The sequence below is a fragment of the Spirillospora sp. NPDC049024 genome (genome assembly GCF_040649235.1).
GTDB lineage: Bacteria > Actinomycetota > Actinomycetes > Streptosporangiales > Streptosporangiaceae > Spirillospora.
The window spans coordinates 1-56233 of the sequence record NZ_JBEZFD010000007.1 but is presented as its reverse complement, the minus strand read 5'-3'; the positions used below and the strand labels follow the sequence as shown (position 1 = coordinate 56233).

Sequence of the window (56233 nt, the reverse complement as noted above, 5' to 3'; positions counted from 1 at the left end):
GACGAGGTGCTGTTCCTGGCGAGCGTCCTGCACGACCTCGGCCTGACCGAGCGGGGCGACGGCCGCCAGCGCTTCGAGGTGGACGGCGCGGACGCCGCCGCCGAGTTCGTGAGCGGGCACGGCCTGGACGACGCGCGAACGCGCGTCGTGTGGGAGGCGATCGCGCTGCACAGCAGCACCGGCATCGCGCACCGGATGCGGCCCGAGATCGCCCTCACCCACGCCGGGACCAGCATCGACGTCACCGGGCAGGGCGCCGGGGCCCTCCCCGAGGGCCTCGCCGACCGGATCCACGCCGCCTTCCCGCGGCTGGAGCGGGACTGCGGCCTCGCCCTTCCCATGCTGGAACAGATCGCACGGGACCCGGCCAAGGCGCCCTTCGGCACGCTGCCCGCCGAGATCGCCCGCCAGCACGGCATCGGCCCCGCGGTGCCCGCGTGGGGCGACCTCATGGCGGCGGCCTGGCCCGGCGTCGCCTGACACGGGGACCCGTACCCGCCGGAACGGGAGTCGCCCGCGCCCCCGGGGCGACGGGGGCGCGGGCGACGCGCGGGGACACGAGATCCCTGTCGGGAGCGGCCCGGTCAGGAGGCGAGGACGGCCTGCAGGAAGTCGCGGGTGCGCTGCTCGGACGGCTCGCCGAAGATCTGCTCCGGGGGCCCCTCCTCGACGATCTGGCCCTGGTCGAACATCAGGACGCGGTCGGAGATGTCCTTGGCGAAGGCCATCTCGTGGGTGACGCAGAGCATGGTCAGGTCGCTCTGCCGGGCGATGTCGCGCAGCAGGTCCTGGACGCCGACGACGAGCTCGGGGTCGAGCGCCGAGGTGACCTCGTCCAGCAGCAGCACCCTCGGCTGCATGGCCAGCGCCCGCGCGATCGCCACCCGCTGCTGCTGACCGCCCGACAACTGGGAGGGATGCGCGCTCTCCTTGTCCGACAGGCCGACCATGTCCAGCAGGCCGCGGGCCCGCTCGACCGCCTCGTCCTTGGACACCCCGAGCACGCGCACCGGCCCCTCGGTGAGGTTGCGCAGCACGTTCATGTTCGGGAACAGGTTGAACTGCTGGAACACCATGCCGACCTGCTTGCGCATCTCGTGCAGGTGCTTCTGGTTCGCGGGGACGCGCTTGCCGCCGCGGTCCATGTGCCACAGCGTCTCGTCGCCGATCCAGATCAGGCCCTCGTCGAGCTTCTCCAGCGTCATCAGCAGCCGCAGGATCGTGGTCTTGCCCGACCCGCTCGGCCCGATGAGCGTCACCCGCTCGCCCGGCGCCACGGTGAAGTCGAGTTCGCGGAGCACGACGTTGGAGCCGAACCGCTTGACCACCTTCTCGAAGCGGATGCCCGGCGCCTCACCGCGCGGCAGCGCCGCGGACGGGTCGGCCTTCGAGGCGGTGCCCTTCCCGAGGGAGGCGCCCGCCTCGGCGGCCGCCCCGCTCGCGGCGGGGTTCTGGGACGCGGCTTCGGCGTCCGAAGAGGGGCGCTGCGCCATGCCCCCGGGGTCGGCTTCGTCGGTGTTAGTTGGTGGCATAACGCCTCTCCAAGCGGCGGACGAGTATCGAGGATATGACGCTGACCACGACGAACAACAGGCCGACCATGGTGATCGGCTCCAGGAACTGCAGGGTCCTGGACCCGACCTGGTAGGCCGAGAACAGCAGTTCCGCGACGTTGATCGCCAGCAGCATCGGCGAGTCCTTGAACATCGCGATCAGGTAGTTGCCGAGCGTCGGGATGACCCGCCGGATCGCCTGCGGCAGGACCACGTCCAGCCACACCCGCGAACGCGGCAGGTTCAGCGCGGTGCACGCCTCCCACTGCCCCTTGGGGACGTCGGCGATCCCGGCCCGGTACACCTCGGCCGTGTAGGTCGAGTAGTGGATCCCGAGCGTGATGGTGCCCGCGGTGAGCGACCCGATGGTGACGCCCCACGCGGGCAGTACGAAGAACACGAAGTACAGCTGCGGGATCAGCGGCGTCGACCGGATGAACTCGGTGATCCACCGGATCGTCTGGTTGAAGACCCGGCTCGGCGAGCGGCGCAGCAGCGTCCACACCAGACCGAGGACCAGGGCGATCACGTAGCCCAGCAGCGTCGCGACCAGCGTGTAGCGCAGCCCGTCCAGCAGGTCGGGGAGGATCTCGCCGGAGTAGTGCCAGTCCCAGCTCATCAGGCGCTCACCCCCGCCCCGGGCGCGCCGGCCGCGATCGTCCCGAGGGACGGCTCAGCCGGCAGCCTGCGGCCCAGCATCCGGTCCACGCGCCGCTCGGCGTAGCGGACGAACAGCTGGAGCACCTGCGCGATCACGAAGTACAGGACGAGCACGACCGTGAACGCGGCGACGGTCTGGCCGGTGCTGCCCTGGATGTTCTTGGAGACGCGGGTCAGGTCGACCAGGCCGACCAGGGACACGATCGCCGTGCCCTTCATCAGCTCGATGATCAGGTTGCCGAACGGGGGCAGCATCAGCGCGAACGCCTGCGGCAGCAGGACGCGCCGCATGCGCTGGAACGGGGTGAAGTTCAGCGCGATCGTCGCCTCGTACTGGGCCTTCGGGACGGCGTTGATCGAACCGCGCACCACCTCTGCGCCATAGGCGCCGACGTTCAGGCCGAGGGCCAGTACGGCCGCGAACATCGTGGTGAACCGGAGGCCGATCAGGGGCAGGGCGTAGAAGAACCAGTACAGCAGCACCAGCGTCGCGTTGCCGCGGAAGAACTCCACGTACACGCGGTTGAGCACCCGCACCCAGGGGTGGCGTGACGTGCCCGCCATCCCGAAGACCAGGGCGAGCACCAGCGCCAGCACGCCGCCGAGGAGGGTGAGCCGGATGGTGACCCACGCCCCGTCCAGCCACTGGGGATAGCTGTCGAGGACCTCGGACACGGGTCAGCCCTGGCAGAACTTGGCGGCGGTGTCCCCCGGGCCGGGCATCTCCGCCTGGGTGAAGCCGAACGGCTGCAGGACCGGCAGCAGCTTGTTGCCCTGCTGGAGCTTGGCGAGCTCGCCGTTCCAGGCGTTCACCAGGTCGGTGTCGGCCTTGCGGAACGCGAACGCGCCGGCGCCGAGCTGCTCCTTGCCGTCGATGACGGGGGTGAACGCGTCGGTGACCTCGAAGCCCTCGCCCTGGTGCTTGGTCAGCAGGTCGGCCAGGGAGATGCGGGTCAGCCAGATGCAGTCGATGCGCCCGGCCTTCAGGCCCTCGTAGGCGCTCGCCTGGTCGGCGAACGTCTTGATGTCGCCCTTCTTGACGCCGGTCTTCTCGGCGTACCCGGCCTCGACCGCGCCGGTGAGCACGCCGACCTTGGCGCCCTTCTTGCCCGGGTCCTCGGCGGCCTTGAGGCCCTTGGGGTTGCCCTTCGGCACCATGAAGGCGCTCTTGGCGACGTACTCGGGGTTGGCGAACGCCGCCGAGGCGCACCGCTCCGGCGTGATGAACATGCCGGCGGCGATCGCGTCGAACCGCTTGGCGTTGAGCCCGCCGATGAGCCCGCCGAAGTCGACCTGGACGCCCTTGATCTCGTCGATGCCGAGGTTCTTGAAGATGGCGCGCGCGAGCTCGGGGGCCTCGCCGGTCAGCTTCCCGGACTTGTCGGTGTAGCCGTAGGGGGCCTCGTTGGCGAACCCGACCGTGATCACACCGGCCTTCTTGGCCTTCTCCAGCGTGCCGCCGCCGGCCTTCTCCGTCTCCGGATCCGTCGTGGAGCAGCCCGCCGCGGCCAGCGGCGCCGCGGCGGACAGCAGCACGGCGGTGCGGAGGAAGTCTCGTCTCGAGGAAGTCATCGTTGAACTCCTGATAGGTGTGCTCCGCGCCCGCAAGAAGGCCGGAAGGGCCCCCTTGCGGGCGCGGAGCGGGGTCGGGTTATCGAATTGTTAGGCTCAGGCGCCGGCGGCGCCCTCGGCGGCGGAACGGCCTTCCGCGCCCCCCTGGGCGCTCTCCGCCCCGACGGGAGTGAAGTCGCGGGCGCCGATGAAGGTGGGACGGGGCGCGGGCGCCGAGAACGGCTCGACGCACGTGTTCTCCACGCTGTTGAACACGATGAACACGTTGGAGCGCGGGAACGGGGTGATGTTCCCGTTCGAGCCGTGCATGCAGTTGCAGTCGAACATGGTGGCCGAGCCCGCCGAGCCCGTGAACAGCTCGATCCCGTGCTTGTCGGCCAGGATCGACAGGCTGTTGGGGTCGGGCGTCCCGATCTCCTGTCCGCGCAGGGACTCCTTGTAGTGGTCGTCCGGGGTCTCCCCGACGCAGGCCACGAAGGTCTTGTGCGAGCCAGGCATGATCATTAGCCCGCCATTGTGCACGAAATTCTCGGTGAGCGCGATGGATATGCTCACCGCGCGCATCCGGGGCATGCCGTCCTCCGCGTGCCAGGTCTCGAAGTCCGAGTGCCAGTAGAAGTCCTTGCCAGTGAAACCTGGCTTGTAGTTGACCCGGCTCTGGTGGACGTAAACCTCCGAGCCGAGGATCTGCCGGGCCCGGCCGACGACGCGGGGGTCGCGGACGAGTTCGGCGAACACCTCGCTGATCTTGTGCACCTCGAAGATCGAGCGGACCTCGTCCGAGCCGCGCTCGGTGACCGTGCGCTCGTCGGCCAGGATCCGCGGGTCCGCGGACAGCCGGCGCAGCTCGGCACGGTAGTCCTCGACCTCCTCCGGCGCGAGCAGCTGGTCCACGGACAGGAAGCCGTTGGCCTCGTAGGCCTCGAGTGTGGCGGCGTCGACGGGCCCGTCCTGGGCCTCGCCGTACACGACCGGGTCCTGGCGGTACAGCAGCGCGGCCTCGGAGGACTTCCGGGTGGGGTAGGCGTCGTCGATCGTCGGATGGGACTCGATGATGCTCATGCGTCCTCCTCGGTCAGCAGCGGGTACACGCCGTTCTCGTCATGGACCTCCCGGCCGGTGCAGGGCGGGTTGAACACGCAGACGGTCCGCACGTCCGTGTGCGCGCGCAGCGTGTGGTGCTCGTGGCCGTCGAGCAGGTACATCACGCCCGGCTCGATCTTGTGCTTCTCGCCCGTCTCGTCGTTGGTCAGCTCGCCCTGGCCCTCGACGCAGTACACGGCCTCGATGTGGTTGGCGTACCACATCTTCGTCTCGGTGCCCGCGTACAGGATCGTCTCGTGCAGCGAGAACCCGACGCCCTCTTTGGCCAGCACGAAGCGGCGGCTGCACCAGGTCGGCGCCTGCACGTCGCGCTCCGTGCCGATGATCTCCCCGAGGGAACGAACGATCATTGAGACTCCCTTGTTCTGTTCGGTGCCCGGCGGCTCAGGCGGTGACCTTCTGGCGGACGGCCTCCACCGAGTCCGCGATGATCTCCAGGCCGGTGGCCAGCTCGGACTCGGTGGTGGTGAGCGGCGGCAGCAGCTTGGCGACCTCGCCCTCGGGCCCGGAGGTCTCCATCAGCAGCCCCCGCGCGAACGCCTCGCCGCACACCTTCGAGGCCGCCTCCGGGTCCTTCATCACCAGGCCCCACGCCAGGCCGCGGCCGCGGACGGAGTCGACGGCGCCGGCGTGCGCGATCGCGATCTCGTTCAGCGCCGCCTGGACCTGCTGGCCCTTGGCGAGGGTCTGCTTCTCGAAGTCGTCGCCGGTCCAGTAGTCCTCCAGCGCGCCGACGGCGGTGACGAACGCGGGGTTGAAGCCGCGGAAGGTGCCGTTGTGCTCTCCCGGGTCCCAGACGTCGAGCTCGCGCTTCATCAGCGTGACCGCGAAGGGCAGGCCGTAGCCGCTGAGGGACTTGGACAGGCAGACGATGTCCGGGGTGATCCCCGCCTCCTCGAAGCTGAAGAACGGCCCGGTGCGGCCGCACCCCATCTGCACGTCGTCGACGATGAGGAGGATGTCCTGCCGGCGGCAGAGGTCCTCCAGGCCGCGCAGCCACTCGGCGGTGGCGACGTTGATGCCGCCCTCGCCCTGCACGGTCTCCACGATGACGGCGGCGGGCTTGTCGAGGCCGCTGCCGCTGTCGTCCAGCATCGTCTCGAAGAGCAGGAAGTCGGGCGTCCGGCCGTCGAGGTAGTTGTCGTAGGGCATCGCCACGCCGTGCCCGAGGGGCACGCCCGCGCCGGTGCGCTTCATCGAGTTGCCGGTCACGGCGAGCGCGCCGAGCGTCATCCCGTGAAAGGCGTTGGTGAAGCTGACGACGGTCTCGCGGCCGGTGTACTTGCGCGCCAGTTTCAGCGCGGCCTCGACGGAGTTGTTCCCCGCGGGGCCGGGGAACTGGACTTTGTAGTCGAGGTTGCGGGGCTTCAGGACGTACTCGTTGAAGCGTTCCAGGAACTCCCGCTTGGCCGAGGTGTACATGTCGAGTCCGTGCACGACCGCGTCGCCGGCGAGATAATCCAGCAGCCGGCGTTTCAGCTGCGGGTTGTTGTGCCCGTAGTTGAGGGTGCCGGCGCCGGCGAAGAAATCGAGGTAGGTCTTGCCGTCCTCGTCGGTCATGTGGCTGCCCTGGGCCGTGGTGAACACCGTGGGCCAGCTTCTGCAGTAGCCGCGGACTTCCGATTCCAGGCGGTCGAAAACGTCCATGTCTGCCTCCAGGCAGGGTCGGAGAGGAGCGGGTGGGGGGCGTGGCGGGGGGTCAGTTCGCGGCGGTGATCGGGCCGATCCTGAAGAGCACCTCGGGCTCGTGTCCCCCCTCGGGGAAGTGCTCCGCGGCGAACAGCGGGCTGCGGGCGAGCTCGCACCCGCGGGCCCTGGCGAAGGATTCGAACATCGCGGTGGAGGCGGCGTTGTCCGGCGTGACCGTGGCCTCCATGAACCGGTGCCCGCGGGGGGCGAGCCGGTCGGCCAGGCCGTCGAGCATGCGGCGAGCGAGGCCCCTGCCGCGGTGGTCGCGGTCGACCGCGACCTGCCACACGAAGAACGTGTCCGGACGGGACGGGCGGACGTAGCCGGTGATGAAGCCGCAGGGGCCCGCGTCGTCGCGCGCGACGATCGAGGTGTCCGCGAAATCGCGGCACCAGAGCGCGTAGCTGTACGGCGAGTTGACGTCCAGGACCTGAGAGTCCCGGGCGAGCCGCCAAAGCGCGGGTCCATCGGCGAGGCTCGGCTCCTGGAGTAGCACTTCCGCGTTCGTCTCGTTCTTCTCGGGGCGTCGGGTCGGTGATTCCAGGGGTTGCGCTGCCATGTCCAGGCAACTTAGCGAATCTCGCGCGATGATCGCAGCCGATTGTTATCGGCGAGATGTTTAGCCGTGCCGATCGCTGGGTATGATTAAATGCTTTTGCGATTCGGGTGCAATTTCGGCGGTCTCGATGCGGGCCGCGATCCGCGTTTCCCCGTGATACGCAGGCGGTACTGCCAGATGCGCCGGAGATGTTTCGAGCATGCTTCCTGAATGCAACCTTAACGTTTCGCCGCTGCGTCAGGAGTGCTTTTTTGTATCGGTTATGTGAGGTAAGTCACATAGATCCGGTGTCAACGGGCCCGGTGCGGCGGGCGTCACTTCGCATCGCGGGAGGTCGAGCCGCGAGCGGCCGGGCTGTGGCGGGAGTGGGTCAAGGCACTCTCCGAGGCCCCGTGTACTTACCTTCAAGGGGCAGGTGCTCCATCCAGAGGGTAAGACCTGGATGGCTTATGGGTTAGGGAATCCGGGTTTCGGTCCGCTTCCGGGGCGGCCGAGGCCCGGCGAGAACGCCGGACGCCGGCCTCCTTGCGGACGTCCTGAATCAGCCTGAAGGTGAGACCGATTCAGGTTCGGCCTCACATCGTCCGATTCCTCTAAGTTATCAGACGGTCACGACGAGTCACGACTTGCCCGCGAAGCGGTCGGTCGCCTCGATCAGGCGGTGCAGGATCCCCGGCTCGCTGTAGGCGTGCCCCGCGTCGTCGACGATGTGGAAGTCGGCCTCGGGCCACGCGCGGTGCAGGTCCCATGCCGTCGCGACCGGCGTGCACACGTCGTAGCGCCCCTGCACGATCACGGCCGGGATGTGGCGGATCTTGTCCACGTCCCGGATCAGCTGGTCCTCCTCGAGGAACCCCCCGTTGGTGAAGTAGTGGTTCTCGATGCGGGCGAACGCCACCGCGTACTCCGGCTCGCCGAACCCGCCGGCCATCTCCGGGTCCGGCCGCAGGGTGAGCGTCGAGCCCTCCCACGTCGCCCACGCCTTCGCGGCCGCGACCCGCACCTCGGGGTCCGGCGACTCGAGCCGCTCGCGGAACGCCGAGATGAGGTCCTCGCGCTCGTCCTCGGGGATCGGCTCGACGTACTTCTCCCACAGGTCGGGGAACAGCAGCGACGCCCCCTCCTGGTAGAACCAGTACAGCTCGAACGGCCGCAGGGTGAAGATGCCGCGCAGCACCAGCTCGGTCACCCGGTCGGGGTGCGTCTGCGCGTACGCCAGCGACAGCGCGCTGCCCCAGCTCCCGCCGAACACCAGCCAGCGCTCGATGCCGAGGTGCTCGCGGAGCCGCTCCATGTCGGCGACCAGGTTCCAGGTGGTGTTGCTCTCCAGCGACACCTCCGGGTCCTTCGCGTGCGGCAGGCTGCGGCCGCAGTTGCGCTGGTCGAACAGGACGATCCGGTACGCCTCGGGGTCGAACTGCCGGCGGTGGGCCGGGCTGCACCCGCCGCCCGGCCCGCCGTGCAGCATCACGGCGGGCTTGCCGTCGGGGTTCCCGCAGACCTCCCAGTAGATACGGTTTCCATCGCCGACGTCGAGCAGCCCGGAGTCGTAGGGCTCGATCGGCGGGTACAGCGTGCGAAGCTCCATGGAGCGCGATTGTCCCATCCGGCCCGCGTACCGGCGGGATGTGACCCACCGCACCCCGCGGAAGGGCCGCGCGAGGGGTGATCAGGCGTCCTGCGTGCGCGAACACCGGGCGGATGTCGAGAAGGCAAACCCCAAACTGGGCAAACGTTCCGCTGGTCGGGACTAGAGTGCCTCTAGTGAGCGAAGCGAGGAGCCACAGGGCCGGCAGCGGAGCGAACGAGATGTGCACAACGACCCCCGCGAACGCGGCCGTGCGCCGCCGGGCGAGGAGACACGTGAGCGAAGTGACGAGCCGTCGGGCCGGTAACGCTGCGAGCAGGGCGAACGGCGTGCCGCCGGTCGGCCCGCTCCCGTCCGGGAGGCGAGGAGACCGGTGAGCGAGCTGAACGGATCCGGCGGTTCCCGGGGCGTCCCCGAGGGGGCGGCCCCCTGGCCCGCCATGGGACGCGACCCGGGCGGCGCGCAGCAGGCGCTGCCGTCCGCCCAGCAGCCCATCCAGATGTCCAAGCCCGGGCAGCCCGGCCAACCGGGCCAGCCCGGCAGGCACGCGCAGACGGGGGAGATGGCGCGCCCCGACGTCGAGCAGACCGAGGCCCAGCCCTGGGACATCGTCGAGCGGCTCCGCCAGATGGCCGACCTCATCGGCGACGCGCTCGCCGCCGGGGAGCGCAAGGTCAACGAGGCGCAGACCGAGACGGCCTCGCAGATCGCCGCCGTCCAGGCGGAGAAGGAGTCCGCGCAGCGCGACGCGGCCGCCGCCTGGGGCGAGGTGCAGCGCGCTCGCGGCCAGGCCGAGCAGGCCGACCGCCGCGCCGTGGAGGCCGAGCGCCGCCTCACCGAGGCCCAGAACGAGAGCGCCTCGCAGGTCGCGGCCGTCCAGGCGGAGAAGGAGTCCGCGCAGCGCGACGCCGCGGCCGCGTGGGGCGAGGTGCAGCGCGCTCGCGGCCAGGCCGAGCAGGCGGAACGCCGCGCCGTGGAGGCCGAGCGCCAGGTCGCCGAGGCCGAGCGCCGCACCGCCGAGGTCCAGAACGAGGCCGTCACGCAGATCGCGGCGCTCCAGACCGAGAAGGAGAACGCCCAGCGCGACGCGGCCGCCGCCTGGAACCAGGCCCAGCAGGGCCGCGCCCAGGCCGACCAGGCCCGCGGCCAGGCCGAGCAGGCGCGCGTCCAGGCCGACCAGGCCCGCGCGCAGGCCGAGCAGACCCGCGCGCAGATGGAGCAGCTGCAGGCCCAGGTCGAGCAGGCCGAGCGCCGCGTCGCCGAGGCCGAGGCGACGGTCCGGCAGGCGATCCAGCAGCGCGACGCCATGAGCGAGGCCCGCGACGACGCCCTGCGCGCCGTCGAGGACGCCGTCGGCGCCCGCCGCTCCGCCGAGGCCGAGCGCGACCGCGTCGCCGAGCAGGCGGGGGAGCTGTCCCGCGCGCTGGAGACCGCGCACAGCGAGCTGTCGGCGCTGCGCGCCAAGGTCACCGACGCCGAGATGACCGCGCAGAACCTCCAGCACGCCGTCGTCGCCGCCGGCAAGGAGGCCGACGAGTCCCGACGCCGCGCCGAGGTCGCCGAGCGCCGCGCGCAGGAGAACGAGCGCCGCGCCCAGGAGGCCGAGCGGCGGGTGCAGGACTCCGAGCGCCGCGCCCAGGAGGCCGCCGCACGCGCCGACGCCGCCGAGGCCGAGCGGCAGCAGGCCCTCGACACGGCCGCCCAGTCGCTGGAGGCCGCCAAGAAGGCCGAGCGGGAGCGCGACGGCAGCGCCAAGGCGCGCGAGGCCGCCGAGCGGGGCCGCGAGGCCGCCGTCCAGGCGCAGGCGCGCGCCGAGTCCGAGCTCACCCTGGCCCGCGGCCGCGCTGACCAGGCCGGTCGCGAGCGCGACAAGACCGTCGCCGCGATGCGCCAGCTGGCCGCCGAACGCGACGCCGTCGCCGAGAAGCTCGCCGAGCGCGACCAGTGGGTCGACCAGCTGGCCCAGGCCGTCACCGAGCAGCGCGCCCAGATCGCCGAACTCTCCCAGGAACGCGACGCCGCCCGCCAGGCCGCCGACCAGGCCCGCTCCCTGATCGACGAGCTGACCAGGCAACTCCGCACCATCATGCCCACCGCCGCCACCCCCCGCCTCTAGGGGCCGCGCTCCCACCCGGAGGCCGGAAAAGCCAGAGCCGACCGCCACGCCACCCAGGCGCGGCGGTCGCGTCGACTCCAGCCGTCGCCGCACCCGAGCCCCACGGGTTGGCCGCGTTCGAGAGTAGAGGCGAGCCTTAGGGCCGCCGTCGCGCTGACCAGGCGCGACGACCACGTAGACACCGGCCGTCGCCGCGCTTGAACGGCGCCCGCAAAGGCTCCGATCGCGTCCGAAGACGGGGGCTGACGAGCCGTACGGGCACGTCCGCCGCAACAACCTAGGCCGTCACGGCAGCGACCCGCGGGTTGTGATCACGTCTGAAAGCGAGGCGAGCCGCAGGTCCCGCCGTCGCGCTGACCAGGCACGGCGGCGCGACAACTTCAGCGGTCGCAGTGCCCACGCGGCGCTCCTGGGGTTGTGATCGCGTCCGATGGCAGGGGGGCCGCCGAACTGTACGGGCCCGGCGCCGCGACACCCTGAGCAGGCGTCGTGGCCATGCGACGATCCGCCGATTGTGATCGCGTCTGGAGGCGGGCGAGTTGTACGTCCGCCGTTGTGCTGGGCGGGTGTGGCGGGCGCGGCGACATCAGCCGTCGCCGCAACCACGCGACGACCTGAAGGTTGCGATCGCGTCCGAAGGCAGGGGCGAGCGGAGCGAGACCCTGATCGCGCAGTGAGCCGCTAGGCGAGCCGGAGCGATGCCAGCGATCGCCCGCGCTTCTCGACGATGGAGGGCCGCCAGGCCCGAAGGAGGAGAGAAGCGCAGTAGGAACCGCCGGCGTTTCTCGACGATGGAGGCCCCCCGGGCCGAAGGAGGAGAGAAATGCAATAAGCTAGAACCCCGTGGACAGTGCGGTACCGTCCGCCTCGCAACGACCACGGGAGCGCCTTCTTGCCATCGGCTACCACTGGTAGATCACGTCCTACCAAGCATCTCTTCGTCACCGGCGGTGTCGCCTCCAGCCTCGGCAAGGGTCTGACGGCGTCCAGCCTCGGGCGGCTCCTGGCCCTCCGCGGGCTCCGGGTCACCATGCAGAAGCTCGACCCCTACCTCAACGTCGACCCGGGCACGATGAACCCGTTCCAGCACGGCGAGGTCTTCGTCACCGACGACGGCGCCGAGACGGACCTGGACATCGGGCACTACGAGCGGTTCCTCGACACCGAGCTGCACGGGTCCGCGAACGTCACCACCGGTCAGGTCTACTCGAACGTGATCGCCAAGGAGCGGCGCGGGGAGTACCTCGGCGACACCGTCCAGGTGATCCCGCACATCACCAACGAGATCAAGGACCGGATCCGCGGGATGGCCGACGACGGCGACGTCGACATCGTCATCACCGAGGTGGGCGGGACGGTCGGCGACATCGAGTCGCTGCCGTTCCTGGAGTCGGTCCGGCAGATCCGGCACGAGATCGGGCGGGAGAACTGCTTCTTCCTGCACGTGTCCCTGCTGCCCTACATCGGCCCGTCCGGGGAGCTGAAGACCAAGCCGACGCAGCACTCGGTCGCGGCGCTGCGCTCCATCGGCATCCAGCCCGACGCGATCGTGTGCCGGTCGGACCGGCCGATCACCGACGGGCTCAAGCACAAGATCAGCCTGATGTGCGACGTGGACCGCGAGGCCGTGGTGTCCGCGGTGGACGCCGCCAGCATCTACGACATCCCGAAGGTGCTGCACTCCGAGGGCCTGGACGCCTACGTGGTGCGCCGCCTGGACCTGCCGTTCCGCGACGTCGACTGGGGCGCGTGGGACGAGCTGCTCCGCCGCGTCCACAAGCCCGCCCGCGAGGTCACGATCGCGCTGGTCGGCAAGTACATCGACCTGCCCGACGCCTACCTGTCGGTCACCGAGGCGCTGCGGCACGGCGGGTTCGGCAACGACGCCAAGGTGCACATCCGCTGGGTGAAGAGCGACGACTGCGAGACGCCCGAGGGCGCCAAGCGGGAGCTCGACGGCGTCGACGGCGTCCTCGTCCCCGGCGGGTTCGGCGTCCGCGGCATCGAGGGCAAGCTCGGCGCCGTCCGGCATGCCCGGGAGAACCGCGTCCCGCTGCTCGGCATCTGCCTCGGGCTCCAGTGCATGGTCATCGAGGCGGCGCGGAACCTCGGGGGCCTCGCGGACGCCGGCAGCGCCGAGTTCGACGCCACCACCGCCCACCCTGTCGTCGCCACGATGGCCGACCAGCTCGACGTCGTCGCCGGGGAGCGCGACATGGGCGGCACGATGAGGCTCGGCCTCTACCCGGCGGACCTGGCCGACGGCTCCGTCGTCCGGGACCTGTACGGGGAGGCGAAGGTGTCCGAGCGGCACCGGCACCGCTACGAGGTCAACAACGCCTACCGCGACCGGCTGGAGGAGGCCGGGCTGCGGTTCTCGGGCCTGTCGCCCGACGGCCGCCTGGTCGAGTACGTCGAGCTGCCCCGCGACCAGCACCCGTTCTTCGTCGGGACGCAGGCGCACCCGGAGTTCCGGTCCCGCCCGACCCGGCCGCATCCGCTGTTCACCGGCCTCGTCTCGGCCGCCCTCGACTACGCCGAGGCGCGCGCGGGCGAGGGCGGGGCGGGGACGGTGGCGGCGTCATGAGCGGCGAGGAGCTCGGCCCGGACGACGTCCGCGACCGCCCCGACAGCTGGAAGGTCGTGGAGTCGTCCACGGTCTACCGGGGGCGGGTCTTCAGCGTCCGCAGCGACCGGGTGGAGATGCCGCGCGGCGACGCCACGGAGGCCGTCGGCCGCGACGTGATCGAGCACATCGGCTCGGTCGGGGTCATCGCGGTCGACGACCGCGACCGGGTGCTGCTGCTGCGCCAGTACCGGCACCCGGTGTCGCGGCTGCTGTGGGAGGCGCCCGCCGGGCTGCGCGACGTCGACGGCGAGCCCCTGCACAAGCTCGCGGAGCGCGAGCTGCTGGAGGAGGCCGGCTACCGCGCCGAGCGGTGGGACACCCTGCTCGACGTGTACCCCTCGCCGGGCATGGCCGACGAGCGCATCCGGATCTTCCTGGCGCGCGGCCTCACCGAGGTGCCCGCCGACCAGATCGACTTCGAGCGCGTCCACGAGGAGGCCGACATGCCGGTCGTGTGGGTGCCGCTGGAGGAGGCGGTCCGCAAGGTGTTCGCCGGCGAGCTGCACAACATGATCGCGTGCATGGGGATCCTCGCGGTGCACGCGGCCCGCGGCTCGGACTTCGCGGACCTGCGCCCCGTCGACGCGCCGGAGGACTGAGCCGGATGAGGTCCCCCTCCGGCGGCCGGAGGGGGCATGATGGGCGGGTCCCCGGACCCCACGGCCGGAAGAGGTGCCGCCCTGTCCCCGAGCCCGTCCTCCCGGAGCACCGCGCGGCGCCCCGCCCCTGACACCGGCGCGGGGTCCGCGCTCGACTCGGCGGTGCGCGGGTACCTGGGGCACCTCGCGGTCGAGCGCGGCCTCGCCGCCAACACGCTCAGCTCGTACCGCCGCGACCTGCGCCGGTACGCACGGGTGCAGGAGGAGCGGGGGCGCGGGTCGATCGGGGAGATCACCGAGGACGACGTCCGTGCGTTCCTGGTGGGGCTGCGCGAGGGCGACGACGACCATCCGCCGCTGTCGGCGGGCTCGGCGGCGCGGGCGCTCGTGGCCGTCCGCGGGCTGCACCGGTTCGCGCTGCGCGAGGGCCTCGCCGCCGGCGACCCCGCGCACGACGTCAAGCCGCCGACGCCGCCGCGCCGGCTGCCGAAGGCGATCTCGCTGGAGGAGGTCGAGCGGCTGCTCGCGGCGGCGGCCGGGCCGTCCGGCGACCCCGGCACCGCGCGCGGCCTGCGCGACCGGGCGCTGCTGGAGCTGCTGTACGGGTCGGGCGCGCGCATCTCCGAGGCCGTCGGCCTGGACGTCGACGACCTCGACCTGCGGGACGGGTTCGCGCGCGTCGCCGGCAAGGGCGGCAAGGCCCGGGTGGTGCCCATCGGCGACTACGCCCGCGAGGCCGTGGACGCCTACCTCGTGCGGGCCCGGCCCGAGCTGGCCGGGGCCGGGCGGGGCGGCCCGGCGCTGTTCCTGAACGCGCGGGGCGGGCGGCTGTCGCGGCAGGGCGCCTGGATGGTGCTGCGCGCCGCCGCCGACCGGGCGAAGCTGTCGGAGGTGTCCCCGCACACGCTGCGGCACTCGTTCGCCACCCATCTGCTGGACGGGGGCGCCGACGTCCGCGTCGTCCAGGAGCTGCTCGGGCACGCGTCGGTCACCACCACGCAGGTCTACACGCTCGTCACCGTCCAGCTGCTGCGCGAGGTCTACGCGACGTCGCACCCGCGGGCGCGGAACTGACCGCCCGGCGGGCGCAGCGGACACGCACTAAGGGACGAATCGGATCATCCGCCCCATCGACAAATCGCGACGTTCGTTGCGCGTCGGCTTGAGCGACGGGGTGGACGGCCCTAGAGTCCCCGTTCTGGATGGCATTTCCGGGCCGTCGGGGAGGGATCTGGTGACCAGCACTAACAGTGCGGATGGAGTCCTCTCCTCCGCCACCATAGAGACCGATCCGAGTCGCGCTCTCGGGCCCACGCAGCGCCCCGTCCCGGTGTTCCCGGAGCCGGAGCCGCTGGCCGAGCACGGGCCCGCGCGGATCGTGGCCGTCTGCAACCAGAAGGGCGGGGTCGGCAAGACCACCACCACGATCAACCTGGGCGCCGCGCTCGCCGAGTACGGCCGCCGCGTCCTGCTCGTCGACTTCGACCCGCAGGGCGCCCTGTCGGTCGGCCTTGGCAAGGGCGACCCGCGCCAGCTCGACGTGACGATCCACAACCTGCTGCTCGAACGCGACACCGAGTGGGAGGACGTCGTCATCGAGACCGGCGTCGACGGGATGGACCTGCTGCCGAGCAACATCGACCTGTCCGGCGCCGAGGTCCAGCTCGTCCACGAGGTCGGCCGCGAGTACATCCTGCAGGGCGCGCTGAAGTCGGCCGTCGAGCACTACGACTACATCCTCATCGACTGCCAGCCGTCGCTCGGCCTGCTCACCGTGAACGCGCTGGCCGCCAGCGAGGGCGTGCTGATCCCGCTGGAGTGCGAGTACTTCGCGATGCGCGGCGTCGCGCTGCTGATGGAGACGATCGAGAAGGTGCAGGGCCGGATCAACCCGGGCCTGGTCATCGACGGGGTCCTCGGCACCATGTACGACTCGCGGACGCTGCACACCCGCGAGGTCCTCGGGCGCATCGTCGAGGCGTTCGGCGACACGGTGTTCCACACCGTGATCAACCGCACGGTGCGGTTCCCCGACGCGACCGTGGCGGGGGAGCCGATCACGTTCTTCGACCCCAGCTCGATGGGCGCCAACGCCTACCGCAGCCTGGCCCGGGAGGTCCTGGTCAGGTGGGCGGAGACCGAGTGACGCCGTCCGGCGCCCCCTGACCCCCGACGGAGCGCACATGGGCACCCCCCCGCCCCTGCCTTACGACCCGCCTCCGGGCCCGCCGTCCGGCGCCCTGCCGCCGCTCCCGTCCCGCCGGGGCCTGGGCATGGCGGCCATCGTGCTGATCGTCGTCGCGGCCGTGGTGCTCGTCGCGGTCGGCGGCACGGGGGTCTACCTGGCCCTGCGCGACAAGGACGACGGGTCCTCGTCCGGGCCGGTCGACCTGCGCGTGCCGCTGACGTTCCGGCTCCTGGCGGGCGTCTCGGCCCCGCCGTGCGCGGGCGTCACCGTCTCCGGCTCCTCCGAGTGCTACGTCCTGGGTCCGGACGCGCTGACGGTGCACCGGCTGGAAGGGGTCAAGGCCGTCCCGCCCGATCCCGCGCGCGGCAGCCCTGCCTGGTCGGTCGAGCTGACGCTGACCTCGGCGGACACGCCCCGGTTCGCCGCCCTGACCCGCAAGGCCGCCGACGCCTCCGCCGCCCAGGCGCCCGGCGGGCGGATGGCCATGCTGGTCGGCGGGTCGCTCGTGTCCCAGCCCGCGCAGGTGATGGAGGCCATCACCGGCGGCAGGGTCCAGATGACCGGACCCGCCGGCGGCTTCACCCGCGAGGACGCAAGGGCCGTCGTCCGGAAGCTGACCGGCGAGTAGCGCCCGGCCCGCCGCGTCACCGCCCGTGGCCGCCGGAGTGCGCGGGCACGCGCCGGGCATGGGACGATGGGGCCGGTGAGCACAGCGCACGAGGAGCTCTCCGCTACCGTGAGCGACGTGGACGCGACGTCGCCCGAACCGGGGCAGGAGACCGAGGAGGAGCAGGGGTTCCGCGTCCGCCTGGACAACTTCGAGGGCCCCTTCGACCTGCTGCTCGGGCTGATCTCCAAGCACAAGCTCGACATCACCGAGGTGTCGCTGCACAAGGTCACCGACGACTTCATCGCCCACATCCGCTCGCACGGCGCCGACTGGGACCTCGACCAGGCCAGCCACTTCCTGCTGGTCGCCGCGACCCTGCTGGACCTCAAGGCCGCGCGGCTGCTGCCGTCCGGTGAGGTCGACGACGAGGAGGACCTGGCGCTGCTGGAGGCCCGCGACCTGCTGTTCGCGCGGCTGCTGCAGTACCGGGCCTACAAGGAGGTGGCGCGGGTGTTCGCCGCGCGCGCCGCCGACGCGAGCCGCCGGTTCCCGCGCCTGGTCCCGATGGAGCCGAAGTTCGCGAACCTGCTGCCGGAGGTGCTGCTCGGCCTCGGCCCCGACGAGTTCGCCCGGCTCGCCGCCAAGGCGCTCACGCCGAAGGCGCCGCCGGCGGTCTCGGTCGAGCACATGTACCAGCCGAAGGCCAGCGTCAAGGAGCAGGCCGCGATCGTCGTGGAGCGGCTCCGCCGGCTGCGGCAGACCACGTTCCGGGTGCTGGCGGCCGACGCGGAGGGCACCTACGAGGTGGTCGCGCGGTTCCTGGCGCTGCTGGAGCTGTACCGGGAGCAGGCGGTCACGTTCGAGCAGCACGAGCCCCTCGGCGAGCTCCACATCACCTGGACCGGCGCCGACGAGGGCGACGTCGAGGTCGGCGACGACTACGAGGGCGCCCCGAAGAAGGACCCCGCGGAGGGCGCCGGGGACGCCGCCGGAGCCGACGGGAAGAGCCGGAAGGACGAGGAAGACGATGAGTGAGGAACCCGGCGCGGACGCGCCGGAGCTTCCGGGGCTGCGCGCCTCGATCGAGGCGATCCTGCTCGTGGTGGACGAGCCGGTCACCGAGATGACGCTCGCGCAGCTGCTGGAGCGCCCCCGCGGGGAGGTCGCGGAGACGCTGCGGGAACTGGCCGCGGAATACACCGAGCAGGGCCGGGGGTTCGACCTCAGGGAGGTCGCCGGCGGCTGGCGGTTCTACACCCGGGACGTCTGCGCCCCGGTGGTGGAGCGGTTCGTCACCGACGGGCAGCAGGCGCGGCTGACCCAGGCCGCACTGGAGACGCTCGCCGTCGTCGCCTACCGGCAGCCGGTGAGCCGGGCCCGCGTGTCGGCGATCCGCGGCGTCAACAGCGACGGCGTCATGCGGACGCTGACGCTGCGGGGCCTGATCGAGGACGCCGGGCAGGACCCGGAGTCGCAGGCCCACCTCTACCGGACCACCGGCTACTTCCTGGAGCGGCTGGGGCTGCGCGACCTCGACGAGCTTCCCGAGCTCGCCCCCTACCTCCCCGATGACCTGCCAGACGACATAGTTGAGGACGCGTGAGCGAAGTGACGAGCCCCTGGGCGGGGAACGCAGCGAACCGGGCGGGCGCGGCGGCGCCCGCTCCCCGGCCACGAGCCGCCAGGTGAGGGGACCAGTGAACGAGAAGGAGGGCGTGCGCCTGCAGAAGGTCCTGGCCGAGGCCGGGATCGGCAGCCGCCGCCACTGCGAGGAGCTGATCGGCGAGGGCCGCGTCACCGTCAACGGGAAGAAGGTCTTCCGGTTCGGTGAGCGCGTCGACCCGCAGCGCGCCGTCATCCACGTGGACGGCAAGCGGGTCGAGACCCGCTCCGAGATGCGCTACTACGCGATCAACAAGCCGCGCGGCGTGGTGTCCACGATGGCGGACGAGCGGGGCCGCAAGTCCCTGGCCGACTACGTGGAGGTGCCCGAGCGGCTGTTCCACGTCGGGCGGCTGGACACCGACACCGAGGGCCTGATCCTGCTCACCAACGACGGCGAGCTGTCGCACCGGCTGACCCACCCGTCCTACGGGGTGTTCAAGACCTACCTGGCGGAGATCCACGGCCCGATCCCGCGCGACCTCGGCAAGCGACTCAAGGCCGGCGTCGTCCTGGACGACGGGCCCGCGAAGGCCGACAAGTTCCGCGTGTTCGACCAGGTCGGCCGGCGCGTCCTGGTCGAGATCACCCTGCACGAGGGCCGCAAGCACATCGTCCGGCGGCTGCTGAAGGAGGTCGGCTTCCCCGTCCAGCAGCTCGCCCGCGTCGAGTTCGGCCCGATCAAGCTGGGCCAGCTGAAGCCGGGCGGCATGCGGGCGCTCACCGTCCAGGAGGTCGGCGAGCTCTACAAGGCCGTCGGGCTCTAGCGCCGGGACACGGCGAGAGCACGGCACCACGAGAACACTGCACCACGAGAACACTGCACCACGAGGGACACCGGGACCAGAGGGGGTACGACTGTGGCGGTACGCGCGGTCCGTGGCGCGACGCAGATCGACGCCGACGACCGGGACCAGATCCTGGAGGCGACGACCGAGCTCGTCTCCGAGGTGATGGCCCGCAACGGGCTGTCCACCGACGACGTGATCAGCGTCATCTTCACGGTGACGCCGGACCTGACGGCGGAGTTCCCGGCGCTCGCCGCCCGCAAGCTCGGGTTCCACGAGGTGCCGCTGCTGTGCGCCACCGAGATCGGCGTCCCCGGCGCGCTGCCGCGGGTCATCCGGCTCATGGCGCACATCGCGACGGACCGGTCCCGCTCGGAGGTCCAGCACGTGTACCTGCGCGGCGCGACGGCGCTCCGGCTGGACATCGCACAGTAGGGTTTCGAGCGTGAACGAGGACGTGGTGCCGCGGCGGATCGTCGTGGTCGGGACCGGCCTGATCGGGACGTCGATCGCCCTGGCGATGCGGGAGCGCGGCGCCGAGGTGCTGCTGACCGACCGGGACTCGGCCGCCCTGGCCCTGGCCGTGGAGCTCGGCGCGGGCGAGGCCCTGCCGGACGGCGCGAGTGCGGAGCCCGCCGACCTGGCGGTCCTGGCGGTGCCGCCGGCGGCGGTGGCGGTGACGCTGGGGGACGCGCAGAAGCGCGGTCTGGCGACCGCCTACACCGACGTGGCGAGCGTGAAGGCGCTGCCGCTGGCGCAGGCCGCCGGGCTGGGCTGCGACCTGACGACGTTCGTGGCGGGCCATCCCCTCGCCGGGAGCGAGCGGTCCGGGCCGAGCGCGGCGCGGGCGGACCTGTTCCTCGGCCGGCCGTGGGCGCTGTGCGCGCCCCCGGAGGCGACGCCGGAGACGGTCGAGGCCGTCACCGGCCTGGCGAAGGCGTGCGGCGCGATGCCGGTGCAGGTCGACGCCGACGAGCACGACCGGGCGGTCGCGCTCGTCTCGCACGCCCCGCACGTGGTGTCGGCCGCGGTCGCCGCCCGCCTGACGGGCGCCGACGACGTGGCGCTCGGCCTGTCCGGTCAGGGCGTGCGGGACGTCACCCGGATCGCGGCGAGCGACCCGCGGCTGTGGATCGGGATCCTGTCGGCCAACTCCCAGCCCGTCGCCGACGTGCTGGAGGCCGTCGCCACCGATCTCGCGGTGGCGGCGTCGCTGCTGCGCGACGGCAGCGAGGAGGCCGCCACGCACGTCGCCGACCTGCTGCTGCGCGGGAACGCTGGCCGGTCGCGCATCCCGGGCAAGCACGGCGGCGACCAGCCCGCCTACGCGACGGTCCAGGTGGTCATCCCCGACCGGCCGGGCGAGCTGGCGATGATCTTCCAGGCGGCGGGGATCGCGCAGGTCAACATCGAGGACGTGACGATCGAGCACTCGCCGGGCCGCCCGCTCGGCGTGCTGGAGCTGTCGGTCGTCCCGGAGGCGGCCGAGCGGCTGGCGCAGGAGCTGCGGGGCCGCGGCTGGTCCGTGCCCGGCTAGGCCCCAGTGGTACCGGCGGGCCGGTAACCTGGAGCGCCAAAGGCTTGTTCCGGGGGACTTCTGCGCGCCGGCGCGGCGACGAGCGCCGCCCGCTTCACGACGAACAGAGAGGGAGCGATCGTGCCGCTCGTCATCGCCATGGACGGTCCGTCCGGGTCGGGGAAGTCCAGCGCGTCCAAGGGCGTCGCCCGGGCGCTCGGGCTGCGCTACCTCGACACGGGCGCCATGTACCGCGCCATGACGTGGTGGATGCTGGAGAACGGCGTGCCGGTCGAGGACGGCGCCGCCGTCGCGGCCCGCGCGCAGGACCCGGTGATCGAGTCCGGCACCGACCCGGCGGCGCCGACGATCACGGTGGACGGGACGGACGTGTCCGGCCCGATCCGCACCCGCGCGGTCACCAACGCGGTCAGCGCCGTCAGCTCCGTCCCGGCGGTGCGCGCCCGGCTCGTGGAACTGCAGCGCGAGATCATCGGGAGCGGCGGCATCGTGGTGGAGGGGCGCGACATCGGGACGGTCGTCGTTCCGGAGGCGCCGGTCAAGGTGTTCCTGACGGCGAGTCCCGAGGTGCGCGCGGCGCGGCGCGCGAAGGACCTGGCCGCCGACCCGGGCGCGTCGGTGACGGTCACGCAGGCCGAGCAGGAGCGGCGCGACCGGCTCGACTCGACGCGCAAGGCGTCGCCGCTGGCGAAGGCGGCGGACGCGCACGAGATCGACTCGTCCGGGCTGGGCCTGGACGAGGTCATCGAGGCGGTCGTCCGCCTCGCCAAAGAGCATGAGTGAGCGGGCGGCCTGAGGGCCCCCGCCGGGGAATGTGACAGTGAGCGATTTCGAGATCGAGACGGTGGACGCCGTCCTGGACGTCGACCAGGACCTCGGCCAGGACGCGGGCCCGGCGCCGGTCGTGGCCGTGGTGGGGCGGCCGAACGTCGGCAAGTCCACCCTGGTCAACCGGATCATCGGCCGCCGCGAGGCCGTCGTGGAGGACGTCCCGGGCGTGACCCGCGACCGGGTCGCCTACGACGCGACGTGGAGCGGGCGCCGGTTCACCGTCGTCGACACCGGCGGCTGGCTGCCGGACTCCTCCGGTCTGGCCGCGGCGATCGCCGAGCAGGCCCGGCTGGCGGTCGACCTCGCCGACGTCGTGATGTTCGTGGTGGACGCGACGGTGGGCGCCACGGACGTGGACGAGGCCGTGGTGGAGATCCTGCGCCGGTCCGGCAAGCCGGTGATCCTGGTCGCCAACAAGGTCGACGGCGTGGGCGCCGAGTCCGACGCGGCGCTGCTGTGGTCGCTCGGCATCGGCGAGCCGCGCCCGGTCAGCGCCCTGCACGGGCGCGGCAGCGGCGACCTGCTCGACGCGGTGCTGGAGGCGCTGCCCGAGGAGCCCCCGGCGGAGACGTTCGGCGAGACGGGCGGGCCGCGCCGGGTGGCGCTGCTGGGCCGCCCGAACGTCGGCAAGTCGAGCCTGCTGAACAAGCTGGCGGGGGAGAACCGCGCCGTCGTGGACTCGGTGGCGGGCACGACCCGCGACCCGGTCGACGAGCTGATCGAGCTCGGCGGCAAGACGTGGCGGTTCATCGACACCGCCGGGATCCGGCGCCGGCACCGCGAGAACCAGGGCGCCGACTTCTACGCGACGCTGCGCACGCGGTCGGCGCTGGAGCGCGCCGAGGTCGCGGTCGTGCTGGTGGACGCCGACCAGCCGCTCGCCGAGCAGGACCTGCGGATCATCTCCATGGTGATCGAGTCGGGCCGGTCGCTGGTCATCGCCTACAACAAGTGGGACCTCCTGGACGAGGAGCGCCGCCACTACCTCGAACGCGAGATCGACCGGCAGCTGCACAACGCGCGGTGGGCGCCGCGGGCGAACATCTCCGCCAAGACCGGCCGGCACATGGAGAAGCTCGTGCCGGCCATCGAGACGGCGCTGGAGGGCTGGGGCACCCGCGTCCCGACGTCCAAGCTGAACCAGTTCTTCGCCGACCTGGTGAACTCGCATCCGCACCCGGTGCGGGGCGGCAAGCAGCCGCGGGTGCTGTTCGCGACGCAGGCGGGGGTGCGGCCGCCGCGGTTCGTGCTGTTCACGTCGGGCTTCCTCGAGGAGGGCTACCGGCGGTTCATCGAGCGGCGGCTGCGGGAGGAGTTCGGGTTCGACGGGACGCCCCTCGACATCACCATGAAGATCCGCGAAAAGCGCGGCAAGGGCAAGAAGTAGCCGAAATACCGCGCCCGCGGCCCGCCGGGGATCTTTCCCGGCGGGCCGTTCGCATGGCAGGATGCCCATGCGGGGTGAGTAAGTCTTCCATTACTCGCTGATCCCGCGACGGACGCGTTAGCACGTCCGGGCTTCCGGACGCCCGGGCGCGGTCGAGGGGTGTGACGTGAAGCTGCTGCTGCTCATCTCCGTCGCCGTCGTCTGCGTGGCGCTCAGCTTCGCGTGGCGGGAGCCCTGGATCGGGGGCGTCGGCCTGCTGGTGGCCTTCGTCGCCATGTTCACCGACCGCGACGACGTGCGGCTCGACGACGAGCGCGGCAGTTACGAGACCACCAAGTCCGTCCGCAACATGCGGCGCCGGAGCCGCTAGCGCTCCCAGCGCGGCTCGCCCGCCACATGCTGGTCACCGGTCGGCGGCTGGCCCTGCCCAGGCTGGTTCTCCCGCGCGTAGCGCCCGTACACGAGCGGTTGGGTGGTGTTCGAGCCGGACGGTGCGGGCTCGTCGAGCAGCCGTTCGCGGACGCCGACCACCGCGAACCTGCCGAGCGCGAGCGCGGCGAGGAACACGATCACGACACCGAGGCCGGTGAAGCCGGCGAGGTACTCGGCGACGTGCCGCCCCTCGGTGGTCCCGAGCGGGGCGCCGACGCCCCGCACGTCCCACAGCGGGGACAGGACCGGTCCGACGGCGAACCAGGCGCCGCCGAGCGCGGCCAGCCAGCCGCCGAACATCCCGGCCGCGCGGTTGGCGCTGAACAGCAGGACCAGCCCGCCGAGCGCGGCGGCGGCTCCGGGGGCGATGCTGAGCTGCAGGCGGTCGGTGTTGTAGACCCAGGTGTCGTCCGGCGCGAATCCGAAGTCGAAGTAGGGGCCGGCGAGGGGCAGCAGTGCCCCCCACAGCCCCAGCAGGATGAGCAGGATTCCGCTGAGGGCGCCCCGGGTGCGCGGAACTCGCATGGTCCCAGCCATGATCGATTCCTCCTGACCGGGCGTGTGATTCTGTTATGAACAGCGTTTACCCCTTAGTAGGCGGTCCACACGACCGGATAGGAGGCGCCGCATGGACAACGACGTCATCGTCGTCCACGCGCGGGAGGAGCCTCCGGATCGCTGGGACGCGGCCGTCTTCCTCGCCGGGCCCACGCCCCGGGCGCCCGGCGTCGCCTCGTGGCGGCCTGACGCGCACGTCGAGCTCCGGGCCCGCTGGCAGGGCGGCGGGCGGCTCGTGGTGTTCGACCCCGAGCACCGGGAGGGCCGCTACGACGACTACGACGGCCAGATCGAGTGGGAGGAGAGCTGCCTGCACCTGGCCGACGAGGTCGTCTTCTGGGTTCCGCGCGACCTCGCGACCATGCCCGCCTTCACCACGAACGTGGAGTGGGGGATGTGGCACGACAGCGGCCGGGTGGTCTTCGGCGCGCCGCCGGACGCGCCGAGGAACGGCTACCTGCTGCACTACGCGGAGAAGTCCGCGGTGCCGACGGCCGCCGGCCTGCCGGAGACGGTCGCGGCGGCGCTGCGCCGGATCGGCGCGGGCGCGCCCCGGGCCGGCGGCGAGCGCGAGATCCCGCTGCTGCTGTGGCGGGACGCGGCGTTCCAGTGCTGGTACACCGGGCAGCGGGAGGCGGGCAACGAGCTGCTCGGGGCGCGGGTCGTGTTCCGGTTCGGGGTGTGCTGGGGCCTGCACGTCCGGGTTCACGTCGCCGCGGAGGACCGGGTCAAGGACAACGAGATCGTCATCGGGCGCCCGGACATCTCGGCCGTCGTGCTGTACCGGCCCGGCGCGACGCTCGACGAGACGGAGGTCGTGCTCGTCCGGGAGTTCCGGAGCGCGGGCGCCGACGGGGCCGTCCTCGAACTGCCGGGCGGCTCGGGGCCGGGCCGCCCGCTGGAGGTGGCGGTCGCCGAGGTCGCCGAGGAGACCGGGCTCGCGCTGGAGCCGGGCCGGCTGCGCGAGCACCGCTCCCGGCAGCTGAACGCGACGCTGACCGTGCACCGCGCCCACCTGTTCTCCGCCGAGGTCACCGCCGGCGAGCTGGAGCGGCTCCGGGGCGCCGGGCCGTACGGGGTGGCGGCGGCGGGCGAGCGCACCTACGTCGAGGTGGCCTCCTTCGGGCGGATCAGGCGGGAGGGGCTCGTGGACGCCGCCAACCTCGGGATGATCGCCGAGGCGCTGCTGGAGGCGCGCTGACTCAGCCGTCCAGGGCGTCGCGGACGAACGCGCCGAGCGCGGCGATCGCCGCGCGCGACTCCGGCAGGTACGGCCCGAACATCTGGAACACGTGGAGCTGCCGGTCCCACACCTGGAGCGTGACCGGGACCCCGGCCTCGGCGAGCCGCCGCGCCATCAGCTCGGAGTCGCAGTACAGCAGCTCGGTGGACCCGGCGGTGAGCAGCACGGGCGGCAGCCCGGCGAGGTCGGCGCGGACGGGGGAGACCGCCGGGTCGGTGAGGTCGAGATGCCCGAGGAACCCCTCGACGAGGCGTTCCAGCAGCGGCCCGGGGTCGGACGGGTCGAGGCCCATGTTGGCGTGCGCGAGCTTGCTCGTCAGGTCCATGTCGAGCATGGGGGACAGGGCCGCGAGCGCGGCGGGCATCGGCAGCCCCTCGTCGCGGGCGCGCAGCGCCGTGGCGAAGGTGAGGTGGCCGCCCGCCGAGTCCCCCATGATCACGATGCGCGCGGGGTCGATCCCGCGCTCCTCCAGCAGCCACCGGTACGCGGTGACGCAGTCCTCGACCTCCCGCTCGAACGGGACCGCGGGGATCATCCGGTAGTCCACCGACAGCGCCGCGACGCCGGCCGCGGCGGCGAACGAGGCGATCATCCGGCGGTGCGTGTTGAGGCCGCAGGCGATCCAGCCGCCGCCGTGCAGGTACAGGATCGCCCGGTCCCGGGGCGGTGCGGTGTCGGGCGTGCGCACCCACTCCGCGCCGAAGCCGTCGAGGTCGACCTTCTCCACGCGGATCCGCCGCGGGGTCCAGACCCGCGCCGCGAGCCGGTCGAGGTGCGCGGCGCGGCGCAGCGCCGCCTCGTCGAACGGGCGGCCCGCGTACCGGGCGAGGCCGGGCCGGACGAGCCGCCGGACGCCGGCCGAGATCGCCCGGGAGCGCAGGCTCGCCGACCCGTGCCGCTCGATCACCAGGGTCGCGGGTCCTCGCCCCGTCTCGCCTTGCGCCGTCTCGCCTTGCGCCGTGTGGTCCTGCGCTGTCACGGGGGTCCTCCTCGCGGACGGGGGATGTAAGTAGATGGTGACATTGGGAGGGAGGGGCGGGGAAGGCGGGGGCGGAACCTGCAGCACCTGCGAGTCGTACGCCGTGGCACGCCTCGCATTATCGAGTTGCAGGCCGCTCTTTCGCTCGCATGTGCGGCTGGTTAGGCTGGGCCGGGTGACGACGTTCAGCATCAGCGAGGCCGCCGCGCTTCTCGGGGTCAGCGCGGACACCGTCCGCCGGTGGGTGGACGGCGGCCGGCTCCCGGCGTCCCGGGACGAGCACGGCCACCGGCGGGTGCCGGGGGCGGAGCTGGCCGCCTTCGTGCGCGACCAGGCCCGCGGCGGCGGGCCGCCCGACCAGGCCGAGCGCTTCTCCTCGGCCCGCAACCGGATGCGCGGGATCGTCACCGACGTCCGACGGGACGGGGTGATGGCCCAGGTCGAGATCCAGGCGGGGCCGTTCCGCGTCGTGTCGCTGATGAGCCGCGAGGCGGCCGACGACCTCGGCCTGGAGCCGGGCGTGGTCGCCGACGCCGTCGTCAAGTCCACGAACGTCGTCGTCGAAGTGCCGGACCAGGGCTGAGGAGAGAAGGTGTTCAAGCGCACCGCCGCGATGGCGGCCCTGTCGCTCGCCGTGCTGGCCGGCTGCGGCGACGTCGCCGGCGGAGGCTTCTCGGGAGAGCAGAAGCCGGGCGGCGGCGAGACCCTGACGGTCTTCGCGGCGGCCTCGCTCAGCGAGGCGTTCACCGCGCTCGGCAGGACGTTCGAGGGCGCGCATCCCGGTGTGAAGGTCAGGTTCCAGTTCGGCGGCAGTTCGACGCTGGCCCAGCAGATCACGCAGGGCGCCCCGGCGGACGTGTTCGCGGCCGCGAGCCCCGCCACCATGAGGACGGTGACCGCCGCCGGGGACGCGTCCGGGCAGCCGCGGGTGTTCGCCCGCAACCGCCTGGTCATCGCCGTCCCGAAGGGGGACCCCGGCAAGGTCGCGAAGGTGGGCGACCTCGGCAGGCCGGGGCTGAAGGTCGTCCTGTGCGCGGTGCAGGTGCCGTGCGGGGCCGCCGCCAAGACGGCCCTGGCCGCGGCCAGGGTCGAGGTCAAGCCGGTGTCGCGCGAGCAGAACGTCAAGGCCGTGGTGACGAAGGTGGGGCTGGGGGAGGCCGACGCCGGGCTCGTCTACCGCACCGACGTGAAGGCCGCGGCCGGCAAGGTGACGGGCATCGAGTTCCCGGAGGCCGGCAAGGCGATCAACGACTACCCGATCGTCGAGGTCGCCAAGGCGCCGCACGGCAAGCTCGCCGAGGAGTTCATCGGGCTGGTCGCCGGTGAGCAGGGCAGGTCGGCGCTGAGCGGGGCGGGCTTCGAGCTGCCATGACGCGTCCGCGGAAGGCGTTCCAGGCGGCGGGGGAGGTCGACCGGCTGCCGGGCAGGCCGCCCTGGGTGCTGCTCGTGCCCGCGCTCGCCGGGCTCGCCTTCCTGGTGCTGCCGCTGCTCGGCCTGCTCGTCAGGGCGCCGTGGTCGACGCTCGGCACGCGGCTCCTCCAGGCGCAGGTCCTGGAGGCGCTCCGCCTGTCCCTGCTCACCGCCACCCTCGCCACCGGCCTGTGCCTGCTGCTGGGCGTCCCGCTCGCCTGGACGCTCGCCCGGGTCCGCTTCCCCGGCGTCCGGCTCGTCCGGGCCCTGGTGACCGTGCCGCTGGTCCTGCCGCCGGTGGTCGGCGGCGTCGCGCTGCTGCTCGTGCTCGGCCGCCGCGGGCTGGTCGGAGGATGGCTGGACCGCGCCTTCGGGCTGACGTTCCCGTTCACCACCGCGGGCGTCGTGCTCGCCGAGGCGTTCGTGGCGATGCCGTTCCTGGTGATCAGCGTGGAGGGCGCGCTGCGCGCCGCCGACCTGCGCTACGAGGAGGCCGCCGCGACCCTCGGCGCCGGCCGCTGGACGGTCTTCCGCCGGGTCACGCTGCCGCTGGTCGCGCCCGGCGTCGCGGCCGGGGCGATCCTGTGCTGGGCGCGGGCGCTCGGCGAGTTCGGCGCGACGATCACGTTCGCGGGCAACTTCCCCGGCCGGACGCAGACCATGCCGCTCGCGGTGTACCTGGCGCTGGAGACCGACCCGCAGGCGGCGATCGTGCTCAGCCTGGTCCTGCTCGCCGTCTCGGTCGTCGTCCTGGCCGCGCTCCGGGACCGGTGGGTGGACGGCACCAGATGAGCGGACGCACCGGGACGGGCGGGCACGGCGTGACCCACGGGAGGGGCGGAGCGGCCCGGTCCGGAGACGGGAGCGGGTCCCAGGGGCTGGACGCGCGGCTCGTCGTCCGGCGCGCCGCGTTCGACCTCGACCTCGCGCTCACCGCGGGGCCGGGCGAGGTCGTGGCCCTGCTCGGCCCGAACGGCGCCGGCAAGAGCACCGCGCTGCGCGCCCTGGCCGGGCTCGTCCCGATGGCGGGCGGGCACGTCCGGGTGGACGGCGCGGACCTGCGCCCGCTGCCGCCCGACCGCCGCGGCATCGGCATGGTCTTCCAGGACTACCTGCTGTTCCCGCACCTCACGGCGCTGGACAACGTCGCCTTCGGGCCGCGCTCCCAGGGCGCCGGGCGCCGCGCGGCGCGGCGGATCGCCGCCGGCTGGCTGGAGCGGGTGGGGCTCGCCGAGTACGCCTCCGCCCGCCCGCGGGCCCTGTCGGGCGGGCAGGCGCAGCGGGTCGCCCTCGCCCGCGCGCTCGCCGTCGAGCCGCGCCTGCTGCTGCTGGACGAGCCGCTCGCGGCGCTCGACGCGCACACCCGGCTGGAGATCAGGGCCGCGCTCCGCCGCCATCTCGCCGGGTTCGAGGGCGCGGCCGTGCTCGTCACGCACGACCCGCTGGACGCCATGGTGCTCGCCGACCGCATCGCCGTCGTCGAGGGCGGGCGGCTCGTCCAGGAGGGGACGCCCGCCGAGGTGGCGCGCCGCCCCCGCACCGGCTACGTCGCGCGGCTGGTGGGGCTGAACCTCTACCGGGGCCGGGCCGAGGCGGGCACGGTCGTGCTGGGCGGCGGCGCCGCGACCCTCGACACTGTCGACTCGCTCGAAGGTGAGGTGTTCCTCGCCTTCTCGCCATCCTCGGTGGCGCTGTACCGGACCCGTCCCGACGGCAGCCCGCGCAACCTCTGGCGCACCCGCGTGGGCGCGGTCGAACGGCACGGGGACCGCGTGCGGGTGCGGCTGACGGGACCGCCTTTCGACGCCGTCGCGGACGTCACTCCGGCCGCCGTCGCGGAGCTCCAATTGTCGGAGGGAACCTCCATATGGGCGGCCGTGAAGGCCACGGAGACCCACGTTTACCCAGCTTGAGCGCGTCCATGCCGGGAGGTGGCCGAGTGCCGCCGACCGGTACCGACGCTTGGTGATATCCCTCACAAAATCGGGCACCATGCCCCAAAAGCGGACGTGATTGGTCCAGACCAAATGGCAAAAACGACGGGTCTTGTTCATCATGCAAACATCCTGCGAACAGCTGAAGGAGACGCCCGTGTCCAACCAGGTCCCCGGCCTCGACCAGGCCCCTACCGGCCACACCGAACTGATTGAGTGGGTACGCGGGATCGCCGAGCTGACCCGACCCGACCGGGTCGAGTGGTGTGACGGCTCGGAGGAGGAGTGGGAGCGGCTGACCGGTCTCCTCGTCGAGCAGGGCACCCTGACCCGCCTCGACCCGGCCAAACGGCCCAACAGCTTCCACGCGGCCTCCGACCCCACCGACGTCGCCCGCGTGGAGGACCGGACGTTCATCTGCTCCGAGAAGGAGGAGGACGCCGGCCCGACGAACAACTGGATCGCCCCCACCGAGATGCGGGAGACCCTGAACGGCCTCTTCGACGGCTGCATGAAGGGCCGCACCATGTACGTGGTGCCGTTCTGCATGGGCCCGCTCGGGGGCAACATCTCGCAGCTGGGCGTTGAGATCACCGACTCCGCCTACGTCGCCGTCTCCATGCGGATCATGACGCGGATGGGCGAGGGCGCGCTCCGGCTCATCGAGGAGCGCGGATCGTTCGTCAGGGCCGTCCACTCCGTCGGCGCCCCCCTGGAGCCGGGCCAGGAGGACGTCAAGTGGCCGTGCAACTCCACCAAGTACATCACGCACTTCCCCGAGACCCGGGAGATCTGGTCCTACGGGTCCGGGTACGGCGGCAACGCGCTGCTCGGCAAGAAGTGCTACGCGCTGCGCATCGCCTCGACCATGGCCCGCGACGAGGGCTGGATGGCCGAGCACATGCTCGTGCTGAAGCTGACCCCGCCGTCCGGTGAGACCCGCTACGTCGCCGCGGCGTTCCCCTCGGCGTGCGGCAAGACCAACCTCGCCATGCTGGAGCCGACCATCCCCGGGTGGAAGGTCGAGACCATCGGCGACGACATCGCCTGGATGCGCTTCGGCGACGACGGCCGCCTGTACGCGATCAACCCGGAGGCCGGCTTCTTCGGCGTCGCGCCCGGCACCGGCGAGAGCACCAACGCCAACGCCGTGAAGACGCTGTGGGGCAACAGCATCTTCACCAACGTCGCCCTCACCGACGACGGCGACGTGTGGTGGGAGGGCCTCACCGACGAGCCGCCCGCGCACCTGACCGACTGGAAGGGCAACGACTGGACGCCGGACTCCGAGAGCCCGGCCGCCCACCCGAACGCCCGCTTCACCACCCCGGCCGGGCAGTGCCCGATCATCGCCGACGAATGGGAGGACCCGAAGGGCGTCCCGATCTCGGCGATCCTGTTCGGCGGCCGCCGCGCCTCCGCCGTCCCGCTCGTCACCGAGTCGTTCGACTGGCAGCAGGGCGTGTTCCTCGGCGCCAACGTCGCGTCCGAGAAGACCGCCGCCGCCGAGGGCACCGTCGGCGAGCTGCGCCGCGACCCGTTCGCGATGCTGCCGTTCTGCGGCTACAACATGGGCGACTACTTCGGCCACTGGCTGGAGATCGGCAAGGCGACCGACCCCGAGAAGCTGCCGCGGATCTACTACGTCAACTGGTTCCGCAAGAACGCCGACGGCAAGTTCATCTGGCCCGGCTTCGGCGAGAACAGCCGCGTGCTGAAGTGGATCGTCGAGCGCCTCAACGGCAAGGCCGACGCGGCCAAGTCCCCGATCGGGCACCTGCCGACCAAGGAGGCGCTCGACACCGAGGGCCTCGACCTCGACGACGCCGACCTCGAGACGCTGCTGTCGGTCGACACCGAGGTGTGGAAGCAGGAGGCCGCCCTCGTGCCGGAGTTCCTGGAGAAGTTCGGCGACCACACGCCGAAGGCGCTGTGGGACGAGTACCACGACCTGGTGCGCCGCCTGGAGAACTGACGCGGAGGCGGCACCGGGCCGCCGGCCGCATGCAGGGCCGGTCGCGGACTTTGCGAAGTCCGCGACCGGCCTTGGCCTTTCCCACAGGGAGCGGGGGTCAACACTGGAAAGAGTCCTCGTCCCCGGGAGGCCGGAATGTTCGACCTGATGACCCGCCACTGGTGGGTGCTCGCGCTGCGCGGCACATTCGCGATCATCTTCGGCATCGTCGCCTGGGTGTGGCCGGGCATCACCGTCTTCGCGCTGGTCCTGCTGTTCGGCGCGTACGCCCTGGTGGACGGCGTGTTCGCGGTGGCCCAGGCGATCCGCGGCACCTCCGGCGGGCCGCGCGGGCTGCTGGCCCTGTCCGGGGCCGCCGGGGTCGCGCTCGGCATCGCGGCGCTGGTGTGGCCCGGCATCACCGCGTTCGTCCTGCTGATGCTGATCGCCGCCTGGGCGGTCGCCACCGGCGTGCTGGAGATCGGGGTCGCGCTCGCGCTGCGCAAGGAGCTGAAGGGCGAGTGGGCGTACGTCCTCACCGGCGCCGTCTCGCTGATCTTCGGGGTCATGCTGTTCGCCTGGCCCGTGTCCGGGGCGATCGCCATCGTCTGGCTGATCGGGCTGCTGGCCGTCCTGACCGGCGCCGCCATGATCGGCGCGGCGTTCCGGCTCCGCCGGCTCGGCCAGGTGGCCGAGCGGCCCGGCGGCACGAGCCCGGCCGCCCACCACTTCTAGGCGGACCCCGCACCCGGCCGGGCCTGATCACGGCCGGGCCCGACCCTGGGCCGCCCGGTGCGGCGGGCCGCACGGCGGAACCTCAAGTGCAGTTGAGGAACGCGTAGGATGCGGTGCATGACGCGGCTGGAGCACCGGGTGCACGAACTGACCGTCGGGCAGCTCGCCGAGCGGAGCGGCGTGGCCGTCTCGGCGCTGCACTTCTACGAGTCCAAGGGGCTGATCAGGAGCCGCCGCACGGCGGGCAACCAGCGGCGGTTCAGCCGGGACACGCTCCGCCGCGTCTCGTTCATCAAGGTCTCGCAGCGCGTCGGGATCCCGCTCGGCGAGATCCGCGAGGCGCTCGCCACCCTCCCCGAGGAGCGCACCCCCACGGCGGCGGACTGGGCGCGGCTGTCGGAGGCGTGGCGCAGCGACCTCGACCAGCGCATCCGGCAGCTCGAACGGCTCCGCGACGACCTCACCGAGTGCATCGGCTGCGGCTGCCTGTCGATCAGCAAGTGCGCGCTGGCCAACCCCTACGACCGGCTCGGGGACGAGGGACCGGGCCCGCGCCGGCTGCTCGTCCGCGCCGGCGCGGGCGAGCCCGCGCCCCGCCCGGCGGGCGGGACGCGCCACGCCCCCGACGACGACTGCGCGGGCCCCTGCCCTCCGGAGGGCGGCCCCGCCTAGCGGCCCCGTCTAGCGGCGGCGGGGGTCGCGGCCGTGCGGGTCGATGCGCCGCGGGGCCGGCTCCCGCCCCGCCGGCTGCGTCACCGGCGGGCACACCGGGATCTGCTCGATCGGCAGCTCGACGGGCTCGTCGGCGAGGGTGAACCGCTCGCCGTGGTGCCACAGCGTGAGGCCCTTGCCGTCCAGCAGCTCGTAGCGGGCCGCCTCGCCGGTCACGCTGACCTTGATCCGGTTGCCCCGGTACCGCATCCGGAACGCCAGCCGGCTGATCCCGCCGGGCAGCCGCGGAGCGAACCGCAGCGTGCCCTTGCCCGCCCGCATGCCGCCGAACCCGGCGACGAGCCCGCTCCACGCGCCCGCCATCGAGGCGATGTGCAGCCCGTCGCGGGTGTTGTGGTTCAGGTCGTGCAGGTCCATCAGCGCGGTCTCGCCGAGGTAGTCGTGCGCCAGCTCCAGCTGGCCGACCTCGGCGGCGACGACCGCCTGCGTCTGCGCCGACAGCGACGAGTCGCGGACGGTCAGGCCCTCGTAGTAGGCGAAGTCGCGCTCCTTCTGCTCGTCGGTGAACGCGTCCCCGCACAGGTGCAGGGCGAGCACCAGGTCCGCCTGCTTGACCACCTGCTTGCGGTAGAGGTCGAAGTACGGGTAGTTGAGCAGCAGGGGATAGTGGTCGGGCTTGGTCGCCGAGAAGTCCCAGCGGGCGTGGTTGGTGAAGCTCTCGCTCTGCGGGTGGACGCCGAGCCGCTCGTCGTAGGGGATGAGCATCGCCGCCGCCGCGTCCCGCCACGACGCCGCCTCCTCGGCGTTCACGCCGAGCCGGTCGGCCACGTCCGGGTGGCGCATCGCGGTCTCGGCGGCCTCCTGGAGGTTCCGGCGCGCCATCAGGTTGGTGTAGACGTTGTTGTCCACGACCGCGCTGTACTCGTCGGGGCCGGTGACGCCGTCGATGCGGAACACCCCGCCCACGTCGTGGTGGCCGAGGCTCCGCCACAGCCGGGCCGTCTGCACCAGGATGTCGAGGCCGATCTCCCGCTCGAACTGCTCGTCCTGCGTGGCGTCCACGTACCGGACGACGGCGTCGGAGATGTCGGCGTTGATGTGGAAAGCGGCCGTGCCCGCGGGCCAGTAGCCCGAGCACTCGTGCCCGCGGATCGTCCGCCAGGGGAACGCGGCGCCCTCCAGGCCGAGCTGGTTGGCACGGTCCCGCGCCAGCGGCAGCGTCATGTGCCGCCAGGCCAGGGCGTCGGCCGCGGCGCCGGGGGAGGTGTAGGTGAGGACCGGCAGCACGAACGTCTCGGTGTCCCAGAACGTGTGCCCGTCGTAGCCCGGCCCCGTGAGCCCCTTGGCCGGGATCATGCGGCGCTCCGCGCGGGCGCCCGCCTGCAGCACGTGGAACAGCCCGAACCTGACCGCCTGCTGGATCTCGGCGTCGCCGTCGACCTCGACGTCCGCGCCCTCCCAGAACTCGTCGAGGTACTCGCGCTGCTCGTCCAGCAGGCCCTGCCAGCCGGTCTGCCGCGCGCCGGCCAGCGCCCCCACCACCTGGTCGTGCAGCGCGGGACGCGACCGCCGGCTGGACCACCCGTAGGAGATGTACTTGACGATGCGCAGCCGCTGCCCCGGCTCCAGCCGCGTCGCGACCGTGAGCCGCCCCACGTCCTTGGAGCTCTCGGTGTCGATCGCCATCGACTCCGGGCCCTCGATGTCGTGCGACATCCCGGCGGCCATCCGCAGGCCGCTCTGCCGCGTCCGGTGCAGCAGCAGCACCTTCGTGCCGTTGGAGACGTGCTCCTCGCTGACGAGCGGGCTGCTCAGGATCGCCGAGGCGCGCGGGTCCTTGCCGCCGCCGGGCAGCGCCTCGTTGGCCACCAGCTCCGACTGGGCGACCACCCGGACCGCCGCGTCGACCGGCTCGACCTCGTAGCAGATCGCCGCCACGGCCCGCTGGGTCAGCGACACCATCCGGACCGACGTCACCCTGATCGTCCGGTCGGCGGGGGACGTCCACTCCACGTGCCGGGTCAGCGTCCCCGCGCGCATGTCGAGGATCCGCTCGTGGTGGTGGAGGCGGCCGTAGCGCACGTCGAGCGGCTCGTCGTCGACGAGCAGCCGGATCACCTTGCCGTTGGTGACGTTGATGACCGTCTGGCCCATCTCGGGGTAGCCGTAGGCGGTCTCGGCGTGCGGCAGCGGGCGCTGCTCGTAGAAGGAGTTCAGGTAGGTGCCGGGCAGCCCGTGCGGTTCGCCCTCGTCGAGGTTGCCGCGCATGCCGACGTGCCCGTTGGAGAGGGCGAACACCGACTCGGTCTGGGCCAGCCGGTCGAGCCGCAGCTCCGGCTCGCGCACGCACCAGGGCTCGACCGAGAACACGGGACGGTCGGCGTTCATCTGGCTGTCGCTCACGGCGCCTCCAGCAGCTCGGACAGGTCGTCGACCACCACGTCGGCGCCGTTCTCGGCGAGCGCCTTCGCGTGCTCGTCGCCGACCCGGTTGACGCCGACGACGTAGGCGAACCCGCCGGCCCGGCCCGCCTGGACGCCGGCGAGCGCGTCCTCGAAGACGACCGCCTTCTCGGCCGGGACGCCCAGCTCCTCGGCGCCCGCGAGGAACGTGTCGGGGGCGGGCTTGCCGGGCAGGTGCCGCTCCGCCGCGACGACGCCGTCCACCCGTGCGTCGAACAGGTCGGTGATGCCCGCCGTCCGCAGGACCTGGACGGTGTTGGCGCTGGAGGAGACCACGGCCGTCTTCAGCCCGGCCTCGCGCGCCTTGCGGACGTAGTCGATCGACCCGTCGAACGTCTCGACGCCCTTCTCCTCGATGAGCTTCAGGACGAGGGCGTTCTTGCGGGTCCCGAGGCCCCTGACGGTCTCCTTCTCGGGCGGATCGTCCGGGTCGCCCTCGGGCAGCGTGATGCCGCGCGACTCCAGGAACGAGCGCGTCCCGTCCTCGCGCCGCTTGCCGTCGACGTACCGGCCGTAGTCGCGCACGGGGTCGAACTCGGTGAACGGCTCACCGGTCCGCTCCGCGCGCTCGCGCAGGTAGCCGTCGAACATCTCCTTCCACGCCGCCGCGTGAACGGCGGCGGTACGGGTCAGCACCCCGTCGAGATCGAAGAGACACGCGGCCGCCCCGTCCGGCAGTCCCAGCATCGCACCCCCTGGCAGATGGCAGTATCGAAGTGATCCTTTTAAGCGCGACCCGTTCCCGCGCCGAGCGCGGGCATGCGGGCCCGGGCGCTCGAACGGGGGGATCATGAGCCGCGTACAACCCCTTGGCCAGGGTCGCACACGAGGAGGAGTCAGCCAATGCACAAGGCGCGAATCGGTGTCACCGGACTCGCGGTGATGGGACGGAACCTGGCCCGCAACCTCGCCCGGCACGGGCACCCGGTGGCCGTGCACAACCGCACGTCCGCCCGGACCAAGGCGCTGGTGGAGGAGTTCGGCGGCGAGGGGACGTTCCTGCCGGCGGAGACGCCGGAGCAGTTCGTGGAGTCCCTGGAGCGGCCACGGCGGCTCGTCATCATGGTGAAGGCGGGCGGTCCGACCGACGCCGTCATCGACGAGTTCGCGCCGCTGCTCGAGCCCGGCGACATGATCGTGGACGGCGGCAACGCCAACTTCGCCGACACCCGCCGCCGGGAGGCCGCGCTCCGCGAGCGCGGGATCCACTTCGTCGGCACCGGCATCTCCGGCGGCGAGGAGGGCGCGCTGCACGGCCCGAGCATCATGCCGGGCGGCTCCGCGGAGTCCTACGAGGCGCTCGGCCCGCTGCTGGAGGACATCTCCGCCAAGGTCGACGGGACGCCCTGCTGCGTCCACGTCGGACCCGACGGCGCCGGGCACTTCGTGAAGATGGTGCACAACGGCATCGAGTACGCCGACATGCAGCTGATCGCCGAGTCCTACGACCTGCTGCGGCACGCCGCCGGGCTCGCGCCCGCCGAGATCGCCGAGGTCTTCCGCACCTGGAACACCGGCCGCCTGGAGTCCTACCTGATCGAGATCACCGCCGAGGTCCTCGCGCACACCGACGCCGCGACCGGCAAGCCGTTCGTGGACGTCGTCCTGGACCAGGCCGAGCAGAAGGGCACCGGCCGCTGGACCGTGCAGACCGCCCTCGACCTCGGCGTGCCCGTCGGCGGCATCGCCGAGGCCGTGTTCGCCCGGTCCGTGTCCGGCCACGCCGCCCTGCGCGAGGCCGCGCGGGGCCTGCCCGGGCCGTCCCGCACGGCCGTCGCGGGCTCGGGCTTCGCCGACGCCGTGGAGAAGGCGCTGTACGCCTCGAAGATCGTCGCGTACGCGCAGGGGTTCCACGAGATCCAGGCGGGCAGCGCCGAGTACGGCTGGAACATCGACCTCGGCGCGATGGCCGCCATCTGGCGCGGCGGCTGCATCATCCGGGCCCGCTTCCTGGACCGCATCCGGGCCGCCTACGAGGCCGACCCGGAGACGCCGACGCTGCTGACCGACGACCACTTCGCCGAGGCCGTCGGCGACGCGCAGGACGCGTGGCGCGAGGTGGTCGCCACCGCCGCGCGCCTCGGCATCCCCGCGCCCGGCTTCTCCACCGCCCTGGCCTACTACGACTCGCTGCGCGCCGACCGCCTGCCGGCCGCGCTCACGCAGGGCCAGCGCGACTTCTTCGGAGCCCACACCTACCGCCGCACCGACCGCGACGGCTCCTTCCACACCCTCTGGGGCGGCGACCGCACCGAGGCGGGCGCCTGACGGTCAGCCCTTCCGCCACTCCGGGGACTCCAGAGCGCCGGCGGCCTGCGGCCCCATGAGCCCGAGGCCGCCGTCCACGAACAGCGACGCCCCCGTCACATAGGACGCCTCCGGGCTCGCCAGGAAGGCGATCGCCTCCGCGACCTCCCTGGCGTGCCCGGGCCGCGCGAGCGGGTACCCCGCCCGGCTCCCTGGCTCCGGCGGCTGCTCGTGCTGCCCGGTCATCGGCGTCGCGATCTCCCCGGGCGCCACCGTGTTGACCGTGATCCCGTACTCGGACAGCTCCAGCGCCAGCACGCGGGCGAGCATCTTCAGCCCGCCCTTGGCGGCGCAGTACGGTCCGGCCCCCACCCGCGGGTACTCCTCGTGCACGCTGGTCACGTTGACGATGCGCCCGCCCTCGCCCCGCCGGGCCATCCGCCGGGCGGCCCGCTGCGAGCACAGGAACGCCCCGTCGAGGTCGACCGACACCACCTCGCGCCACTCCTCGAACCCCATGTCGAGCAGGTGCCGCATGCTGCCCGTCCCGGCGTTGTTGACGAGCACCCCGAGCCCGCCGAGCTCGTCGGCCAGCTCGTCGACGGCGCCGGCCGCCCGGACGGGATCGGCCAGGTCGTGGCGCCGGACGGCCGCGCGGCGCCCCGCGTCCCCGACCTCCCGGGCCGTCCCCTCGGCCCCCTCCCGGTCGGACCGGTAGGTGATCCCGACGTCGAATCCCCGGCGGGCCAGCGCGACCGCGGTCGCCTTTCCGATGCCCGAGTCCGATCCCGTGACGACGGCGACCCGGTCGTAGCTCACGACTCGTCGTCGGCGTCGAGTTCGACGCCCGCGATCGGGTTGCCGTCGCGGGTCCCGCTCTCGGCGTCGCTCTCGTAGCCCTCATCGGCGCTGTCGGTGCCGGGGACGACCCGCTCGTGCGGCTGGTCCTCCCGCCCCGAACCGGCCCCGGGCCCCCGCTCCTCCGGCTCTCTCTTGTCCATCGCTCGGCTCCTCTCCTGCGCCTCGTTTCGTTCCGCCCTTTCTTGCCGATCGGTCCGCCCCTAACCACCCGCGGGCCGCCCCGGCCTAAGGTCGTGGGGTGGAGATTCCAGGGATCGACGAGATCCGGGCCTTGCACGAGCGGCACGCGCCCGGGGCTGCGGCGTTCGAGGCGGTATGGACGCACTGCGTCATCGTGAGCGAGATCGCAGAGCGGCTCGTGGAGGAGGCCGGGCTCGCGGTCGACGCGGACCTCGTGCGGGCCGGGTGCCTGCTGCACGACCTCGGCGTCTACCGGCTGTACGGCCCGTCGGGGCAGCTCGACCTCACGGGATACGTCCGGCACGGGGTGCTCGGCCACGCCATCCTCCGGGAGGAGGGGTTCCCCGAGGAGATCTGCCGGTTCTGCTCGTGCCACACCGGTGTGGGGCTGACCCGCGACGACATCGCGCGGCAGGGGCTCCCGGTGCCCCCGGGCGACTACTTGGCCGTGACCGGGGAGGAGCGGCTCGTCATGTACGCCGACAAGTTCCACAGCAAGACCGATCCGCCGACCTTCGTGTCCGCCGGCACCTATGCCGGACGCGTCCGGCGGTACGGGGAGGACAAGGTCCCCGTGTTCGAGGCCATGCGGGAGTCCTTCGGCGAGCCCGACCTCACGCCCCTCATGGAGAAGTACGGCCACGGGCTGGTCTAGGACGCGGGGCGCTGTCACCAGGGCACGGGGTGCCATCACCAGTACGCGGGGCGCCGTCCGGCGCGGGCAGTGGGCGATCGGGGGCAGGATGGAGGGGTGAGCCTTATCGATGAGCTTCCTTCCGGAAACGACGCCGACGCCGACTCGCTCTTCGAGGCGTTCGAGCGGTGGGTGTCGGGACGCGGGATCACCCTGTACCCCGCCCAGGAGGAGGCGCTCATCGAGGTGGTCTCCGGCGCGAACGTGATCCTGTCGACGCCGACCGGGTCGGGCAAGAGCCTGGTGGCGGCGGGGGCGCTGTTCGCGGCGCTCGGCAAGGACCAGGTCGGGTTCTACACGGCGCCGATCAAGGCGCTGGTGTCGGAGAAGTTCTTCGACCTGTGCGAGATGTTCGGGCGCGACAACGTCGGGATGATGACCGGCGACGCCAGCGTGAACGCCGACGCGCCGATCATCTGCTGCACGGCCGAGGTGCTGGCGAACATCGCGCTCAGGGACGGCGCGGACGCCGACATCGGCGTGGTCGTGATGGACGAGTTCCACTTCTACGCCGAGCCCGAGCGGGGATGGGCGTGGCAGATCCCGCTGCTGGAGCTGCCGCAGGCCCAGTTCCTGCTCATGTCGGCCACTCTGGGGGACGTCTCGTTCTTCCAGAAGGACCTGGCGCGGCGGACGGGGCGGCCGACGGCCCTGGTGACCTCGGCGGAGCGGCCCGTCCCCCTCATCTACGACTACCGGGTCACGCCGCTGCACGAGACGATCGAGGAGCTGCTGGCCGAGCAGAAGGCGCCGATCTACCTGGTGCACTTCACGCAGGCGGCGGCGATCGAGCGGGCGCAGGCGCTGATGAGCATCAACGTGTGCACCAAGGCGGAGAAGGCGCGGATCGCCGAGCTGATCGGCAACTTCCGGTTCACCACGAAGTTCGGGCGCAACCTGTCGCGGTTCGTCCGGCACGGCATCGGCGTCCACCACGCCGGGATGCTGCCCAAGTACCGGCGGCTGGTGGAGCGGCTCGCGCAGGCCGGGCTGCTCAAGGTCATCTGCGGGACCGACACCCTGGGGGTGGGGGTGAACGTACCGATCAGGACCGTCGTCTTCACCGCGCTCAGCAAGTACGACGGGCACCGGGTGCGGCGGCTGAGGGCGCGGGAGTTCCACCAGATCGCCGGCCGGGCGGGGCGGGCCGGCTTCGACACGGTCGGGTTCGTCGTCGCGCAGGCGCCCGAGCACGTGGTGGAGAACGAGAAGGCCCTGGCCAAGGCCGGCGACGACCCGAAGAAGCGGCGCAAGGTCCAGCGCAAGAAGCCGCCGGAGGGGTTCGTCGGCTGGGACGAGGACGTCTTCAAGAAGCTGCAGGAGGCCGAGCCGGAGATGCTCCGGTCCCGGTTCCAGGTCAGCCACGCGATGCTGCTGTCGGTGATCGCGCGGCCGGGCAACGCGTTCCAGGCCATGAAGCGGCTGCTGACCGACAACCACGAGGAGCCCGCGGCGCGGCGCAGGCACATCTCCCGGGCCATCGCGATCTACCGGTCGCTGCTGGCGGGCGGCGTGGTCGAGGTGCTGCCGGAGCCGGACGACGTCGGCCGGTACGCCCGCATCACCGTCGACCTCCAGGAGGACTTCGCGCTCAACCAGGCGCTGTCGACGTTCGCGCTCGCGGCCTTCGAGATCCTCGACCCGGCGTCGCCGTCGTACGCGCTGGACGTCCTGTCGGTGATCGAGGCGACGCTGGAGGACCCGCGGCAGATCCTCGCCGCGCAGGTCAACCGGGCGCGGGGCGAGGCCGTCCAGGAGATGAAGGCCGAGGGCATCGAGTACGAGGAGCGGATGGAGCTGCTCCAGGACGTCGACCACCCGAAGCCGCTGGAGGAGGAGCTCAGCGCCGCCTACGAGGTGTACCGGGCCGGGCACCCGTGGGTCGGCGACCACCCGCTGCGCCCGAAGTCGGTCGTGCGCGACATGTACGAGCGGGCGATGACGTTCACCGAGTACATCGGGTTCTACGAGCTGGCGCGGGGCGAGGGCCTCGTCCTGCGGTACCTGTCGGGGGCCTACAAGGCGCTCCAGCAGACCGTCCCGGAGTCGATCAAGACCGACGACCTGATCGACCTGATCGAGTGGCTGGGCGAGCTGGTCCGGCAGGTCGACTCCAGCCTGCTGGACGAGTGGGAGCAGCTCGCCAACCCCGCCGCCGAGGACCTGGACGAGCCGATCGAGGAGCGGGTCACCAAGGTGACCGCGAACGCGCGGGCGTTCCGCGTGCTGGTGCGCAACGCGATGTTCCGGCGGGTCGAGCTGGCGGCGCTGGAGCGCTACGGCGAGCTGGGCGCGCTGGACCCCGACTTCGGCGCCGACGCCTGGGCCGAGGCCATGGACCGCTACTTCGAGGAGCACGACGAGCTGCTCACCGGGGCCGACGCGCGGGGGCCGAAGCTGCTCCAGATCGAGGAGGTCCCGGAGGACGCCCTGTGGCGGGTCCGGCAGGTGTTCGACGACCCCGAGGGGCACCACGACTGGGGCATCAGCGCCGAGGTCGACCTCGCGGGTTCCGACCAGGAGGGCGAGGCCGTCGTCCGGGTGACCGGCGTCGACCGGATGTAGGAGGCAGCGGATGGTGCGGGTGGCGGTGGCGCAGTTCGCGCCCGGAACCGACAAGGACGAGAACCTCGCGGCGATCGGCGGGCTGGCCGCCGAGGCGGCCGGGCACGGCGCGCGGGTCGTGGTCCTGCCCGAGTTCGCCATGTTCACCGCGCCGAGGATGGACCGGCGTTTCGTCGACTCGGCCGAGCCGCTGGACGGCCCGTTCGTGCGCGGCCTCGGCGACCTGGCCCGGCGGCACGGCGTCCACGTCGTCGCGGGCGTGAACGAGCGGCTGGACGACGACCCGGACCGGATCTCCAACACCCTCGTCGCCGTCGCCCCCGGCGGGGACGTCGTCGCCGAGTACCGCAAGATCCACCTGTACGACGCGTTCGGGTACGAGGAGTCGGCGCTGGTGCGGCCCGGCGGGATCGGCGAGCCGGAGACCTTCGCCGTCGACGGCGTCACGTTCGGCATGCAGACCTGCTACGACGTCCGGTTCCCCGAGGTGACGCGGCGGATCGTGGACGCCGGCGCCGACGTGCTGGCGCTGCCCGCCGAGTGGGTGCCGGGCCCGCTCAAGGAGGACCACTGGCGGACGCTGGTGCGGGCCCGCGCGATCGAGAACACGATCTACGTGGCGGCCGCCGACCAGTGCGCCCCGACGGGCGCCGGCAACAGCATGGTCGTCGACCCGATGGGCGTCGTCGTGGCCGCGCTGGGGGAGGGGACCGGCGTGGTGTCCGGGGACGTCTCGCCCGAGCGGATCAAGGCCGTCCGGGCGAAGAACCCGGCGCTCGACCTGCGCCGTTTCACCGTCACCGAGTCCGGCTAGCGGCCCTCGCCGCGCGGGGAGCGGCTCCCGGGCCCTTGACAAATGAGTGAGTGCTCACTCAAATGGAGGTGTCCGGCGGCGAACGGGAGGCGGGCAGATGGCTGATCGGCGGTTCAGGTTCGCGGTGATGGCCGCGTGGGCGCGGGACGGCGCGGACTGGGCGGCGCAGGCGCGGCGCGCCGAGGAGCTCGGGTACGCGACGCTGCTGACCCCCGACACCTCGGGCACGGCGATGCCCGCGGCGTCCCTCGCCGCGGCGGCGGGCGCCACGACGACGCTGCGGGTCGGCACGTTCGTGCTCTCCGCCGCGACCCGCCCACCGCACATGATCGCCTGGGAGGCCGCCTCGATGGCGTTCGCCACCGGGGACCGGTTCGAACTCGGGATCGGCGCCGGGCGGCCCGGCGGCGAGGACGACGCCGCGCTGTTCGGCGTCCCGTACGGGTCGGGCGCCGAGCGGCTGGCCAGGGTGGAGCGGGTGCTCGACGCGGTCGCGCGCCCGCCGGAGCGCCTGTTCGCGGGGACGGGCCGCGCGCCGCGCGTGCTCGTCGCCGCGTCGCGGCGCCGGATGCTGGAGCTGGCCGCCCGGCGGGCCGACACGGTCGCGTTCGGGGTCCCGCCGATGACCGACGACGCGCGGCTGGCCGAGTACGTGGAGATCGTCCGGAAGGCGGCGGGCGAGCGGTTCGACGACTTCGAGCTGTGCACGCAGGTCCACGTCGTCGGCGACGAGGTGCCGGAGTGGCTGAGCCGGCAGATGAACGTGGACACCGCCGCCCTGGCGAGGTCCGCCGCGATCGCGAAGCTCTCCGGGACGCCCCGCGAGATGGCCGACACGCTCGCCCGCCGGCGGGACGAGCTGGGCGTGTCATACGTATCGGTCGCCTCCGCGTTCGTCGAGGAGTTCGCGCCGGTGGTGGAGCTGCTCGCGGGCCGCTGACCCGTACGCGAACCTTCGGGGGCCGACCCGGAACTCACGGCCCGCGCGGGGAGTCGTAAATGATCGTGAATTCCAACAGCCACGACATCATCGGGACAGCCCTCGTAGACGCGTTCGCGCAGCGCGGTTATCAGGCGGCGCTGCCCGACCCCGACACCGTCGCCGTCACGCTCAGGGACGGCACCCGCGTGCAGGCGGGCATCGCGGAATGGCGGGCGCACGCCGGGCGGAACCCGAGGTCCGCGCTGCCGGGCATCGCGGCCCAGTACGCCGACCAGGCGGTGCAGGCGCTCGAGCGGCGCCCGGCTCCGCCTCCGGCCGGCGGAACGCCCGACGTCACGAGCCTGCGCGTCCGGCTCTATCCCGAGGAGGCGCTCGACGAGCGGATGCGGGCCGCCCTCGTGACCCGGCCGCTCGCACCCGGACTGCTCCAGACCGTCGTCATGGACTACCCGGACTCGATCGTGCCGCTCAACCGGGTGGACCTCGGCGGCCTGCCCGAGGCCGAGGCGTTCGGTCACGCGCTGACGCAGTCGATCGAGCGGGAGCCCCACTACGTCCAGACCACCGACGTGCAGGGCATCAAGATCGCGAACATCGGCGAGCAGCACCGCTACATCGGCGCGCACGTCCAGGTCCTGCGGCGCTACTTCCCCGGGCCGCTGCCGTTCGGCGCACTGGTCGCGTTCCCGCTCCCGGAGTACGTCATGGTCCACGAGATCGGGACCGAGCAGCACCTGGTCCTCGCCATGAAGACCGTCCAGGACGCCGCGGCCAGGCTCGCCGGCACGGGGGAGAAGCCGATCAGCCAGCAGGTGTACTGGTGGCGGCCGGGCGACTACGAGGCCCTGCCCGAGCGCGACGCCCTGTTCGGCGGGCGCGTCCCGGACCTGCGGCCCGTGGGCGTCCAGGTCGAGCAGGGCGGGGAGCGCCTCCAGGTCGGACTCGTCGGCGACGACACCGCCGCACTGGTGCAGGGCTGGGAGGCGGCGCGCCGCTGAGCGGGTCAGGGCCTCCCGAAGACCCCGCCCCTGGTCGAAGGCGCCCACCTCGTCCCGCCGGTGGGACGAGGTGGGCGTGTCGTACTTACCAGCCTCCTCCGCGTTCGTCGAGGAATTCGCGCCGATGGTGGAGCTGCTCGCGGGCCGCTGACCCAGGCGGGGGTATCGAGGTGGCAACGTCGCGGCGATTTTCCGTGTCCGGGCGGCCGCTCAGCGTGACCATCGGAGGGTGCGCCTTTCCTCCAGCCTTCCGCCCGCCGGTTTCACCCGCGGCGCGCCCCGGCCGCCCGCCCGGCGCCGGCGCCGCCGGTCGGTGGTCGTCGCGGCGCTCGCCGTCGCCGCGGCGCTCCTCCTCGTGATCGCCTACGGGACGACGCGGCTCGCCCCGGCCCGTTCGGTGGACAGCGTCACCGTTCCCGCGCCGCCCGCCATGCCCTCGTCCGACTCCTCGCCGCCGCCCGGACGGGACGTCGCCGCGCCCCGCAAGGCGGATCACCATCACCGCCGCCACGCCGGGCAGAAGAAGCGGGCCCGTCCACGGAAGCAGGCCGCCGCGCCGCGCCCGCACCACCGCCCCGTGCGGCGGCCTCACAGGCCCGCGGTGCGCAGGCCGCCGAAAGCCGCTCGGCCCGCGCCCCCGCAGTGGATCACGAACGAGTGCAAGCGGCGCTACCCCTACGATCCCGCCCGCAGCGCCGCCTGCGTCGGCATGCTCACCGGCGTCTTCGGCCGCTGACCGGCCGAAGGCCGCGCGCTCCGTCCGGTGCGCTCAGGCCGCCTTGGACGTCAGCAGGCGGCGGACTTCGGCGCGCAGCGCCTCGAGGTCGACCCCGGCCTCGGCGGCCAGCCGTGCCGACAGGAAGTCCTCGTCGTGCAGGAGGCCGAGCAGGAGATGGCCGCTGCGGATCTCCTTCTGCCGGAGCCGGATCGCGTGCCGGAGGCTCAGTTCCAGCGCCTTCTTCGCCTTCGGCGTGAAGGGGATGTGGCCCCGGCGGTACCGGTCGATCTTTCCGGCGGGGACGTCGAGGGCGCCCTCGCCGAAGCTCTGCTCGGTGGCCTCCCGGACGGCGTCCAGATCGATCCCGATGCTGCGCAGGGCGTCGGAGTCGAGGACGTCGCCCCCCGCGCGGTTGACGCGGACGATCCGGGCTCGCAGGTCCTCCGGGTCGAGCCCGTGCTCGCGCAGCGCGCGTCCCGTGGCGTTCTCGGCGCCCGCCAGGGTGAGCAGGACGTGCTCGGTGCCGATGTGGCGGTCGCCCAGGGCCCGGGCCTCGGCCTGGGCGCCGGTGACCGCCTGACGCGCGTCCGCGGTGAAACGCTCGAACATCTCCCTACTGCTCCTTCTTGTCTCTTGTGGGGGGGCGACCCCCCACTCCCCCCGGAACCGCCTTCTTGAGAATTCGGCGGCCGGAGCCGTGCTTCTTGTGGACGGCCTGCCTGCTCACGCCGAGGCAGACGGCGATCTCCTGCCAGGACCAGCCCTGGTCGCGGGCGCTGGCGACCTGGAGGGCCTCCAGCCGCTCGGCCAGCTCGCGCAGCGCGCGCACGGCCCGCAGCCCCACCGCGGGATCCCGGCTGCTCGCCTCCTGGGCGAGCGTCACTCCATCGCTCATGGCTGTCAATGTAGGTTGACACTCGCGCCGTGTCAACCAACGTTGACATCGGCGGGGGTGTCAGCGCACGGCCAGCAGCGTGGTGAGCAGGTCGTCCAGGCTGACCAGGCCGGCGACGCGGCCGTCCGGCGCGACGGCGAGGCCGAGGTGGCTGTGGCCGGCCTTCAGGGTGGCGACGGCCTGGCCGACGGGGGTGCCGACCGGCATCGCCGGGACGGGGTGCGCCAGGTCCCGGGCGGGGGTGGTGCGGCCCCGCGCGCGGGCCACGAAGGCGTCCCGGACGTGCACCATGCGGGCCTGCCCCGGCCGCCCGGCGCCCCGCAGCATGAGCCGGGTGTGGCCGGTGCGCGCGGCCGCGTCGATGATCTCCTGCGGGATCGCGTCCGGCGCGACCGACACGATGTCGGAGACCGGCACGACGAGCCCGGACAGCGGGGCGCGCGGCGCGTCCAGCGCGGCGGTGATCAGCGTCAGCTCGCCCTGCTCGATCAGCCCCAGCCGCCGCGACTCCTGGGCGATGCTGCGCAACTGCTCGGGGGTGCGCGACACCTCCCGCGAGTCGGCGGGGCGGATGCCCACCAGCCGCAGCAGCAGGTTCGTCGTGCCGTTCAGCGCGGCCAGCACGGGGCGGGCGACGGTGGCGAACGCGCGGAACGGCAGGCCCAGCACGCTCGCGGAGCGCTCCGGGTCGGCGATCGCCCACGACTTCGGCGCCATCTCGCCGACGACCATGTGCAGGAACGTCACGAGCGCGAGGGCCAGCACGAACGCGACCGCGTGCGCCGCGCCCTCCGGCAGGCCGGCGGCGTGGAACAGCGGCGTGAGGGCCCCCGCGAACACCGGTTCGGACACCAGGCCGAGTCCGAGTGAGCACATCGTGATGCCGAGCTGCGCCCCGGCGAGGGTCAGCGACAGCTCGTCGATCCCCGCGACGGCCGCGCCGGCGCCCCGCCCGCCGCGCGCGGCCGAGCGCTCCAGCCGCGGCCGCCGCGCCGCCACCAGCGCGAACTCGGTGGCCACGAAGAACCCGTTGCCCGCCAGCAGCGCCAGCGTGACCGGAGCGCCCAGCGCGAGGTTCATCGGCCCTCCTCCACGGTGCGGATGCGGATCAGCTCCGGCACGTGCCGGTGGATCGTCAGGACCTCCACCACGGCGGTGCGGGCGGGCTCGTCCAGCGCGGTCGGCGCCAGCTCCACCCGGACGACGTCGCCCGGCCGCGCGACCCGGCCGAGCCGCTTCATCAGGAGCCCCGCGACGGTCTCGTAGTCGCCCTCCGGCAGCGCGATGCCCGTCTCGTGGGCGACCTCGTCCATCCGCAGTCCCGCGTCGGTCGTCCACCACTCGCCGCTGCGGATCGCGAGCTCCTCGCCCGGCTCGTTCTCGTCGGCGATCTCCCCGACCAGCTCCTCGGCGACGTCCTCCCAGGTGAGGATGCCTGCGAAGCCTCCGTACTCGTCCACCACGCAGGCGATGGGCACGCCCGCGCCCTGCAGCCGCAGCACCACCTCCGGCAGCGGCAGCGACGACGGCAGCAGCAGCGGCGGCCGGGCGATCGCGCCGACCTCGGTGCGCTCCGCCGCGCCCGGACCGAGCGCGACCAGCTCCTCCAGCCCGACGATCCCCACCACGTCGTCGACCCCCTCGCCGAGGACGGGGTAGCGGGTGTGCCCGCTCGCCGCGATCACGTCGCTCATCTCGGCGGCGCGCGCGGAGGCGGGCACGGTCACCACGTCGACCCGGGGCACCATGACCTCCTCGGCGTCCCGCTCGGAGAACACCAGGGCCCGCTCCAGCAGGTCGGCGTGGCCTGCCTGGAACTGCTCCCCGGACTCGCCGATCATGTGCCCGAGCTCCTCCAGCGTCGCGCCGTGCCGCAGCTCCTCCACCGGCTCGATGCCCACCGCGCGGACGAGCCGGTTCGCGGACACGTCGAACAGCTTGATCAGCGGGCCCGCCACGGCCAGGTAGACCAGGGTGGACCCGGCCAGCGCGCGGGCCAGCGGCTCCGCCCTCGCCAGCGCCAGGTTCTTGGGGAACAGCTCGCCCAGCACCATCTGGATCACGGTGGCGAGGACGAACCCGAGCGCGACCGCCACCCCGCCGGACGCCGCCTCCGGGACCCCGGCCGCGTGCAGCGCCGGGGCGATCAGGTCGGCCAGCGCGGGCTTGGCGATGAAGCCCACGACCAGCGCGGTGACCGTGATGCCGAGCTGCGCGCCCGACAGCATGAACGACAGCCGCCCCATCACCTGCACCGCGCGTCCCGCGGCCCGGTCGCCCTCCGCCGCCCGCTGGTCGAGCGCCGGGCGGTCCGCGGTGACGAACGCGAACTCCTGCGCCACGAAGTAGCCGGTCGCGGCGGTCAGCACGAGGACGGCCAGCAGTCCGAGCGCGGCATTCACCCGGGGTTCCTCCTCATGCGCGGCGGCTTTGAGATCACTTCTACCCCCGCCCGGGCCGACCCTCCCCGAGGCCTGGGACGGTTATCGACCGCTCTGTGTGGAATGAACCACATTGCAGGCGAAGAGGCCGGGGCCACGACCGCGAGGGGGCGCCCATGCCGAGACCGTTCGCGTCGTCCGCGGATCTGGGCGACAAGACGCAGACGCTGGAGGTCCTCGCCGACGGGGTGTACGCGCTCACCGCCGAGGGGGACCCGAACGTCGGGGCCGTGGAGGGCGAGGACTTCCTCGTCTGCTTCGAGGCCCTCGCCACGCCCGCCGCCGCACGCGACTGGCTCGCCGTCCTGCGCGAGCACACCGACAAGCCCATCCGCTACCTGGTCCTGTCGCACTACCACGCCGTCCGGACGCTGGGCGCGAGCGCGTTCGGCGCCCCGGTGGTCGTCGCGCACGACCTGACCCGGGCGCTGATCGCCGAGCGCGGCAAGCAGGACTGGGAGTCCGAGTACGGCCGGATGCCCCGGCTGTTCAAGGACCCGGACGGCATACCGGGGCTCACCTGGCCGAGCGTGACCTTCTCCGGCACCCTCACCATCGACCTCGGCGGCGACCGCGGCGACCTCGACCTGGCCTACTGCGGGCGCGGGCACACCGAGGGCGACATCGTGGCGTGGCTGCCCCGGCACCGGATCCTGTTCGCCGGCGACCTCGTGGAGACGCAGGCCGCGCTCTACACCGGCGACGCGTTCCACCGCGAGTGGGCGTCCGGCACCCTCGACCACGTCGACTCCTTCGGGGCCGAGATCCTCGTCGGCGGCCGGGGCGCGGTCGCGCACGGCCGGGACGCCGCCCGCGCCGCCGTCGGGCAGACCCGCGACTTCCTGACCACGATGATCGACGAGGTCGGGCGGGTCCGGCGCGACGGCGGGACGCTCAAGGACGCCTTCGCCGCCGTGCACGCGGCGCTCGCCCCCGCCTACGGCCGCTGGCCGATCTTCGAGCACTGCCTGCCGTTCGACGTCTCCCGGCTCTGGGACGAGCTGGACGGCGTCGAGCGCCCCCGGATCTGGACGGCCGAACGCGACCGGGAGGTCTGGGCGGAGCTGCAGGACTAGCCGGTACGGGGGGGAGTGGTGCCCGAGACAGCAGGAGATGTCCGGATCTCGTGACAACCCGGGGAGGGCCGGGTCCCGCGTGGCAGGCTCGGAACCGCCCGCGGGCACGGGGTTCCAGACGCGGAGGGAGTGACGATGACCGAGCGGTACCGCCCCCGTCCGGTGTTCGATCCGGGCATCGCCGGCGAGGAGCGCGCGCTGCTGGCCGCCGCGCCCGAGCGGCTCGTCCCGGCCTGCATGCCGGCGCCGCCGCCCCCGCGGCTGCGCACCGCCACGGTCGCGGCGCGGCTGGTGTGGATCCCGGCGTTCGCGCTCTTCTACGGCGTGCTGCCCGGCGGATGGCTGCGCGTGTGCTTCGTCGCCTCGCTGGACGACGACGAACTGGTGGGCGGCGCGGTGCGCTGGGGGAGACTGCCCGTGCTCGCGATGATGCTCACCCCGGCGCTGCAGGTGCTCCTGCTGCTGCTCGGCCAGGTGGAGGCCGCCGTCGTCCTCGCCGCCGCGAGCTTCGCCGGCTGGGTCGCCGGGGCGCTGCGGCACGTCCGGGAGCCGGCCGCCGCCCGCGCCGCGCGCGAGCACCACGGCCGCTACCTGCTGCCCGCCGACTTCGACGGGCCCGCCGCCGGCCTGCTCGTCCGCGCCCAGCGCGCCGTCGACGGCGTCCTCGGCTCGCAGGCGCACGTCGCCGGGCTGCTCGACGACATCAACAACGCGGTCGTCCTGCCGCGGCAGGAATGGGCGATCGCCGGCGCCCTCGCCGAGCACACGCGGCTCCGCCGGGAGCGCCGCGCCCAGCAGCCCGAACGGCTCTCGTCGCGCGTCCGGGCCCTGCTGGAGCCGCAGGACCGCGCCCTGGAGCTGTCGGTCCGCTCGGTCACCGGGCGAATCGAGGCGCTGGAGGCGTACGCGCGCCGGGCCGGAGAGGCCGACGACGCCTACCACGAGTCCAGGGTCCTGCAGGAGCTGCCCGAGCAGAACGCCCGCTACCGGGACCTGGTGGCGAGCACCGTCGGGGACGAGATGGCGGGGGAGCAGATCCGCGGGATGGCCGAGGACGCCCGCCGGGCCGAGCTGGCGCTGCGCGAGCGCGTCGCAGGCGCGGTGCGGGCCGGGCACGAGCTGGGCCCGCCGCTCGGCTGACGCCGGGCCGCGGTCCCGCCCGCCTCCCCGGGGCGCGGTCCGCGCCCCGGGCGGTCAGTTCTCGGCCAGCACGATGACGCGGTCGTCGGCCGACAGGGTCAGCGGCGCCGTCTTGTCCGGGTTCAGCACCACCCCGTAGCCGGGCGGCTCGTGGAACCGCTCCGTCAGCCGGTAGCCGAGCGCGACCTCGCCCCGCCGCCGCGCCGCCTCGATGAGCGTCGCGAAGTCGGCCTCGGCGCCGGGCGCCAGGTAGTCGCAGGCCGGCTTGAGGTAGATCTCCGAGCCCGCCGGGTCGAGCAGGTCGGCGAACACCTCGTACAGGTGCCGGTTCTCGCTCAGCTGGGTCAGCATCAGGCTGATCAGCTTCTCGCTGACGACGAAGTCGTCGGCCTTGGTGACCTGCGCGATCTCCCGGTTGGCGTCGTCGTTGATCTCGCTGACGATGGCGAAGGGGTCGCCGAGCGCGTCCTCGATGTCGCGCAGGTGCAGCAGCGTGACGAGGGTGCGGGCGTCGGCGTGCTCCCGGTCGTGGCGCGCGTCCGACAGCACGATGACGCGCTGGAAGGAGCCGAGGTCGAGGGACTCCAGGGCGGGCCGCTCGGTCGGCTCCGCCCGCACGAAGTCGATCTTGAGGTTGGCGGGCGGGCGCAGGGCCCCGGTCGGGTCCTCGCGCGGCGCCGCCACCACGAGCGCCGACTCCGGGGCGAGGAACTCGTCCAGCAGCTCGATGATCTTCGGGGCGCGGTGGTTCCAGCCGAGCATCAGCGTGCGCTCGGGCACCGGGGGGCGCGGGGTCGCCGTGGTGATCGCCGCCTCCCGGACGGGCGGCGCGGGCCCGGTGGCGAGCCGGATCAGCAGGTCGTCCTCCGCCAGGAGGATGATCTCGTCGTCGGCGCGGATCACGGTGTCCATCGGCGGGTTCAGCAGGACGGCCCCGTCCGCCCGCCGCAGCCCGGACGGGACGCCGAGGTCATAGGCCGACAGCGACTCCCCGAACGTCATGCCCTCGAGGGCCGGCTCGGTGCGCATGTAGAACTCGTGCCCGGCGAAGTCCAGCAGCTCGGTGCAGACCTGCGACAGGCCGGACTGGCGGTGCGACTGCACGATCAGCCGGATCGCCACGTCGTCGGCGTCGATGACGTGCGCGGCGGGGCCGCCCGCGAGCCGGGCGGCGGGCAGGTTGGCCGAGTCGTGCACGGCGGCGACCACGTGCGGGCGGTGCCGCCCCCAGGGGCGGGCTCCGAGTGACAGCAGCACCTTGATGACGCGGGCGTCGGCGTCGTCGACCTGGGGGGTGACCACCATGATCGACCGCGCGGTGCCCGGGCTGACCAGCTCCACGTCCGCGACCTTCAGCGGGTCGCCGGTGCGGCACACGATCCGGGTGCGGCCGAGGTCGCCGACCCGGGCGCGGATGGCGTCCTCCATCTCGACCTTGTCGCGGTCGGCGAGGATCGCGACGCACGACCTGCGCCGGCTCTGGTTGGCCTCGACCAGCTCCGCCACCACGGTGAAGACCTGCTCGGACCAGCCGAGCAGCACCGTGTGGTCGTGCTCGACGATCCGCGACCGGCCCTTGCGCAGCTCAGTGATCTTGGACTCCAGGCCGGTGGTGAGCACACCGATCAGCGAGCTGACGATGAAGATCCCGCCGATGGTCGAGACCAGCATCAGGCCGAGGAAGGGCGCGGTCCCCGCGTCGTCCCCCATCGTGCCCGGATCGAGCGTGCGCAGGAGGCTGCGCCAGACCATGCCGGGCCAGTGCCCGTGGGAGTCGCTGTCGCCCGGCGCGATCAGCACCGCCGCGGTCGCCACCACGAGCACCAGCGCCACGGACGCGAGCCCGAGCCAGCCGATGAGCGCGGGCGTCCCCTTCGACATCGTCCGGTCGAACCAGTACCGGACCCTGTCCCGTCGCGTCACGCGTGTCAACGGGCCGCCCCCTCCGCCGTCGCCCCCGGCGCCAGCCTATTGTGTTGTCTCGCACCATTCCTGGCATTCTCTCCCTCAATGAGGGGAGAATTGGCCCGATGCGCACGCGACGGGGCCGGGGCGTCGACAAATCCACCCCGGCCCCGCCGTGCGCGCCGGAACGCCGCCGGCCGCGCTGCGGCCGCTAGTGCGCCGCTTCGTACTGCTCGATCACATTGGCGGGGATACGGCCCCGCTCATTGACCTTGATACCGCTGTTCTTCGCCCACTCGCGAATCTCCGCGGAGCGCTCGCGGCTGCCCGCCGTGCGCGTGCCGCGGCCGCCCCGGACGGGGGCCTTGCGCGCCTTGCGGGCGCCGGCCACGAACGGCTCCAGGCCGCTGCGGAGCTTGGCGGCGTTCTTCTTGCTCAGGTCGATCTCATAAGACGTCCCGTCGAGGGAAAAGCTGACGGTCTCGTCAGCCTCTCCGCCGTCGATGTCGTCCACGAGAAGGACTTCGACCTTCTGTGCCATGCGGGGACTCCCTCTAGCTATGCGTCCGGCTTGGCGTCCGGATGTGCCTCGATGAATGCAGCATAGACCTCATCCGATATCTTGCCACGTTCGGAGACTTCGATGTCCTCTCGCAATGCCCACGCGCGGACATCGCCGTTCGTGTAGCCCTTGATCTTCGCGGTGCGGGACTTGCGCCCCTTCCCGGCGGGCTTCACCTCGGCGGCGTTCTCGATGAAGGGCGCGAGGGCGTCCAGCATCTCGTTGAGCCGCTTGTAGTTGTCATCGCTCAAGTCGATCGTGAACGTGCGCTCCAGGACTTCGAAGTCCCGCTTTGCGACATCGGCTCCTTCGGAGCCGTCGATGTCGTCCACCCGAATGACCTTCTCGGCCATGTGTTCTGTGTCTTCCTTCCCCTCGCCGACGCGGCGACCTTGACCGTAGCGGATTCCGGGGCCGGTCATGGCGGCGGGACGCGCCGGGCGAGGCGGCGGACGGGCGCCAAGTTCCGGTCAAACATCGCATGGTGCGCGCATCCCGGGGTAGCCGCCACAAGACGTGTGCGATCACCAGCGTCCAGTCACCACCCGAGGGAGCTGCACCATGGCCGACCCCACTGGCCGCGACGACCGGAAACAGGAGCAACTGGGCCATCGGCGGGTGAGCCCGGAAGGGGCCCGGCTCACCACCGACCAGGGGGTCCGGGTCGATGACACCGACAACTCGCTCAGCGCGGGCGAGCGCGGTCCGTCGCTGATGGAGGACTTCCATCTGCGCGAGAAGATCACCCATTTCGACCATGAGCGGATTCCCGAGCGGGTCGTGCACGCGCGCGGCTCGGGCGCCTACGGCCATTTCACGCTGCACGAGTCCCTCGCCGAGTACACCGCGGCCGAATTCCTGTGCGACACGTCGCTGACGACGCCGGTGTTCGTGCGCTTCTCCACCGTCGCGGGGTCCCGCGGGTCGGCCGACACCGTCCGGGACGTCCGCGGCTTCGCCACGAAGTTCTACACGCGGCAGGGCAATTTCGACCTCGTCGGCAACAACATGCCGGTCTTCTTCATCCAGGACGGCATCAAGTTCCCCGACTTCGTGCACGCGGTGAAGCCCGAGCCGGCGAGCGAGATCCCGCAGGCGTCCTCGGCCCACGACACCCTCTGGGACTTCGTGCAGCTCCAGCCCGAGACCATGCACATGATGATGTGGCTCATGTCGGACCGGGCGCTGCCGCGCAGTTACGCGATGATGGAGGGCTTCGGCGTCCACACTTTCCGGCTCGTGAACGGCCGGGGGCGCGGGACGTTCGTGAAGTTCCACTGGAAGCCGAAGCTCGGCACCCACTCGCTCGCTTGGGACGAGACCCAGAAGATCGCGGGGAAGAATCCGGACTTCAACCGGGCCGACCTGTGGGAGCGGATCGAGGCGGGCGCCTTTCCGGAGTACGAGTTCGGCGTCCAGCTCGTCCCGGAAGAGGACGAGCACGCGTTCGACTTCGACCTGCTCGACCCGACGAAGATCATTCCGGAGGAGGAGGTGCCGGTGCGGCCGGTCGGCACGCTGGTGCTCGACCGCAATCCCGACAACTTCTTCGCCGAGACCGAGCAGGTCGCGTTCCATCTCGGCAACGTCGTCCCCGGCATCGACTTCACCAACGACCCGCTGCTGCAGGCGCGGCTGTTCTCCTACCTGGACACGCAGCTGATCCGGCTCGGCGGGCCGAACTTCCCGCAGCTCCCCGTGAACCGGCCGGTCGCGCCGGTGCGCAACCACCACCGCGACGGCTACCACCAGACGGACATCCACCAGGGGCGGGCGAGCTACCACAAGAACTCGCTGTCGGGGGGCTGCCCCGCGGTCGGCGGCGAGGGCTCCTACACCCACTACCAGGAGCGGGTGGACGGCGCCAAGATCCGCAAGCGGAGCGAGAGCTTCGCCGACCACTACTCCCAGGCGAGGCTGTTCTGGAACAGCATGTCCGACTGGGAGAAGGAGCACATCGTCGGCGCGTTCCGGTTCGAGCTCGGCAAGTGCGACCACCGGCACATCCGGGAGGGCGTCATCGGGCATCTCAACCACGTCGACCACTCCCTCGCCGTCCAGGTCGCCGAGGGCGTCGGGGTGGAGCCGCCGAAGGAGCCGGACACCGCGGCCCACGTCCGCACGTCGCCCGCGCTGAGCCAGGCGAACGCGCGCGCCGACTCCGTGCGGGGCCGCAAGATCGCGGTGCTGGCGGCGGACGGCGTCGACTCGGCGGCCGTCGCCGCGGTCGGGGACGCGCTCACCGAGGCCGGGGCGGTGGTCGAGATCCTCGCCGCGAAGGACGGCTTCGTCCAGGCGGCGAACGGCGGCCAGGTCGAGGTGACCCGCGCCATGCCGACCGTCGCGTCCGTCCTCTACGACGCGGTGCTCGTCTCGGGCGGCGAGCAGAGCGCGCGGACGCTCGCCCAGGACGGCGACGCCGTGCACTTCGTCGCCGAGGCGTTCGTGCACTGCAAGCCGATCGGCGCGCTGGACGCGGGCATCGGCCTGCTGGAGCGCGCCGGGATCGACAGCGTGCGGTTGTCGGACGGCGACACCGTCAGCGACGCCGGCGTCGTCACCGGGCGCGGGCCGGGCGGCGACTTCGCCGCCAGGCTGGTCGAGGCGGTCGCGGCGCACCGGCACTGGACGCGCAAGAAGGCGCACGTTCCGGCCTGACCCCGCGGCCGGGGCCGTCCTCCCGCTCGCGGGCGGTGCGGATCGGGGACCGGGGTCCGGCGCGGCGGCCCGCGCGGGCCGCCCG

55 protein-coding genes (1 of these 55 cut by a window edge) are annotated in these 56233 nt (G+C 72.7%); 33 read left to right on the top strand and 22 right to left on the bottom strand.

Annotated features, from left to right (window positions below; translation table 11 throughout):
* Nucleotides 1–480 carry the 3' portion of an HD domain-containing protein gene (locus tag AB0C21_RS14865; RefSeq protein WP_500204627.1) on the top strand. The gene continues 174 nt to the left of window position 1, outside the view, so the window shows 480 of its 654 coding nt (coding positions 175–654); its start codon lies beyond the left edge, outside the window; the stop codon is at nucleotides 478–480.
* Nucleotides 481–584: 104 nt separating this feature from the next.
* Here the strand turns inward: AB0C21_RS14865 and ehuA are convergent, their stop codons facing one another.
* The 9 genes from ehuA to pip form a co-directional block, all read right to left on the bottom strand.
* A complete protein-coding gene (gene ehuA / locus AB0C21_RS14860) occupies nucleotides 585–1532 on the bottom strand; it encodes an ectoine/hydroxyectoine ABC transporter ATP-binding protein EhuA (RefSeq protein WP_500204625.1) in 948 nt (315 codons plus the stop codon).
* Nucleotides 1519–2172, bottom strand: coding sequence for an ectoine/hydroxyectoine ABC transporter permease subunit EhuD (gene ehuD / locus AB0C21_RS14855; protein WP_200841655.1), 654 nt, complete (start codon nucleotides 2170–2172; stop codon nucleotides 1519–1521). Before ehuD ends, ehuA begins: the two co-directional genes overlap by 14 nt.
* A complete protein-coding gene (ehuC, locus tag AB0C21_RS14850) occupies nucleotides 2172–2888 on the bottom strand; it encodes an ectoine/hydroxyectoine ABC transporter permease subunit EhuC (RefSeq protein WP_500204623.1) in 717 nt (238 codons plus the stop codon). The genes ehuD and ehuC overlap by 1 nt, the downstream gene beginning before the upstream one ends.
* Nucleotides 2889–2891: 3 nt before the next feature.
* Entirely contained in the window at nucleotides 2892–3785 is an 894-nt protein-coding gene (gene ehuB, locus AB0C21_RS14845; RefSeq protein WP_353821126.1) for an ectoine/hydroxyectoine ABC transporter substrate-binding protein EhuB, read from the bottom strand.
* A 96-nt stretch (nucleotides 3786–3881) separates the two neighbouring features.
* On the bottom strand, nucleotides 3882–4847 hold the full coding sequence (thpD, locus tag AB0C21_RS14840) for an ectoine hydroxylase (protein ID WP_500204620.1): 966 nt from the start codon (nucleotides 4845–4847) through the stop codon (nucleotides 3882–3884).
* Nucleotides 4844–5239 (bottom strand): ectoine synthase, encoded by a 396-nt coding sequence (locus AB0C21_RS14835; RefSeq protein ID WP_089312209.1) that lies wholly within the window; start codon nucleotides 5237–5239, stop codon nucleotides 4844–4846. Before AB0C21_RS14835 ends, thpD begins: the two co-directional genes overlap by 4 nt.
* Nucleotides 5240–5273: 34 nt before the next feature.
* On the bottom strand, nucleotides 5274–6536 hold the full coding sequence (ectB, locus tag AB0C21_RS14830) for a diaminobutyrate--2-oxoglutarate transaminase (protein ID WP_500204618.1): 1263 nt from the start codon (nucleotides 6534–6536) through the stop codon (nucleotides 5274–5276).
* A 52-nt stretch (nucleotides 6537–6588) separates the two neighbouring features.
* Nucleotides 6589–7137: a diaminobutyrate acetyltransferase gene (gene ectA / locus AB0C21_RS14825; RefSeq protein WP_149257194.1), complete on the bottom strand. Its 549-nt coding sequence runs from the start codon at nucleotides 7135–7137 to the stop codon at nucleotides 6589–6591.
* Nucleotides 7138–7756: 619 nt separating this feature from the next.
* The gene (gene pip / locus AB0C21_RS14820) at nucleotides 7757–8725 is read right to left on the bottom strand and encodes a prolyl aminopeptidase (RefSeq protein WP_500204616.1); all 969 of its coding nucleotides are present in this window, start codon (nucleotides 8723–8725) and stop codon (nucleotides 7757–7759) included.
* A 373-nt stretch (nucleotides 8726–9098) separates the two neighbouring features.
* On the opposite strand from pip, the gene AB0C21_RS14815 reads away from it, so the two are divergent.
* The 14 genes from AB0C21_RS14815 to AB0C21_RS14750 all read left to right on the top strand — a co-directional run bounded on the left by AB0C21_RS14815 (nucleotide 9099) and on the right by AB0C21_RS14750 (nucleotide 23442).
* Nucleotides 9099–10841 carry a coiled-coil domain-containing protein gene (locus tag AB0C21_RS14815; RefSeq protein WP_500204614.1) on the top strand — a complete coding sequence of 581 codons (1743 nt, stop codon included), beginning with the start codon at nucleotides 9099–9101 and terminating at the stop codon, nucleotides 10839–10841.
* Between the two features lie 892 nt (nucleotides 10842–11733).
* Nucleotides 11734–13428, top strand: a complete 1695-nt coding sequence (gene pyrG, locus AB0C21_RS14810; RefSeq protein WP_500204613.1) for a CTP synthase — start codon at nucleotides 11734–11736, stop codon at nucleotides 13426–13428.
* Nucleotides 13425–14069: an NUDIX domain-containing protein gene (locus AB0C21_RS14805; protein WP_500204611.1), complete on the top strand. Its 645-nt coding sequence runs from the start codon at nucleotides 13425–13427 to the stop codon at nucleotides 14067–14069. The genes pyrG and AB0C21_RS14805 overlap by 4 nt, the downstream gene beginning before the upstream one ends.
* Nucleotides 14070–14108: 39 nt before the next feature.
* Complete coding sequence (locus AB0C21_RS14800; RefSeq protein ID WP_500204608.1) at nucleotides 14109–15143, top strand: site-specific tyrosine recombinase XerD; 1035 nt, start codon at nucleotides 14109–14111, stop codon at nucleotides 15141–15143.
* Nucleotides 15144–15348: 205 nt separating this feature from the next.
* Nucleotides 15349–16215, top strand: a complete 867-nt coding sequence (locus AB0C21_RS14795) for a ParA family protein (RefSeq protein ID WP_305790869.1) — start codon at nucleotides 15349–15351, stop codon at nucleotides 16213–16215.
* Between the two features lie 37 nt (nucleotides 16216–16252).
* The gene (locus AB0C21_RS14790; RefSeq protein WP_500204605.1) at nucleotides 16253–16885 is read left to right on the top strand and encodes a SecDF P1 head subdomain-containing protein; all 633 of its coding nucleotides are present in this window, start codon (nucleotides 16253–16255) and stop codon (nucleotides 16883–16885) included.
* 117 nt (nucleotides 16886–17002) lie between these two features.
* A complete protein-coding gene (locus AB0C21_RS14785) occupies nucleotides 17003–17902 on the top strand; it encodes a segregation and condensation protein A (RefSeq protein ID WP_500204953.1) in 900 nt (299 codons plus the stop codon).
* A complete protein-coding gene (gene scpB, locus AB0C21_RS14780) occupies nucleotides 17895–18470 on the top strand; it encodes an SMC-Scp complex subunit ScpB (protein WP_149257187.1) in 576 nt (191 codons plus the stop codon). Before AB0C21_RS14785 ends, scpB begins: the two co-directional genes overlap by 8 nt.
* A gap of 94 nt (nucleotides 18471–18564) precedes the next feature.
* Nucleotides 18565–19296, top strand: a complete 732-nt coding sequence (locus AB0C21_RS14775) for a pseudouridine synthase (RefSeq protein ID WP_149257186.1) — start codon at nucleotides 18565–18567, stop codon at nucleotides 19294–19296.
* Nucleotides 19297–19389: 93 nt separating this feature from the next.
* Entirely contained in the window at nucleotides 19390–19752 is a 363-nt protein-coding gene (gene aroH, locus AB0C21_RS14770) for a chorismate mutase (protein WP_500204603.1), read from the top strand.
* A gap of 10 nt (nucleotides 19753–19762) precedes the next feature.
* Complete coding sequence (locus AB0C21_RS14765) at nucleotides 19763–20854, top strand: prephenate dehydrogenase (protein WP_500204601.1); 1092 nt, start codon at nucleotides 19763–19765, stop codon at nucleotides 20852–20854.
* A 120-nt stretch (nucleotides 20855–20974) separates the two neighbouring features.
* Entirely contained in the window at nucleotides 20975–21637 is a 663-nt protein-coding gene (gene cmk / locus AB0C21_RS14760; RefSeq protein WP_235036521.1) for a (d)CMP kinase, read from the top strand.
* A 37-nt stretch (nucleotides 21638–21674) separates the two neighbouring features.
* Nucleotides 21675–23072, top strand: a complete 1398-nt coding sequence (gene der / locus AB0C21_RS14755) for a ribosome biogenesis GTPase Der (protein WP_500204599.1) — start codon at nucleotides 21675–21677, stop codon at nucleotides 23070–23072.
* Nucleotides 23073–23238: 166 nt separating this feature from the next.
* The gene (locus tag AB0C21_RS14750; protein WP_353821119.1) at nucleotides 23239–23442 is read left to right on the top strand and encodes a hypothetical protein; all 204 of its coding nucleotides are present in this window, start codon (nucleotides 23239–23241) and stop codon (nucleotides 23440–23442) included.
* On the opposite strand, the gene AB0C21_RS14745 is transcribed toward AB0C21_RS14750, so the two are convergent.
* Nucleotides 23439–24041 carry a hypothetical protein gene (locus AB0C21_RS14745; protein ID WP_500204597.1) on the bottom strand — a complete coding sequence of 201 codons (603 nt, stop codon included), beginning with the start codon at nucleotides 24039–24041 and terminating at the stop codon, nucleotides 23439–23441. The genes AB0C21_RS14750 and AB0C21_RS14745 overlap by 4 nt on opposite strands.
* Before the next feature lie 91 nt (nucleotides 24042–24132).
* Here AB0C21_RS14745 and AB0C21_RS14740 point away from each other — a divergent pair, with 91 nt between their 5' ends.
* Complete coding sequence (locus tag AB0C21_RS14740; RefSeq protein WP_500204595.1) at nucleotides 24133–25263, top strand: nucleoside 2-deoxyribosyltransferase domain-containing protein; 1131 nt, start codon at nucleotides 24133–24135, stop codon at nucleotides 25261–25263.
* A 1-nt stretch (nucleotide 25264) separates the two neighbouring features.
* On the opposite strand, the gene AB0C21_RS14735 is transcribed toward AB0C21_RS14740, so the two are convergent.
* A complete protein-coding gene (locus AB0C21_RS14735; protein ID WP_500204593.1) occupies nucleotides 25265–26284 on the bottom strand; it encodes an alpha/beta hydrolase in 1020 nt (339 codons plus the stop codon).
* A gap of 175 nt (nucleotides 26285–26459) precedes the next feature.
* Here AB0C21_RS14735 and AB0C21_RS14730 point away from each other — a divergent pair, with 175 nt between their 5' ends.
* From AB0C21_RS14730 to soxR, 7 genes are all read left to right on the top strand, one after another.
* The gene (locus tag AB0C21_RS14730; RefSeq protein WP_500204591.1) at nucleotides 26460–26867 is read left to right on the top strand and encodes a TOBE domain-containing protein; all 408 of its coding nucleotides are present in this window, start codon (nucleotides 26460–26462) and stop codon (nucleotides 26865–26867) included.
* 9 nt (nucleotides 26868–26876) lie between these two features.
* Nucleotides 26877–27656 (top strand): molybdate ABC transporter substrate-binding protein, encoded by a 780-nt coding sequence (modA, locus tag AB0C21_RS14725; RefSeq protein ID WP_500204589.1) that lies wholly within the window; start codon nucleotides 26877–26879, stop codon nucleotides 27654–27656.
* Nucleotides 27653–28486, top strand: coding sequence for a molybdate ABC transporter permease subunit (modB, locus tag AB0C21_RS14720; protein ID WP_500204586.1), 834 nt, complete (start codon nucleotides 27653–27655; stop codon nucleotides 28484–28486). Before modA ends, modB begins: the two co-directional genes overlap by 4 nt.
* Nucleotides 28483–29607: an ABC transporter ATP-binding protein gene (locus AB0C21_RS14715; RefSeq protein WP_500204584.1), complete on the top strand. Its 1125-nt coding sequence runs from the start codon at nucleotides 28483–28485 to the stop codon at nucleotides 29605–29607. Before modB ends, AB0C21_RS14715 begins: the two co-directional genes overlap by 4 nt.
* Before the next feature lie 178 nt (nucleotides 29608–29785).
* The gene (locus AB0C21_RS14710) at nucleotides 29786–31603 is read left to right on the top strand and encodes a phosphoenolpyruvate carboxykinase (GTP) (RefSeq protein WP_235036518.1); all 1818 of its coding nucleotides are present in this window, start codon (nucleotides 29786–29788) and stop codon (nucleotides 31601–31603) included.
* Between the two features lie 135 nt (nucleotides 31604–31738).
* Nucleotides 31739–32317, top strand: coding sequence for an HdeD family acid-resistance protein (locus AB0C21_RS14705; protein ID WP_500204580.1), 579 nt, complete (start codon nucleotides 31739–31741; stop codon nucleotides 32315–32317).
* A gap of 117 nt (nucleotides 32318–32434) precedes the next feature.
* Nucleotides 32435–32989 (top strand): redox-sensitive transcriptional activator SoxR, encoded by a 555-nt coding sequence (gene soxR / locus AB0C21_RS14700; RefSeq protein ID WP_500204578.1) that lies wholly within the window; start codon nucleotides 32435–32437, stop codon nucleotides 32987–32989.
* A gap of 9 nt (nucleotides 32990–32998) precedes the next feature.
* On the opposite strand, the gene AB0C21_RS14695 is transcribed toward soxR, so the two are convergent.
* Both AB0C21_RS14695 and AB0C21_RS14690 read right to left on the bottom strand, forming a co-directional pair.
* A complete protein-coding gene (locus AB0C21_RS14695; RefSeq protein WP_235036517.1) occupies nucleotides 32999–35392 on the bottom strand; it encodes a glycoside hydrolase family 65 protein in 2394 nt (797 codons plus the stop codon).
* Nucleotides 35389–36138, bottom strand: coding sequence for an HAD family hydrolase (locus tag AB0C21_RS14690; protein WP_149257175.1), 750 nt, complete (start codon nucleotides 36136–36138; stop codon nucleotides 35389–35391). Before AB0C21_RS14690 ends, AB0C21_RS14695 begins: the two co-directional genes overlap by 4 nt.
* A gap of 156 nt (nucleotides 36139–36294) precedes the next feature.
* Between AB0C21_RS14690 and gnd the strand changes: the two genes are divergently transcribed.
* Nucleotides 36295–37719 carry an NADP-dependent phosphogluconate dehydrogenase gene (gnd, locus tag AB0C21_RS14685; protein ID WP_500204575.1) on the top strand — a complete coding sequence of 475 codons (1425 nt, stop codon included), beginning with the start codon at nucleotides 36295–36297 and terminating at the stop codon, nucleotides 37717–37719.
* Nucleotides 37720–37722: 3 nt separating this feature from the next.
* Here the strand turns inward: gnd and AB0C21_RS14680 are convergent, their stop codons facing one another.
* Nucleotides 37723–38517: an SDR family oxidoreductase gene (locus AB0C21_RS14680; protein ID WP_500204573.1), complete on the bottom strand. Its 795-nt coding sequence runs from the start codon at nucleotides 38515–38517 to the stop codon at nucleotides 37723–37725.
* Nucleotides 38514–38699, bottom strand: a complete 186-nt coding sequence (locus AB0C21_RS14675; protein WP_500204571.1) for a hypothetical protein — start codon at nucleotides 38697–38699, stop codon at nucleotides 38514–38516. The genes AB0C21_RS14680 and AB0C21_RS14675 overlap by 4 nt, the downstream gene beginning before the upstream one ends.
* A gap of 98 nt (nucleotides 38700–38797) precedes the next feature.
* On the opposite strand from AB0C21_RS14675, the gene AB0C21_RS14670 reads away from it, so the two are divergent.
* The 6 genes from AB0C21_RS14670 (at nucleotide 38798) to AB0C21_RS14645 (ending at nucleotide 45489) form a co-directional block, all read left to right on the top strand.
* Nucleotides 38798–39394: an HD domain-containing protein gene (locus AB0C21_RS14670; protein ID WP_500204569.1), complete on the top strand. Its 597-nt coding sequence runs from the start codon at nucleotides 38798–38800 to the stop codon at nucleotides 39392–39394.
* A gap of 96 nt (nucleotides 39395–39490) precedes the next feature.
* A complete protein-coding gene (locus AB0C21_RS14665) occupies nucleotides 39491–41998 on the top strand; it encodes a DEAD/DEAH box helicase (RefSeq protein ID WP_500204568.1) in 2508 nt (835 codons plus the stop codon).
* Nucleotides 41999–42008: 10 nt separating this feature from the next.
* Nucleotides 42009–42812 carry a carbon-nitrogen hydrolase family protein gene (locus AB0C21_RS14660; RefSeq protein WP_353821107.1) on the top strand — a complete coding sequence of 268 codons (804 nt, stop codon included), beginning with the start codon at nucleotides 42009–42011 and terminating at the stop codon, nucleotides 42810–42812.
* Between the two features lie 97 nt (nucleotides 42813–42909).
* Nucleotides 42910–43752 carry an LLM class flavin-dependent oxidoreductase gene (locus AB0C21_RS14655; RefSeq protein WP_500204566.1) on the top strand — a complete coding sequence of 281 codons (843 nt, stop codon included), beginning with the start codon at nucleotides 42910–42912 and terminating at the stop codon, nucleotides 43750–43752.
* A gap of 59 nt (nucleotides 43753–43811) precedes the next feature.
* On the top strand, nucleotides 43812–44753 hold the full coding sequence (locus AB0C21_RS14650; protein WP_500204565.1) for a hypothetical protein: 942 nt from the start codon (nucleotides 43812–43814) through the stop codon (nucleotides 44751–44753).
* A gap of 229 nt (nucleotides 44754–44982) precedes the next feature.
* Nucleotides 44983–45489, top strand: coding sequence for a hypothetical protein (locus AB0C21_RS14645; RefSeq protein ID WP_500204563.1), 507 nt, complete (start codon nucleotides 44983–44985; stop codon nucleotides 45487–45489).
* Nucleotides 45490–45522: 33 nt separating this feature from the next.
* Here the strand turns inward: AB0C21_RS14645 and AB0C21_RS14640 are convergent, their stop codons facing one another.
* From AB0C21_RS14640 to AB0C21_RS14625, 4 genes are read right to left on the bottom strand one after another with little or no spacing between them, the layout of a single operon-like run.
* A complete protein-coding gene (locus AB0C21_RS14640) occupies nucleotides 45523–46080 on the bottom strand; it encodes a Clp protease N-terminal domain-containing protein (RefSeq protein ID WP_500204561.1) in 558 nt (185 codons plus the stop codon).
* 4 nt (nucleotides 46081–46084) lie between these two features.
* Nucleotides 46085–46366 (bottom strand): helix-turn-helix domain-containing protein, encoded by a 282-nt coding sequence (locus tag AB0C21_RS14635; RefSeq protein ID WP_500204559.1) that lies wholly within the window; start codon nucleotides 46364–46366, stop codon nucleotides 46085–46087.
* A 60-nt stretch (nucleotides 46367–46426) separates the two neighbouring features.
* Nucleotides 46427–47446, bottom strand: coding sequence for a hemolysin family protein (locus tag AB0C21_RS14630; protein ID WP_500204557.1), 1020 nt, complete (start codon nucleotides 47444–47446; stop codon nucleotides 46427–46429).
* Nucleotides 47443–48768 carry a hemolysin family protein gene (locus AB0C21_RS14625; RefSeq protein WP_500204556.1) on the bottom strand — a complete coding sequence of 442 codons (1326 nt, stop codon included), beginning with the start codon at nucleotides 48766–48768 and terminating at the stop codon, nucleotides 47443–47445. Before AB0C21_RS14625 ends, AB0C21_RS14630 begins: the two co-directional genes overlap by 4 nt.
* A gap of 155 nt (nucleotides 48769–48923) precedes the next feature.
* Here AB0C21_RS14625 and AB0C21_RS14620 point away from each other — a divergent pair, with 155 nt between their 5' ends.
* Nucleotides 48924–49883, top strand: coding sequence for an MBL fold metallo-hydrolase (locus AB0C21_RS14620; protein WP_500204553.1), 960 nt, complete (start codon nucleotides 48924–48926; stop codon nucleotides 49881–49883).
* A gap of 135 nt (nucleotides 49884–50018) precedes the next feature.
* Nucleotides 50019–51023, top strand: a complete 1005-nt coding sequence (locus tag AB0C21_RS14615; protein ID WP_500204551.1) for a hypothetical protein — start codon at nucleotides 50019–50021, stop codon at nucleotides 51021–51023.
* A 54-nt stretch (nucleotides 51024–51077) separates the two neighbouring features.
* Here AB0C21_RS14615 and AB0C21_RS14610 read toward each other — a convergent pair whose 3' ends face one another.
* From AB0C21_RS14610 to AB0C21_RS14600, 3 genes are all read right to left on the bottom strand, one after another.
* Entirely contained in the window at nucleotides 51078–52955 is a 1878-nt protein-coding gene (locus tag AB0C21_RS14610; protein ID WP_500204548.1) for a CASTOR/POLLUX-related putative ion channel, read from the bottom strand.
* A gap of 184 nt (nucleotides 52956–53139) precedes the next feature.
* Nucleotides 53140–53469, bottom strand: a complete 330-nt coding sequence (locus tag AB0C21_RS14605; protein WP_149257160.1) for a histone-like nucleoid-structuring protein Lsr2 — start codon at nucleotides 53467–53469, stop codon at nucleotides 53140–53142.
* 17 nt (nucleotides 53470–53486) lie between these two features.
* Nucleotides 53487–53843 (bottom strand): histone-like nucleoid-structuring protein Lsr2, encoded by a 357-nt coding sequence (locus AB0C21_RS14600; protein WP_149257159.1) that lies wholly within the window; start codon nucleotides 53841–53843, stop codon nucleotides 53487–53489.
* Nucleotides 53844–54051: 208 nt separating this feature from the next.
* Here AB0C21_RS14600 and AB0C21_RS14595 point away from each other — a divergent pair, with 208 nt between their 5' ends.
* Nucleotides 54052–56148 (top strand): catalase, encoded by a 2097-nt coding sequence (locus tag AB0C21_RS14595; RefSeq protein ID WP_500204546.1) that lies wholly within the window; start codon nucleotides 54052–54054, stop codon nucleotides 56146–56148.
* The last annotated feature ends 85 nt before the right edge of the window (nucleotides 56149–56233 follow it).

Bases quoted from the DNA above. Each gene is read 5' to 3' on its own strand.
- ehuA (WP_500204625.1), bottom strand. From the start codon at position 1,532: ATGCCACCAACTAACACCGACGAAGCCGACCCCGGGGGCATGGCGCAG.
- ehuD (WP_200841655.1), bottom strand. From the start codon at position 2,172: ATGAGCTGGGACTGGCACTACTCCGGCGAGATCCTCCCCGACCTGCTG.
- ehuB (WP_353821126.1), bottom strand. From the start codon at position 3,785: ATGACTTCCTCGAGACGAGACTTCCTCCGCACCGCCGTGCTGCTGTCC.
- thpD (WP_500204620.1), bottom strand. From the start codon at position 4,847: ATGAGCATCATCGAGTCCCATCCGACGATCGACGACGCCTACCCCACC.
- AB0C21_RS14835 (WP_089312209.1), bottom strand. From the start codon at position 5,239: ATGATCGTTCGTTCCCTCGGGGAGATCATCGGCACGGAGCGCGACGTG.
- ectB (WP_500204618.1), bottom strand. From the start codon at position 6,536: ATGGACGTTTTCGACCGCCTGGAATCGGAAGTCCGCGGCTACTGCAGA.
- ectA (WP_149257194.1), bottom strand. From the start codon at position 7,137: ATGGCAGCGCAACCCCTGGAATCACCGACCCGACGCCCCGAGAAGAAC.
- pip (WP_500204616.1), bottom strand. From the start codon at position 8,725: ATGGAGCTTCGCACGCTGTACCCGCCGATCGAGCCCTACGACTCCGGG.
- AB0C21_RS14805 (WP_500204611.1), top strand. From the start codon at position 13,425: ATGAGCGGCGAGGAGCTCGGCCCGGACGACGTCCGCGACCGCCCCGAC.
- AB0C21_RS14800 (WP_500204608.1), top strand. From the start codon at position 14,109: ATGGGCGGGTCCCCGGACCCCACGGCCGGAAGAGGTGCCGCCCTGTCC.
- AB0C21_RS14790 (WP_500204605.1), top strand. From the start codon at position 16,253: ATGGGCACCCCCCCGCCCCTGCCTTACGACCCGCCTCCGGGCCCGCCG.
- scpB (WP_149257187.1), top strand. From the start codon at position 17,895: ATGAGTGAGGAACCCGGCGCGGACGCGCCGGAGCTTCCGGGGCTGCGC.
- AB0C21_RS14745 (WP_500204597.1), bottom strand. From the start codon at position 24,041: ATGGCTGGGACCATGCGAGTTCCGCGCACCCGGGGCGCCCTCAGCGGA.
- AB0C21_RS14740 (WP_500204595.1), top strand. From the start codon at position 24,133: ATGGACAACGACGTCATCGTCGTCCACGCGCGGGAGGAGCCTCCGGAT.
- modB (WP_500204586.1), top strand. From the start codon at position 27,653: ATGACGCGTCCGCGGAAGGCGTTCCAGGCGGCGGGGGAGGTCGACCGG.
- AB0C21_RS14715 (WP_500204584.1), top strand. From the start codon at position 28,483: ATGAGCGGACGCACCGGGACGGGCGGGCACGGCGTGACCCACGGGAGG.
- AB0C21_RS14705 (WP_500204580.1), top strand. From the start codon at position 31,739: ATGTTCGACCTGATGACCCGCCACTGGTGGGTGCTCGCGCTGCGCGGC.
- soxR (WP_500204578.1), top strand. From the start codon at position 32,435: ATGACGCGGCTGGAGCACCGGGTGCACGAACTGACCGTCGGGCAGCTC.
- AB0C21_RS14690 (WP_149257175.1), bottom strand. From the start codon at position 36,138: ATGCTGGGACTGCCGGACGGGGCGGCCGCGTGTCTCTTCGATCTCGAC.
- gnd (WP_500204575.1), top strand. From the start codon at position 36,295: ATGCACAAGGCGCGAATCGGTGTCACCGGACTCGCGGTGATGGGACGG.
- AB0C21_RS14675 (WP_500204571.1), bottom strand. From the start codon at position 38,699: ATGGACAAGAGAGAGCCGGAGGAGCGGGGGCCCGGGGCCGGTTCGGGG.
- AB0C21_RS14660 (WP_353821107.1), top strand. From the start codon at position 42,009: ATGGTGCGGGTGGCGGTGGCGCAGTTCGCGCCCGGAACCGACAAGGAC.
- AB0C21_RS14655 (WP_500204566.1), top strand. From the start codon at position 42,910: ATGGCTGATCGGCGGTTCAGGTTCGCGGTGATGGCCGCGTGGGCGCGG.
- AB0C21_RS14650 (WP_500204565.1), top strand. From the start codon at position 43,812: ATGATCGTGAATTCCAACAGCCACGACATCATCGGGACAGCCCTCGTA.
- AB0C21_RS14640 (WP_500204561.1), bottom strand. From the start codon at position 46,080: ATGTTCGAGCGTTTCACCGCGGACGCGCGTCAGGCGGTCACCGGCGCC.
- AB0C21_RS14635 (WP_500204559.1), bottom strand. From the start codon at position 46,366: ATGAGCGATGGAGTGACGCTCGCCCAGGAGGCGAGCAGCCGGGATCCC.
- AB0C21_RS14630 (WP_500204557.1), bottom strand. From the start codon at position 47,446: ATGAACCTCGCGCTGGGCGCTCCGGTCACGCTGGCGCTGCTGGCGGGC.
- AB0C21_RS14620 (WP_500204553.1), top strand. From the start codon at position 48,924: ATGCCGAGACCGTTCGCGTCGTCCGCGGATCTGGGCGACAAGACGCAG.
- AB0C21_RS14615 (WP_500204551.1), top strand. From the start codon at position 50,019: ATGACCGAGCGGTACCGCCCCCGTCCGGTGTTCGATCCGGGCATCGCC.
- AB0C21_RS14605 (WP_149257160.1), bottom strand. From the start codon at position 53,469: ATGGCACAGAAGGTCGAAGTCCTTCTCGTGGACGACATCGACGGCGGA.
- AB0C21_RS14600 (WP_149257159.1), bottom strand. From the start codon at position 53,843: ATGGCCGAGAAGGTCATTCGGGTGGACGACATCGACGGCTCCGAAGGA.
- AB0C21_RS14595 (WP_500204546.1), top strand. From the start codon at position 54,052: ATGGCCGACCCCACTGGCCGCGACGACCGGAAACAGGAGCAACTGGGC.